The following is a 56,236-nucleotide window of genomic DNA, read 5'->3' on the forward strand; positions in this document are numbered from 1 at the left end:
AGCGGGGCATTACGGTGGGACACGAGGGCCTCCTGGCGGTCGGCGGTAGATGTCGCAATCCACACCGAACCCAGAAGGCCCTCACCTGTTCAAGCTCCCCAGCACGCGTGTCACCAACGTCCCGGGACAGCACACCTAGGCCCGCAGTGAGGCCAGCTCGATGACCGTGACGTCCGACTCCGCCCCCACGCGCGTGGGCGGGCCCCAGGCGCCCGCGCCGCGGCTGACGTAGAGCTGGGTGTCGCCGTAGCGCTCCAGGCCCGCGACGGTGGGGTTGGCGAGGCCGGCGAGGAGGTTGCCGGGCCAGAGCTGGCCGCCGTGGGTGTGTCCGGAGAGCTGGAGGTCGACGCCGTGGTCGACGGCGTCGTGGATCTGCACCGGCTGGTGGGCGAGGAGCACGCACGCGCGGGCGCGGTCCCGGTCGCCGAGGGCCTTGGCGTAGTCGGGGCCCTGGCCCTCGTCCTCGCCCGCCACGTCGTTGACGCCGGCCAGGTCGAAGTGGGGCAGCTCGGTGCGGGCGTTCTCCAGCGGGAGCAGGCCGAGCCGCCGTACCTCGTCGACCCACTGCTCGGCGCCGGAGAAGTACTCGTGGTTGCCGGTGACGAAGTACGCGCCGTGCCGGGCCTTCAGACCGGCCAGCGGAGCCGCCGCCGGGCCGAGGTCCTTCACGCTGCCGTCGACCAGGTCGCCGACGACGGCGATGAGGTCGGGCTGCGTGGAGTTGATCGTGTCGACGACCTTCTGCGCGAAGCCCCGGCCGAGCACCGGGCCGAGGTGGATGTCGCTGACCACGGCGATGCGGAAACCGTGCGCCGCGCGGGGGAGCTTGGCCAGCGGCACGGTGACCCGCTTCACGCTCGGGCCGTTCAGCACGCCGTACGTGCCGTAGCCGACCGTCCCGACGGCCGCCGCGGCGGCGGCACCGCCGAGGACACGGGAGACGAAGAGGCGGCGGGAGGGGAGGGCGAGCGGGCTCTCGGGCGGACCGCCGGCCGTGGCGCCGGGAGCCGGCGACCCGGGTGCCTCGGGGGTCTCAGGTGTTTCGGCTGCCTCGGGCGTCTCGGCTGCCTCGGGTGCCTCGGGCGTCTCGCATGCCTCGGGCGTCTCGGGTGCCTTGGGCGTCTCGGGTGCCTCGGGCGTCTCGCATGCCTCGGGCGTCTCGGGTGCCTTGGGCGTCTCGGGTGCCTCGGGCGTCTCGGGTGCCTTGGGCGGTGCCGTCCCGGCCGGTATGCGCTTCGTGTCCGCCGCCGCCGGGGACCTCAGCGGCTCCGCCTCCGCCTGCCGCGCGGCCGCCCTGCGCTCCAGGAACCGCCGCAGCAGCGGCCGTACGACCTCACCGGCCAGCACCGCCAGCAGCAGGTAGATCGACAGCGCCAGCCACAGGAAGCCCGGCCAGGCCAGGACCTGCTGGAGCCAGAAGGGGGCGCCCGCGCGCCCGGAGACCAGCGCGCCGACGGCCAGCGCCCAGCCCCCGGCGATCACCACGGCGCCGATACGGCGCACGGGACCGGGCCCCCGGGTCGTGTCATGGAACAGGCGCCGCCACACGTACCAGTTGGACGTCACGAGGACGCTCACCACTGCCAGCGCGACAAGCGCGAAGACGACCACCATGCCGTCGTACCCCTTCAGTTATGACGTTCGGCGCAGTGCGCGCAGTCCGCGCAACCCGATGACCCCGACGACCGTCCCCAATACGAAGGACACGACGGCGAGCAGCAGGTGCACCCAGAAGTACGCCGTGGGGTCGCCGTCCTCGAAGGCGAGCCCGCTGCCGTCCTTGACCAGGTTTTTGACGAAAGTGATCCAGATGATCCAGCTCCACACCCCGAAAGCGAGCAGGAACCAGGAGACGGGGCGGCTGAGCTTCATGGTTTCAGTATCGCCGCACGGTGTCCGGATCCGTGCGCGGGGTCGGGAGGGGGGTGTGAAGGCGCCGCCCCCGGGAGGTACGTTCTCGCTCGTGCCCGCACCCAAGAAGGCCGTCAGGCGCTCCCTGACGGTCACCTCCGCCGCCCTGACCGCTCTCGCTCTCCTCTCGCCCGCCGCGCTCGCCGCCCCGAGCCCCTCGGCGAGTTCCTCGGCGAGCCCGTCGGCCACCCCGCCCGCGTCGATGTCGACCGTGGGCGGCGCGCGGCTCGGGAAGCCCGGGACGCAGGTGGATCTGGCGGGTGGGGCACCCGTGCTGCCGAAGGACCTCACCGCCCGTTCGTGGATCGTGGCCGACGCCGAGTCCGGCGACGTGCTCGCCGCGCACAACGCGCACTGGCGGCTGGCCCCGGCGAGCACGCTGAAGATGCTGTTCGCCGACACCCTGCTGCCGAAGTGGCCGAAGACGACCAAGCACAAGGTGGTCCCCTCCGACCTCGCGGGCATCGGCGCCGGCTCCAGCATGGTCGGCATCAAGGAGGACGAGACGTACACCGTCCACGACCTGTGGCTCGGTGTCTTCCTGCGCTCCGGCAACGATGCCGTGCACGTGCTGTCGGCGATGAACGGCGGTGTCGACGAGACCGTCGCGGACATGAACGAGCACGCCGAGGAGCTCCAGGCCCTCGACACGACCGTCGTCAGCCCTGACGGCTACGACGCGCCGAAGCAGGTCTCCTCGGCGTACGACCTGACGCTGTTCGCCCGCTCGGGGCTGCAGAAGAAGGACTTCCGCGAGTACGCCTCGACGGTCAGCGCGAAGTTCCCGGGCGAGACGAAGAAGAACAAGAAGGGCAAGACGTCCCGCAAGCCCTTCGAGATCCAGAACACCAACCGGCTGCTCGCCGGCGACTCGGACGTCGGCGTCTACCCGGGCATCGCGGGCGTGAAGAACGGCTACACCACCAACGCGGGCTACACCTTCACGGGCGTCGCCGAGCAGGGCGGCAAGGTGCTGCTCGTCACGGTCATGAACCCGGAGAAGGACGAGCACAACGAGGTCTACAAGGAGACCGCCCGTCTCTTCGACTGGGGCTTCAAGGCGGCCGGCAAGGTACAGCCGGTGGGTGAGCTGGTGCCACCGAAGAGCGCCGCCCAGGAGAGCCCGCAGCCTGGTTCGAGCTCCTCCGGGGAGGCCGGCGGCACCGGGAAGGGCGCGGCGGGCACGCAGCCGGTGGCGGGCGCCCCGGCCGCGGACGGCGCCGGCGGCGTCGGTGTCGCGGCCGGCCTCACCGCCGGGCTGCTGGTCCTGCTCGCGGGCGGCGCGTTCCTGATCAACCGGAAGTGGCCGCTGCCGGACCTGGTCCGTCGCCGGACGCGCCCGTGACGCCCGGTTCGCCGGCCTCCTCGGCCCCCTCCACCTCCTCCTCCTTGCTTCCCGTCGCCGTCCAGGAGGCGCAGAACAGCACCAGCTTCGAGGTGAAGTTGATCCACAGCAGCAGGGCGACGGGGACGCCGAAGGCGCCGTACATGCTCTTCGCGGCGACGCCCTGCATGTAGCCGCTCAGCAGCAGCTTCAGCAGCTCGAAGCCGATCGCGCCGATCAGCGCCGCCACCACCAGGCGGCGGCGCGCGGGCTGGACGCCGGGGAGCAGGGTCAGCACGTAGAGCAACAGGAGGAAGTCGGCGAGTACGGCGACGGCGAACGCGGCGACGTAGAGCAGCACCCCGCCGAAGCCGCCCTCGGCGATGCCCAGCTGGCGGATGATCCAGCCGACCAGCGCCGAGGCGACGGTGGAGATGGCGACGGTGACCAGGAGCGCGCCGCCGAGACCGACGAGGACGCCCGCGTCCTTGGCCCGGTGCAGGAAGGGGTTCTCCTCCTCGTCGGGCAGCTCCCAGACGGCGCGCAGACAGCCCCGGGTGGCGTCGACCCAGCCGATGCCGGTGAACAGCAGCAGGGCGCCGGCGATGAGGCCGACGGTGCCGGCGTTGTCGATCAGACTCTGGATGTTCAGCTGGTCGGAGATGCCGGGGATCTGCTCGGCGATCTTGTCCTGGAGCTGGTCCTGCTGGTCCTTGGTGAGCGTGGCGGCGGCGATGGCGGCGGCCAGGCTGAGCAGTGGGAAGAGCGCGACGAAGCTGGTGAAGGTCATGGCGGCGGCCAGCCGCGTCCACTTCACCCGGTCCAGCCGCTCGTACGAACGCCACGCGTGCGTGGTCATCAGCCGTGCCAGCCACGGCCCGACCACGGGGAGCTTCTTCAGCCAGTCCATGATCCGACTCTGCCCCCGCTCGTCCTGGTCCATGATCCCGTCGTGCCACCGGTTCCTGCCCCGGTACGGAAGACCAGTGTTCTTGTGCCCCAGAAACGCAGGATGGTGGCCAGCACCATGCCGATTCCCGCGCCGGAGACCGTGTCGGCCCGCTGCGAGGTGAGGCCGAGGCCGTAGTGGCTGACGGCCAGGCACAGGAGCTGTACGGCGGCGCCGGCGGCGTTCACCGCGAAGAACACGGCGTACGGGCGCAGGCCCCGCGGGCGGGTGTGCCGGTAGGTGCCGAGCGCGTTGCCCGCGTAGGCGACCGAGCAGCCGGCGACGAAGGACAGGGCCTTGGCGGTGAGCGGGTCGAGGCCGGCCGGGCCGCGCAGCCAGACGAAGAGGCCGAGGTCGACGGCGTAGGCGAGGAGGCCGGCGGAGGCGAAGCCGAGCAGCTCGCGCCGGGCGCCCGCCCGGGGGCCGTCTACCAATTGGCCACCGCCAGGCCGTACATCGCCACCCACACCACGCCGATCAGCGCGAGCGCCCGGTCGCGCAGGACGACGTCCTCGGGTTCGCCGGCGGTGCCGCGGTCGGCGAAGACGGCGTAGCGCAGGACGGCGAGGATGAAGGCGACCATGGACAGCTGGCGCCAGGGCAGCACGCTGGTGTGCGGGACGCCGCCCTCCTCCATGGCCCACAGGCAGTAGCCGAGGACGGCGACGCCGGCCGCGAGCTGCCAGACGAAGCGGAGGTAGCCGGTCGTGTACTCGGTGAGCAACGCGCGCGTGGCACCCGCTTTCTCGGCCATCTGGACGGCTTCGGAGTAGCGCTTGGCGGAGACCATGAACAGCGCGCCGAAGCCGGTCGTGATGAGGAACCAACGGGACAGCGGGATGCCGAGCGCGAGTCCGCCGATCATCGCCCGCATCAAAAAGCCGGTGGTGACGACGGCGAGGTCGACGACCAGGACGTGCTTGAGGCTGACGCAGTACGCCAGTTGCATGGCGAGGTAGGCGGTCAGCAGGGCCGCGACGGCGGGCGGGCACAGCCAGGCCGCGACGACGGGCGCGACAACGCCCAGGACGCCCCCGACGGCGTAGGCGACCGGCACCGGGACCTGTCCGGCGGCGACCGGGCGGTGCCGCTTGACCGGGTGGGCGCGGTCGGCCTCGGCGTCGCGGGCGTCGTTGACGAGGTAGACGGCGGCGGCGCACGCGGTGAACAGGACGAAGACCAGGGCGAGCCGGCTCAGGGTGTGCCAGGAGAGCAGTTCACCGGCGGCGGCCGGAGCCGCGACGACCAGGACGTTCTTGATCCACTGGCGGGGGCGCGCGGTCCGCAGCAGACCCGCCGGGATGCCCGCCCGGCGGGGCGGCGCGGGTTCCTGCTGCTGTTCGGGGGCGCGCTGCCGCAGGACGGCGGTGTCAGTCACGGGTGCCTCCGCGCATCCAGTCGGTGCCGAGCCGGGCCGTGAGCGCGCCCAGGGCGGCGCCCGCCGCGATGTCGGAGGGGTAGTGGACGCCGACGACCAGCCGGGAGACGCACACCGCGGCGGCGAGCGGCCAGGCGGCGTGGACGCCGAGCGCGCCGAAGGCCACGGCGGCCGCCGCCGCCGAGGTGGCGTGCGAGCTGGGGAAGGAGTGCCGGCCGGCGGTGCGCACCAGGGGTACGACGTGCGCGGGACGGGGACGGCGCACGACCCGCTTCACGCCCATGCTGGCGAGGTGGGCGCCCGCGGTGAGCGCGGTGCCGCGCAGCCAGGCCGAGCGCCGGGTGCCGTCCACGGCGGCTCCGGCGAGGCCCGCCGCGAGCCACAGCGCTCCGTGCTCCCCGGCCCAGGACAGGGCGCGCGCGGCGCCGGCCACGCGCGGGTCCGTGCCGCGGGCTCTGAGCGCCGTGACGATCCGGTGGTCCATGTCGTCGAGGTCGTCCATGTGGACTCACTGTTCACGCCGACTGCGCGGGAAGTCCGGCAATATCGAGCGACATACCATTAATCACCCGTTTCGGGGACCAGTGAGATGTTCTGGGACTAATCGCTCACATGAGGGCGATACGGTCACCGCCATGTCTGCCGACACCGTTCCCGTCACCGGCTGGGGCCGCACGGCGCCCACCGTCGCCCGCGTGATCCGCCCCCGCACGTTCCAGGAGGCCGCCGACGCCGTCCGCGACTGCGGCGTCCGCGGCGGCATCCCGCGGGGTCTGGGGCGGGCGTACGGGGACGCGGCGCAGAACGCGGGCGGCGACGTGCTCGACATGACGGCCCTGGACCGCGTCCACGCCATCGACGTCGACGGCGGCACCGTGCTCTGCGACGCGGGTGTCTCCCTGCACCGGCTGATGGAGGTGCTGCTGCCGCTCGGCTGGTTCGTGCCGGTGACCCCCGGCACCCGGTACGTGACGGTCGGCGGGGCGATCGGCGCGGACATCCACGGCAAGAACCACCACGTGTCCGGCTCCTTCTCCCGGCACGTGCTCTCCTTCGAGCTGCTCACCGCCGACGGCCGGGTCCGCACCGTGGACCGGGGCACGCCGCTGTTCGACGCGACCGCCGGCGGCATGGGCCTGACCGGGGTGATCCTCACCGCGACCGTGCGGCTCCAGCCGGTCGAGACGTCGCTGATGTCGGTCGACACCGAGCGCGCCGACGACCTCGACGACCTCATGGCCCGCCTGACGGCCACCGACCACCGCTACCGGTACTCGGTCGCCTGGATCGACCTGCTGGCCCGCGGCGCGGCGACCGGCCGGGCGGTACTCACCCGCGGCGACCACGCGCCCCTGGAGGCGCTGTCCGACCGGGCCCGGCGCGAGCCGCTGGCCTTCCGCACCTCCCGCCTCCCGGCCGCCCCCGACCTCGTCCCGGAGGGCCTGCTCAGCCGGACCACGGTCGGGCTCTTCAACGAGCTGTGGTACCGCAAGGCCCCCCGCCTGCGCCGGGGCGAACTCCAGCGGATCTCCGCCTTCTTCCACCCCCTGGACGGCGTCCCGCACTGGAACCGGATCTACGGCCGCGGCGGCTTCGTGCAGTACCAGTTCGTCGTCGGCCACGGCCAGGAGGACGCCCTGCGCCGGGTCGTGGGACGCATCTCCGCCCGGCGCTGCCCGTCGTTCCTGGCCGTCCTCAAGCGCTTCGGGGAGGCCGACCCGGGCTGGCTCTCCTTCCCCGTGCCCGGTTGGACCCTCGCCCTGGACATCCCGGCGGGCCTCCCGGGGCTCGGCACCTTCCTCGACGGCCTCGACGAGGAGGTCGCTCAGGCCGGCGGCCGGGTCTACCTCGCCAAGGACTCCCGGCTGCGGCCGGAGCTGCTCGCCGCGATGTACCCGCGCCTGGACGACTTCCGCGCGCTGCGCGCGGAGCTGGATCCGCACGGGGTCTTCACCTCCGATCTCTCCCGCCGCCTCACCCTCTAGGAGCTGTCGTGAAGGACGCCTTCGGCCTCCCCCAGTCCCTTCTCGTCCTCGGCGGTACGTCCGAGATCGCGCTCGCCACCGCGCGCCGTCTGGTCGCCCGCCGCACCCGCACGGTGTGGCTGGCCGGCCGCCCCTCCCCCGCCCTGGACGCGGCGGCCGAGCAGCTGCGCGGCCTCGGCGCCGAGGTGCGCACCGTCCCCTTCGACGCGCTCGACCCCGAGTCCCACGAGGCGGCGCTCGGCAAGGTCTTCACCGAGGGCGACATCGACCTGGTGCTGCTGGCCTTCGGCGTCCTGGGCGACCAGGCGCACGACGAGCGCGAGCCGCTGAACGCCGTCAGGGTCGCGCAGACCAACTACACCGGCGCTGTCTCGGCCGGGCTGGTCAGCGCCCGCGCGCTCCAGGCGCAGGGCCACGGCTCCCTGGTGGTGCTCTCCTCCGTGGCCGGCGAGCGGGCCCGCCGCGCAAACTTCATCTACGGCTCCAGCAAGGCCGGCCTGGACGCCTTCGCGCAGGGCCTCGGCGACGCGCTGCACGGCACGGGCGTGCACGTCATGGTCGTACGCCCCGGGTTCGTGCGGTCGCGGATGACCGCCGGGATGGAGGAGGCGCCGCTCGCCACGACGCCCGAGGCGGTCGCCACGGCCATCGAGCTGGGGCTGCGGCGGCGCTCGGAGACGGTGTGGGTGCCGGGCGCCCTGCGGGTGGTGATGTCGGCGCTGCGGCATCTGCCGCGGGCGGTGTTCCGGCGGCTGCCGGTGTAGCGCCTCGGCGAGGGCCTACCGGGCGGGCAGGGAGCCGCTCTCCACGCGTCCGGCCTGCGGAGGCACCGTGGTGCTGCCGAAGGGGAACTCGCGCAGCTTGCGCCACACCCCGTCGGCGCCCTGCTCGTAGAGCGCGAAGCCGGTGCAGGGCCACTGGGCCTCGTAGTCGGACAGCTCCTCGAAGGCGCGGTCCATCGCCGCTTCCTCGATGCCGTGCGCCACGGTGACGTGCGGGTGGTACGGGAACTGCAGTTCGCGCGGCACCGGCCCGGAGCTGTCGCGGACCCGCTTCTGCAGCCAGGAGCAGGCCGCGGCGCCCTCGACCACCTGGACGAAGACCACGGGCGACAGCGGGCGGAAGGTCCCGGTGCCCGACAGCCGCATCGGGAAGGGCCGGCCGCGCACCGCCACCTCCGCCAGATGCGCCTCGATCGCGGGCAGCGCGGCGCCGCCGACCTCGGTCGGCGGCAGCAGGGTGACGTGCGTGGGGATGCCGTGAGCAGCGGCGTCGCCGAAGCCCGCGCGCAGCTGCTGGAGCTTGCTGCCGTGAGGCTCCGGGACCGCGATCGACACGCCGATCGTTACGGTCCCCACGTCGTCTCCTGTCGTTACGTGTCACTCGTTGTATGTCGCCGGGTCGGACACCCGGTTATCGACTGTACGGCCCAGGCCGTGCCCGGGGCAGGCGCAACCGGAGTGATGTGCAGCGCTACGGCGGCGTGCCGGGGCGCGTGCGGTGCTGGGGCCGTGGTCGGGGCGGTGCCCGGTCAGTGCTTGGCGGGGAGCAGGCCCAGCATGTCGTACGCCCGGGCGAGGGTCTCCGCGGCGACGGCCCGTGCCTTCTCCGCGCCCTTGGCCAGGATCGCGTCGAGGGTCTCCGGGTCGTCGAGGTACTGCTGGGTACGCTCCCGGAAGGGCGTGACGAACTCCACCACGACCTCGGCGAGGTCCGTCTTCAGCGCGCCGTAACCCTTGCCCTCGTACTTCTGCTCGAGTTCCGGGATCTCCGCACCGGTGAGGGTGGAGTAGATCGAGAGCAGGTTGCTGACGCCGGGCTTGTGCTCGCGGTCGAAGCGGATCACGGTGTCGGTGTCCGTGACGGCGCTCTTCACCTTCTTCGCCGTGGCCTTCGGCTCGTCGAGCAGGTTGATCAGGCCCTTGGGGGTGGCCGCCGACTTGCTCATCTTGGCGGTCGGGTCCTGCATGTCGTAGATCTTCGCCGTCTCCTTGAGGATGTACGCGGAGGGGACGGTGAAGGCCTCGCCGAAGCGGCCGTTGAAGCGCTCGGCCAGGTCGCGGGTCAGCTCGATGTGCTGGCGCTGGTCCTCGCCGACGGGCACCTGGTCGGCCTGGTAGAGCAGGATGTCCGCGACCTGGAGGACCGGATACGTGAACAGGCCGACGGAGGCGCGGTCGGCGCCCTGCTTCGCGGACTTGTCCTTGAACTGCGTCATGCGGCTCGCCTCGCCGAAGCCGGTGAGGCAGTTCATGATCCAGGCGAGCTGGGCGTGCTCGGGGACGTGGCTCTGGACGAAGAGCGTGCAGCGGTCCGGGTCGAGTCCGGCGGCCAGCAGCTGGGCGACGGCGAGCCGGGTGTTGGCGCGCAGCTCCTTCGGGTCCTGCGGGACCGTGATCGCGTGCAGGTCGACGACCATGTAGAACGCGTCGTGGGACTCCTGGAGGGCCACCCACTGGCGGACGGCGCCGAGGTAGTTGCCGAGGTGGAACGAGCCTGCGGTGGGCTGGATTCCGGAGAGCACACGAGGTCGGTCATTCGCCATGCGCACCATTGTCTCAGAGAGCTCGGGGGGTTCTGTGCGTGGGGAACCGCGGACCGTGGGTGGCCGGTCGCGCAGTTCCCCGCGCCCCTGGTCGGCTCAGCCGAGGTCGATCTCCGGGTACAGGGGGAAGCCCTTCACCAGGTCCGTCGCGCGCTGGGCGATCTCGTGGGCAACCTTCTCGTCCAGGATGTGGGAGGCCTTCGACGGGGCGCCCGACTTCGTGGTGCCCGGCTCGGTGGTGGTCAGGACGCGGTCGATCAGGCCCGCGACCTCGTCCATCTCGGCCGTGCCCAGACCGCGGGTGGTGAGCGCCGGGGTGCCGACGCGGATGCCGGAGGTGTACCAGGCGCCGTTCGGGTCGGCCGGGATGGCGTTGCGGTTGGTGACGATGCCGGAGTCGAGGAGGGCGGCCTCGGCCTGGCGGCCGGTGAGGCCGTAGGAGGACGCCACGTCGATCAGGTTCAGGTGGTTGTCCGTGCCGCCGGTCACCAGGGTGGCGCCGCGCTTCATCAGACCCTCGGCGAGCGCGCGGGCGTTGTCGACGATGCGCTGGGCGTAGTCCTGGAACGCGGGCTGCCTGGCCTCGGCGAGGGCGACGGCCTTGGCGGCCATGACGTGCGGGAGCGGGCCGCCGAGGACCATCGGGCAGCCGCGGTCGACCTGGTCCTTGAGGGAGTCGTCGCACAGGACCATGCCGCCGCGCGGGCCGCGCAGCGACTTGTGGGTGGTCGTCGTGACGATCTGGGCGTGCGGGACCGGGTCGAAGTCGCCGGTGAGGACCTTGCCCGCGACCAGGCCCGCGAAGTGCGCCATGTCGACCATGAGGGTCGCGCCGACCTCGTCGGCGATCTCGCGCATGATCCGGAAGTTCACCAGCCGGGGGTACGCGGAGTAGCCCGCGACGATGATCAGCGGCTTGAACTCGCGGGCCGAGGCGCGCAGGGCCTCGTAGTCGATGAGGCCGGTCGCCGGGTCGGTGCCGTAGGAGCGCTGGTCGAACATCTTGCCGGAGATGTTCGGGCGGAAGCCGTGAGTGAGGTGGCCGCCGGCGTCCAGGGACATGCCGAGCATGCGCTGGTTGCCGAAGGCGCGGCGCAGCTCGGCCCAGTCGGCGTCGGTCAGGTCGTTGACCTGGCGGACGCCGGTCTTCTCCAGGAAGGGCACCTCGACGCGGGCGCCGAGGACGGCCCAGAAGGCGACGAGGTTGGCGTCGATGCCGGAGTGCGGCTGGACGTAGGCGTGCCGGGCGCCGAAGAGTTCCTTCGCGTGCTCGGCGGCGAGGGACTCGACGGTGTCGACGTTGCGGCAGCCGGCGTAGAAGCGGCGGCCGATGGTGCCCTCGGCGTACTTGTCGCTGAACCAGTTGCCCATGGTCAGGAGCGTGGCCGGGGAGGCGTAGTTCTCGGAGGCGATCAGCTTGAGCATCTCGCGCTGGTCGGCGACCTCCTGGCCGATCGCGTCGGCGACGCGGGGCTCGACCGTGCGGATGACGTCGAGCGCGGCGCGGTAGGCGGTGGACTCGGGGGTGAGCTCTGCGGGCATGGGGACCTCCGGACGGTGCGGTCGGCGTTCGGGTCGGCCCAGGCGCACGGCACTCGTCGTTCGAGCCGCTCCCCGATGGTCGGTCCCATCCCAGCGCGCCAGTCACGGCCCACGGGCAGCCTACCGGGCGGCACGGAGTGCCGGGGGGCGGCGTCCACCATGCGAGCGACGGTCCTCACAGGATCACGTGGGGCAGGAAGCGGGCGTATTCGTCCGTCACCAGGCCGCTCGACTCCCTGATGCCCAGGCCCGCCGACTCGTTCTCCACCACCCAGGCGCCCAGGACGACGCGGTTGCCGTCGAAGTCGGGCAGGGGAGCCAGCTCCTGGTAGCAGCAGAGGTCGGTGCGCGGGGGCGGCGCTTCCGTGCCGGGGCGGTGGATGGTGACGCCGGCGCCCTCTCGGCCGAGGAGGGGCTTGGCGACGTAGCCGGTGGTGTGGGCCAGTTCGCGCGGGCCGTCCAGGTAGGCGGGGAGGAGGTTGGGGTGGCCGGGGTACAGCTCCCAGAGGATCGCCAGCAGCGCCTTGTTGCTGAGCAGCATCTTCCAGGCGGGCTCGATCCACAGGGTGGTGCCGGTGCCGCCGCCGTTGTCGAGGGTGTCCAGGACGTGGTCGGCGAAGCGGTCGGTGGTGAGCCACTCCCAGGGGTAGAGCTTGAAGATGCTGCGGATGAAGCGGAGCCTGCCGTCGACGAAGCGGCCGGACAGGCGGTCCCAGCCGATCTCCTCCATGGAGATCCACTCGGTCTCCAGGCCGGCCTGCTCGGCGGTCTCCTTGAGGTAGGCGACCGTCATCAGGTCCTCGCCCAGCTCGTCGGCCTCGGAGTTCGCGAAGTACAGCGGGCTGCCGGGCGGGAGGAGGGCGGCCTGCTTCTTCCAGGCGTCGATGAGGCGCTCGTGGAGGCTGTTCCACTGGTCGGCGCCGGGGAAGCTCTCCTCCATCCAGAACCACTGCGGGGACGCGGCCTCGACGAGGGAGGTCGGGGTGTCCGCGTTGTACTCCAGGAGCTTGGCGGGTCCCGTGCCGTCGTAGCGCAGGTCGAAGCGGGCGTAGACGGAGGGGAGTTCGGCGCGGCGGTGCCAGGCCTCGGTGACCGCCTGGACCACCCGCGGGTCGGTGATGCCCAGGTCGGCGAAGCGGCCGGCGGTGACGATGTGCTCGGCCGCGGCCAGGCACATGCGGTGGAGTTCCTCGACGACCTCCTCCAGCGCCTCGACCTCCGGGAGGGAGAAGACGTAGTAGCCGCTCTCGTCCCAGTAGGGGCGCAGGGAGTCGTCGGGGTAGCGGGTGAGGGGGTAGATGCACCCCTGCTCCTCCACCGTCTGCTGCCAGCCGGGACGCGGCCGGGCGGTGCGGCGTTCCACGGCCGGCCTCAGCCGCCGCCGCTGCCGGAGCCGGAGCAGCCGAAGCCGCCGCGGTCGACGGCCTCGTCTCGGCTGAAGGTGCCGTAGTCGGCCCAGCCGTTGCTGACGTCCGCGTCGTAGTACCAGTCGGCGTCGGACACCTTCGACGAGCCGGACTTCTTCTTGCCGCCCTTGCCGTACGAACCGCCGGACGAGCCCGACTTGCAGTTCTTGTCGGCGACGACCTTGTAGCCGTTGATGTAGTCGTAGCTGTCGCGGTCCACGCAGCGGCGGTCGGGGTCCGATCCGCACGCGCTCAGGGCCGCCGCGAGCACTCCCATGCCGCCGAGCACCACCGTGCTCGACCGCAGCCGTCGCCGGGTCTCTGCCATTTTCCTTGTCTCCCCGTTGTCCGCGCAGGTGTACGACAGTTGGGCCGATCGAGTGTACGGCCATTGCCGCGGGTGGACTCTACGGCAGCGCCCGGCACAGCGCTTCCAGGGCCCCCGCCCAGGCGTGGTCGGGCGGGGTGCCGTAGCCGACGACGAGGGCGTCCAGCGGGGCGACGGCCGCGTCCGGGTGGCGGAACATGGACAGGCCGTGGACGGCGAGGCCGTTCCAGGCGGCGGCCCTGACGGCCTGCTGCTCGGTGCCGGGCGGCAGTTGGAGGACGGCGTGCAGTCCGGCCGCGATGCCGGTGACGCGCACGTCGGGGGCGCGCTCGGCGAGGGCGGCGACCAGCGCGTCACGGCGGCGCCGGTAGCGCAGGCGGGCGGCCCGGACATGCCGGTCGTAGTCGCCGGACCCAAGGAACTCCGCGAGGGTCAGCTGGTCCAGGACGCCCGGAGCGCGGCCCGCCATGCCGTCCACGGCCTCCTCGACCAGCGACGGCGGCAGCACCAGCCAGCCCAGGCGCAGGCCGGGGGCGAGGGACTTGCTGGCGGTGCCCAGATAGACGACGCGGTCGGGGTCCAGGCCCTGGAGGGCGCCGACGGGCTGGCGGTCGTAGCGGAACTCGCCGTCGTAGTCGTCCTCCAGGACCAGTCCGCCGGTGCGGCGGGCCCAGGCGATCAGCGCCGTGCGGCGCTCGGGGCGCAGCGGCAGGCCCAGGGGGAACTGGTGGGAGGGGGTCAGCAGGACGGCCCGGGCGGCCGCCGCGTCGTCGAGGGGCCGGGTGCCGCGGTCGTCGAAGGGCAGCGGGGGCGTGTCGCAGCCCGCGCGCCGGAGCAGCCGTCGGTGGTGGGGCAGGCCGTAGGACTCGACCGCCACGGAGCGCGCTCCCCTGCGGCGCAGCAGGTCGGCGAGGACACCGAGGCCGCCGAGGAAGCCGGCGCAGACGACGATCCTGTCGGGGTCGGCGCGCACGCCACGGGCGCGGGAGAGGTAGCCGGCGAGGGCGGTGCGCAGTTCGATCCGGCCGCGCGGGTCGCCGTAGCCGAGCGCTTGGTCGGGGGCGGCGGTCAGGGCGCGGCGGGCCGCCTTCAGCCACTGGGCGCGGGGGAACGACGCGAGTTCGGGCGTGCCGGGGACGAGGTCGTAGGCGGGTCGGCCCGGTTCACGCCGGTGCGGTGCCGGGCGCTGGTCGGGGGTGGCGGGCGTCCGGTCGGCGACCCTGGTTCCGGAGCCCTGGCGGGCGGCGAGCCAGCCCTCGGCGATAGGGTCTGCCGTTTGGATCAGGCCGCAGGAAAGCGACGATGCCTCATCAGCGCTGGTGAGCGGGGTCTGGTGCGTCCATATGCAAGGCGGAGGAGGGCGACAACGCGGAGCGTTGGCAACCGACGACAACGCGGCAGATGGGCGTGCCAGACCCCGCGTCTGCGGCATGATCCAAACGGCAGGCCCTAGGGTCGGCGTAGACCTCGGCCACCGTGTTGCGGGCCACGCCCAGGTCGGCGGCGAGCGAGCGCGAGGAGGGCAGCCGGGTGCCGGGCGCCAGTCGGCCGCCGCGGACGGCCTCGCGCAGGGCGTCGGTGAGACCGCGGCGCAGCCCGGGGCCGGAGCGGTCCAGGTGCAGGTCGACGCCGAAAGTGGCCCACGGTTTCTCCATGGAAATGGACCATACTCCTGGGCTGCATCGCTTCTAGGCTCAAGACCATGACGACGAACGAGAACACCACCGCCGCCCCCGGCTCCTTCGCCCCCGAGGAGGCCCCCCGCCTGGAGTGGGCCAAGCACGCGCCCGAGGTCTGGAAGGCGATGCTGGGACTGGAGAAGGCGGCGGGCCGGGGCTTGGACCCGGAGCTCAAGGAACTGGTGAAGATCCGCGCCTCCCAGCTGAACCACTGCGCCTTCTGCCTGGACATGCACACCAAGGACGCGCTCGCGGCCGGTGAGAGCGTGGAGCGGATCGTGCAGCTCGCCGCCTGGGAGGAGTCGCGGCACTTCTACACGGAGAAGGAGCTCGCGGCGATCGAGCTGACCGAGGCGGTCACCGTCCTGACGGACGGCTTCGTGCCGGACGAGGTGTACGAGAAGGCCGCCACGTTCTTCGACGAGGCCGAGCTGGCGCAGCTGATCGCCGCGATCACGGTGATCAACGCCTGGAACCGCTTCGGCGTGACGTGCCGACTGACGCCGGGTCACTACACGCCGGGTCAGCACCAGTGACGGTGCGCACGAGGCTTCTGGACGACGGTGTCCGGTCCGCGCTGCGGGTCCTGGGCGCCGCCGCCAAGCGGGGCGTGTGCTGAGTGGCCGCGTAGCAGCCGGGTATCGCTTGTTGGCGCGGCGAGCCGGACCGGGGAACACCAGTGATTCACCCGATGGGGTGATCGGTGGAGAACGTGCGATTCAATGTCGCGTGGATGTCTACGCTCGGTGAACATGAAGCTGGTGGTGCAGGTCAGGCTGCTGCCGACGCCGATGCAGGCGGCGGCTTTGGAAGCGACCCTGCGTGCCTGCAACGCGGCTGCCACCTGGGTGAGCGAGGTCGCTTTCGAACGGGGGGAGTTCAAGAACTTCGCACTCCGCAAACTCACATACGAGCAGGTCAAGTCACGGTGGTGTCTGGGGGCCCAAGCAGCCCAGCACACGATCAAGAAGGTCTGCGACGCCTACGCCACATTGCGGGCGAATGTGAAGGCGGGCCGTTTCGGTCGTAGCGGATCGGCGCGTCACCCCTCCGTCATGGAGAAACCCGTAGTCTTCCGTCGCTTCGGCGCGCAGCCTTTCGACGACCGGATGCTCTCCTGGCAGATCGCCAGGCGGACCGCGTCGGTCTGGACCGTCGGCGGGCGGATGAAGGACGTGGCCTTCACAGCGTCTGCCGAGCAGTTGGCCACCCTTGCGCGGTACCGCAAGGGCGAGTCCGATCTCATTTACCGGGATGGCATGTGGTTCCTGAACGCCACCTGTGAGGTCCCGGAAGCACCGCTGAACGCGAATCCGGTGGACTTCCTCGGGATCGACCTTGGCATCGTGAACATCGCTACCACCAGCGACGGCGAGATCATGGCCGGGCGTGAACTCACCCGCATCCGGGCCCGCGAGCGTGGCCTGCGCACCAAGCTTCAGAGGAAGAACACCCCGTCCGCCAAGCGTCGGCTGAAGAAGCGCCGCCGCAAGGAAGCACGGCGGGCCAAAGACATCAACCACAAGATCGCGAAGCATGTGGTGGCCGAGGCAGAACGCACCGGTCGCGGAATCGCCCTGGAAGAACTCACGGGCATCCGGGAACGGGTACGGCTTCGCAAGCCCCAACGGGCCATCCACTCCAGCTGGGCCTTTGCACAGCTGGGACAGTTCATCGGTTACAAGGCCCGCCGCGCCGGGGTGCTGGTGGTGTACGTCGATCCGGCGTACACCTCCCGTACCTGCGCCGAGTGCGGGCACATCGACAAGGCGAACCGTGCCTCCCAAGCCCGGTTCGCGTGCCGGTCCTGCGGATTCGTTGATCACGCAGATCGGAACGGCTCCCGCAACATCCGCGCCCGCGCGTGGGAGTTGTGGCGACGCGGGGTCGAGTCAACGGCCCCTGCCCCGCCCCCGCTCCAGCGGGACGGGGCTGGACGCAAACGCAGCATCACCGCCAGTGATGCCCAGTTGTGCAAGCCCGGCGCTTTAGCGCCCGGTAGTTGACGGCAGCCACTTCTTCCAGACGGACTCGTGGCTGTCCACCCACTTCTTCGCCGCCTCGTCGGGCCGCATCTTCTGCTCGGCGATCATCAGGGAGACCTGGTTCTGGTCCTCGGTCGTCCACTTGAAGTTCTTGAGGAACTCCGCCGCCTTGCCGCCGTCCTCCGCGAAGTCGGCGTTGAGGTACTTCTGCAGCGGGGTGACCGGGTAGGCGCAGTCGACCTTCGCCGGGTCGGCGTCGCAGCCCTCCTTGTAGGGCGGCAGCTTCACCTCGGTCATCGGGACCTTCTCGAAGAGCCACTGGGGGGTGTACCAGTAGGTCAGGAAGGGCTTCTTCTCCTTGGCGAACTGCTTGATCTGGGTGATCTGTGCGGCCTCGGAGCCGGCGAAGACGACCTTGTAGTCCAGGTCCAGGTTCTCGACGAGGGCCTTGTCGTTGGTGACGTAGGACGGGGAACCGTCCATCAGCTGGCCCTTGTCGCCGCTCTCCGCGGTGCGCATCAGCTCGGCGTACTTGTCGAGGTTCTTCCAGTCGGTCACGTCCGGGTGCTTCTTCGCGAAGTACGTCGGGACGAACCAGCCGATGTGGCCGGTGACGCCGAGGTCGCCGCCGGGGGCGATGGTCTTCTTGTCCTGGACGTAGCGCTGTTCCTGCTCGGGGTGGCCCCAGTCCTCCAGGATGGCGTCGACGCGCCCCTGGCTGAGCGCGTCCCAGGCGGGGACCTCGTCGACCTGGACGGTGTCGACGCGGTAGCCCAGCTCGTGCTCCAGCAGGTACTGGGCGACGGCCACGTTGGCCTGGGCGCCGACCCAGGACTGCACGGACAGGGTCACCGTCTTGGCGCCCTGGGCGTTGGCGAACGGGGACGCCTGCTTGGTCATGTCGGCGGCGCCGCAGCCGGTGGCCAGCACCAGCACGGCGACGGCCGCCGTGATCCGCTTGCGTGACATCTCAGGCTCCCTTCTTCGTACGGCGTTCGGTCGGCTGGGTGACCCGGTCGAGCATCAGGCCGAGGCAGACGATCGCCGCGCCGGCCACCAGGCCGGTCGCCAGGTCGCCCTGGGCCAGGCCGAAGACGACCTGGTAGCCGAGCGCGCCACCGCCGACCAGGCCGCCGATGATGACGACGGCGAGGACGAGGACGACGCCCTGGTTGACGGCGAGCAGCAGGGACCGGCGGGCCAGCGGGAGCTGGACCTGGCGCAGTTGCTGCCCGCTGGTGGCGCCGAGCGAGCGGGCCGACTCCAGGGCGGCCGGGTCGACCTGGCGCAGCCCCTGGGCGGTGATGCGGACGACGGCCGGGAGGGCGTAGACGACGGCGGCGGCCACGGCGGGCGCGCGGCCCACGCCGAACAGGGCGACGACCGGGATCAGGTACACGAACTGCGGCATCGTCTGGAAGACGTCCAGGACGGGCCGCAGCGCGCGCTCGAAGCGGTCGCTGCGGGCGGCGGCGATGCCCGTCGCGAAGCCGATGACCAGGGTCACGGCGACGGCCGCGAGGACCTGCGAGAGCGTGTCCAGGGACGGGTTCCACACGCCGAGCACGCCGATCGCGGCCATGGCGAGGACGGCGGTGAGCGCGGTGCGCCAGGTGCCGATCAGCCAGGCGAGGGCGGCGACGATCAGCAGTACGGACCACCAGGGCAGCCACTGGAGGCCGTCCCGGAGCGGGTTGAGGACCCAGCTGGTGAAGTGGGCGGCCCAGTCGGCGGTGCCGCCGATGACGGGCACGCCGGAGTACAGGTGGGCGGTCATCCAGTCGACGGCCCGGTTGACGGGCTCGGCGATGTCCACCTCCCACGCCTCGGGCCAGTCGAGGAAGCCGGCGATCCGTCCGGCGACCGCGACGGCCGCGGCGGCGACCAGGGCGTACAGCCAGGTCAGCGGGGACTTCCCGGACTCGCCGAGCCGCTCCCCCGCCGCGCCGGTCACGCGGTCCAGGACGACGGCGAGCAGCACGATCGGGATGCCGGCCGCGAGGGCCGCGCCGACGTCGACCGAGGCGAGGGCCTGGTAGACGCGGTCGCCGAGGCCGCCGGCGCCGATGACGGAGGCGATGACGGCCATGGACAGCGCCATCATGATCGTCTGGTTGACTCCGAGGAGGAGTTCCTTGCGCGCCAGCGGGATCCGGGCGGTCAGCAGCCGCTGGCGGGCGGTGGTGCCGAGGGACTCGACGGCTTCGAGGACCTCCTTGTCGGCGCCGCGCAGGCCGAGGGCGGTGAGCCGGGCCATGGGCGGGGCGGCGTAGACGACGGTGGCCAGGACGGCGGCGGGGACACCGATGCCGAAGACCAGGACGACGGGGAGGAGGTAGGCGAAGGCGGGCAGCACCTGCATGGTGTCGAGCACCGGGCGCAGGACGCGGTCCATCCGGTCGGAGAGACCGGCGGCCAGGCCGAGCAGGGCGCCGACGAGGACCGACGCGAGCACGGCGACGACCATCAGCGCGAGGGTCTGCATCGTCGGCACCCACATGCCGAGCAGGCCGCAGGCCAGGAACGCGGCCGCGGTGCCGAGGGCCAGCCGCACGCCGGCCACCCGCCAGGCGACGAGGGCGCCGATCGCGGTGACCCCGGCCCAGCCGACGGCGAGGAGGGCGAGGTACACGGCGCGTACGGCGATGACGACGACGTTGCTGACGTGGCCGAAGAAGTACAGGAACAGCGGGTGGCTGTCGCGGTTGTCGATGATCCAGTCGCTGGCCTTGCCGAGCGGCTCGGAGAGGTCGACGGTGAGGGCGGTGGGCCAGGTGGCGCCGCCCCACTGGGTTATGGCGAGGGGGACGAGGACGGCGGCGGCGACCGCCAGTACCAGGAGCTTGCGTACGGCTGGGTGGGTGAGGATGCCTGGCGGGGCGGCCTTCTGGGGCGTTGCCGTGAGCGTTGCCATCAGACCGGCTCCTCGCTGGTGGCGGGGGGCGGGGTGGTCGGCTTGCGGCGCTGGGCCGGTGCCGCTTTCTGTGGGACGGGAGCCGCCCCAGCGGCACGACTGCCCGCAGCTGCGGCGGTCGCGTCTGCGTCAGCCGTGGCCGTCGTGCCCGCCACCACCGACAGCAGGGCGTCCGCGTCGACCACGCCCAGGCAGCGGCCGTCGTCCATCACGCGGGCCGGGGAGCCGGCCCGGGCGACGGCCTCGATGGCCTCCGACACGGTGGCGTCGGGGCGGAGCGCGGGGCCGGTGCCGGCCTCGTCGGCGGAGGACGCGGGGCGCATGGCCGTACGGACGGTGAGGACCTGCTCGCGCGGGACGTCGCGGACGAACTCGCGGACGTAGTCGTCGGCGGGCGAGCCCACGATCTCCTCGGGGGTGCCGAGCTGCACGACGCGGCCGTCGCGCATCAGGGCGATGCGGTCGCCGAGCTTGAGGGCTTCCTGGAGGTCGTGGGTGATGAAGACCATCGTGCGGCCCTCCTCGCGGTGCAGCCGGACGACCTCCTCCTGCATGTCCCGCCGGATCAGCGGGTCGAGCGCGCTGAACGGCTCGTCGAAGAGCAGGACCTCCGGGTCGACGGCGAGGGCGCGGGCGAGGCCGACGCGCTGGCGCTGGCCGCCGGAGAGCTGGCCGGGCCTGCGGTGCTCCAGGCCCTCCAGGCCGACCTTGGCGACGATGGCGGCGGCGCGCTCGCGGCGCTCGGCGCGGCCCATGCCCTGGACCTCCAGGCCGTAGGCCACGTTGTCGAGGACCGTGCGGTGCGGGAGCAGGCCGAAGTGCTGGAAGACCATCGCGGCGCGGTGGCGGCGCAGTTCGCGCAGCCGGGACTTGTCCATGGCGCGGACGTCCTCGCCGTCGATGGCGATGGACCCGGCCGTCGGCTCGATGAGGCGGGTCAGGCAGCGTACGAGGGTGGACTTGCCGGAGCCGGACAAGCCCATGACGACGAAGACCTCACCCTTGCGCACGTCGAAGGAGACGTCCGCGACGGCGGCCGTGCAGCCGGTGCGCGAGCGCAGCTCGGCCGGGCTCAGGGCGGCCAGTTCGGGATCGGCGGGGATCCGGGCGGCCTTGGGGCCGAAGACCTTCCACAGGCCGTCCACGGAGAAGACGGGAGCGGTGGACTCGTCGGTACCCGGCGGCGTACTGGCGCTGGTGGTGGTACTCATCGGGCGTCACCGCCGATCAGCTCGACGGCACGCTCTCCGACCATGAGCACGCCGATCATCGGGTTCACGGCGGGCATGGTCGGGAAGACGGAGGCGTCGGCGATGCGGATGCCCTGAAGGCCGCGGACGCGCAGCTCGGGGTCGACGACGGCCTGCTCGTCGGTGGCGGCGCCCATCCGGCAGGTGCCCGCCGGGTGGTAGACGGTGTGGGCGACCTTGCGGGCGTACTCGCTCAGCTCCTCGTCGCCGGTGACGTCGGGGCCGGGGCAGACCTCGCGCCCCAGCCAGCCGGCCAGCGGCTCGGCCTTGGCGACCTCACGGGCGATCCTGATGCCGTCGACGAGGGTGCGGCCGTCGTGGTCGTCCTCGTCGGTGAAGTAGCGGAAGTCCAGGGCGGGCTTCACGGACGGGTCGGCGCTGGTCAGGTAGAGGCGGCCGCGGGACTTCGGCTTGGGGATGTTCGGGGTCATCGAGACGCCGAACTCCGGGCGTTCGTAGCCGAGGCGCTCCGGATTGTCCGTGAACGGGATCTGGTAGAAGTGGAACATCAGGTCGGGGCCCGCGTGTTCGGGGTCGCGGCGCACGAACAGACCGGCGTCGGAGTCCATCGCGGAGTTGTCCGGGATGGGGCCGTTGGTCTCCCACACGATCACCGACTCGGGGTGGTCGAGCAGGTTCTCGCCGACGCCGGGCAGGTCGAGCGCCACGGGTATGCCGAGGGCTTCGAGGTCCTCGCGCGGCCCGATGCCGGAGTGCATCAGCAGGCGGGGCGAATCGACGGCGCCGGCGCACAGGACGACCTCGTTACGGGCCTTGACCAGGATCTCCTCGCCGTCCTTGGTGCGGACGTGGACGCCCTCGGCGCGGACGCCGTCGAGCTGGAGCTTGTACGCCCAGGTCTCCAGCATGATCGTGAGGTTGGGGCGGTCGTCCATCACCGGGTGCAGATACGCCACCGACGCCGACGACCGCTTGTTGTTCTCGGGGTGGTAGGCGAGGTCGAAGAAGCCGACTCCCTCGGCGAACGGCTTCTTGTTGAAGCCCTCGACGCGGGGGACGTCCAGGGCCTTCTGCGCGGAGTCGACGAAGTCGCGGGCGATGGCGTTCCGGTCCTTCTCGTCGACCGGGACGATGTTGTTCTTCAGGCGCGCGTAGTACGCCTCCATCGGCACCGCGCCCCAGCCCTTGGCGCCGGCCGCCTCCCACTCGTCCCAGTCGGAGGGCAGCGGCTTGAAGGCGATGAGCGTGTTGTGCGAGGAGCAGCCGCCGAGCACCCGGGCGCGGCTGTGCCGGATGTGCGAATTGCCGCGTGGCTGTTCGGTGGTGGGGTAGTCGTAGTCCAGCTCGCCGCCGAGCAGGCCCATCCAGCGGCGCAGGGTCAGCACGTCGTCGCGGCCGACGTCGCTGGGGCCGCCCTCGATGACGGCGACGGTGACATCCGGGTTCTCGGTGAGGCGGGAGGCGATCACCGATCCCGCGGTGCCGCCGCCTATGACGACGTAGTCGTAGACGTGGGAGGTCTCGGGCATGGGGGTACTCCAGAGGGTGAGCGGACGGGGAGCCGGGCGGCCCGGGTGAGGTGGGGGCGGGGTGAAGCGGGCTGAGACGGGGTCAGCCGGCGAACCAGCGGACGGGCTTCGGCGCGAGGTTCTGGTAGACGTGCTTGCTCTCGCGGTACTCGGCGAGGCCCGCGGGGCCCAGTTCGCGGCCGACGCCGCTCTTGCCGAAGCCGCCCCACTCCGCCTGCGGGAGGTAGGGGTGGAAGTCGTTGATCCATACGGTGCCGTGCCGGAGCCGGCCCGCGACCCGGCGGGCCCGTCCCGCGTCGGCGGTCCAGACGGCACCGGCCAGACCGTACTCGGTGTCGTTGGCGAGGGCTACGGCCTCGTCCTCGGTGCGGAAGGTCTCGACGGTGAGCACCGGTCCGAAGACCTCCTCCCGTACGACCCTCATCTTCCGGTGGCAGTGGTCGAGGACGGTCGGCTCGTAGAAGTAGCCGCTCTCCGGCCGCTGGGGGGACGGCTCGGGGCGCTTGCCGCCGCAGCGCAGCTCGGCGCCCTCGGCCAGCGCGGAGGCGACGTAGTCCTCGGTCTTGGCGCGCTGCTGCTCGGAGACGAGCGGGCCGCACTCGACGCCGTCCTCGGTGCCGCGGCCGAGGCGGATCTTCGCGGCGCGGCGGGCGAGTTCGGCGACGAAGCGCTCGCGGACCGACTCCTCGACGATGAGCCGGCCGCCGGCGGAGCAGACCTGGCCGCTGTGGATGAAGGCGGCGTTGAGGGCCTGGTCGACGGCGGTGTCGAAGCCCTCCTCGGTCTCGCAGGCGTCGGCGAAGACGACGTTGGGGTTCTTGCCGCCGAGTTCGAGGGCGACCTTCTTGACGGTGACGGCGGCGGCCTGGGCGACCTTGGTGCCGCTGATCAGGCCGCCGGTGAAGGAGACCAGGTCGACGTCGGGGTGCTCGGCGAGGCGGGCGCCGACGGTGTGGCCGGGGCCGGTGACGATGCCCGCGACACCGGTGGGGAGGCCGGCCTCGGCCAGCAGGCCGATGAGGGCGACGGTGGTCATCGGGGTGATCTCGCTGGGCTTGATCACGAAGGTGTTGCCGGCGGCGAGCGCGGGGGCGATCTTCCAGCTGGCCTGGAGGAGCGGGTAGTTCCAGGGCGTGATCATCGCGCAGACGCCGACCGGCTCGTGCACGACGACGCTGTGGATCTCGGGCGAGCCCGCGTCGACGACCCGGCCGGGGGCCTCGCCGGCGACCAGGTCGGCGAAGTAGCGGAAGGCGTCGGCGACGCAGTCGATGTCGACCCGGCCCTCCTCGACGGTCTTGCCCGCGTCGCGGCTCTCCAGCAGGCCGAGCGGCTCGCGGTCGCGTACGAGGAGGTCGGCGACGCGGCGCAGCAGGGCGGCGCGTTCGGCGACCGGGGTGTGCGGCCACTCGCCGGTGTCGAAGGCGCGCCGGGCGGCGGCCACCGCGAGGTCGGTGTCCTTCTCGTCGCCCTCCGCGATCACGGCGAACGGCAGGGCGTCCGCGGGATCGAGGATCTCGCGGGTGGCGCCGGAGGACGCCGCCAGCCACTCGCCTCCCGCGTGAATGGTCCGGTGCGCGCGCTCCGCCGGAGTTTCCGTGCTGTTCGCCATGATCGGTATTGCCTTCCGTTCCTGATCAACCCCCCTGTGTCACACGCGTGTCACTCTCGGGGACCGTGAGCCCCTGCCCCACGGCCCCGCATGCATGCCGATTCGGTGGCCGAACGTGCGGCGTATCACTGAGGAAAGGGACAGGGCGGCACGAAGCGCACACATGGATCCCTCGGTTTCCTTTGACTAAAGTCAAGGGAATGAAGCCAGTGGCAGAGGGCGCAGTGACAGACGGTGCGGTGACAGACGGTGCGGTGACGGCGGACGCGGTGACGGCGGACGTCACCGCGTTGCGGCGCTTCAACCGCTACTTCACGCGCCGCATCGGCGTCCTCGACGACCGCTGTCTCGGCCAGGACCGTCCGCTCGGCGAGGCCCGACTGTTCTTCGAGATCGCCGAGAGCGGCTCCGGTGTGTCCCTGCGGGACCTGCGCGTCCGCCTCGGCCTGGACGCCGGGTACTTGAGCCGGATGGCGAAGGCCCTGGAGGCGCAGGGCATGGTCCGGCTGGGCGTGCACCCCGACGACAGCCGGCTGCGTACGGTCGAGCCGACTTCCGCCGGACGGGCCGAGGTCGCGGAGCAGAACCGCCGGGCCGACGTCCTCGTCTCCGGGCTGCTCCAGGGGCTCGCCCCGGACCAGCGCCGGCGGCTGACCGACGCCATGGCCACCGCCCAACGCCTGCTACGGCTGGCCGCCGTCACCGTCACGCCGGTCGACGCCCGCACCACCCCGGACGCCCGCGCCTGCCTGGACGCCTACGCCGCCGACCTGGACGCACGCTTCCCCGAGGGCTTCGACCCCTCCGACCTCGTGGGGCCCGAGGAGGTGTCGGGGGACGCCGGGGCGTTCTTCGTCGCGTACGAGGAGGGGCGGCCGGTCGGCTGCGGGGCGCTGCGGCGGACGGCACCCGGGGTCGGCGAGATCAAGCACGTGTGGGTGCACCCCGGCGCCCGGCGGCTCGGGCTGGCCCGGCGCCTGCTCGACGCACTGGAGGACGAGGCCGCCGCGCGCGGCCTGACCGTCGTACGGCTCGACACGCACGCCGTGCTCACCGAGGCGCGGGCGATGTACGAGGCGTCCGGCTACACCGAGATCCCGGCGTACTCCGACCATGTCTATGCCGGGCACTGGTTCGAGAAGCGGCTGTCGGGGGTCTGACAACGGGCACGGGCCCCCTCCCGGCCGGAACCGGAAGGGGGCCCGTGGCGGGCGGGGTCGGCTCAGAGGAGGCCGAGGGCGCGGACCGCGTCGCGCTCCTCCGACAGTTCCTTGACGGAGGCGTCGATGCGGGCGCGGGAGAACTCGTTGATGTCCAGGCCCTGGACGATCTCGTACTTGCCGTCCTTCGTGGTGACCGGGAAGGAGGAGATGATGCCTTCCGGGACGCCGTAGGAGCCGTCCGACGGGATGCCCATGGAGGCCCAGTCGCCGTCGGCGGTGCCGTTGACCCAGGTGTGGACGTGGTCGATGGCGGCGTTGGCGGCGGAGGCGGCCGACGAGGCGCCGCGGGCCTCGATGATGGCGGCGCCGCGCTTGGCGACGGTCGGGATGAATTCGTCGGCCAGCCACTTCTCGTCGTTCACGACCTCGGCGGCGTTCTTGCCGGCGATCGTGGCGTTGAAGATGTCCGGGTACTGGGTGGCGGAGTGGTTGCCCCAGATGGTCAGGCGCTTGATGTCGGTGACCGACGAGCCCGTCTTCTTTGCGAGCTGGGTCAGCGCGCGGTTGTGGTCGAGGCGGGTCATCGCGGTGAAGCGCTCGGCCGGTACGTCCGGGGCGGCGGCCTGGGCGATCAGGGCGTTGGTGTTGGCCGGGTTGCCGACGACGAGGACCTTGATGTCGTCCGCGGCGTGGTCGTTGATGGCCTTGCCCTGCGGCTTGAAGATGCCGCCGTTGGCCTCCAGGAGGTCACCGCGCTCCATGCCCTTGGTGCGCGGGCGGGCGCCCACGAGCAGGGCGACGTTGGCGCCGTCGAAGGCGACGTTCGGGTCGTCGGTGATCTCGATGCCCTGGAGCAGCGGGAACGCGCAGTCGTCCAGCTCCATCGCGGTGCCCGCGGCGGCGTTGAGCGCCGGGGTGATCTCCAGGAGGCGCAGCTTGACCGGCACGTCCGCGCCGAGCAGCTGGCCGGAGGCGATGCGGAAGAGCAGGGCGTAACCGATCTGGCCGGCCGCGCCGGTGACGGTGACGTTCACGGGAGTGCGGGTCATGGCGTTCTCCGTATGACAGCTGGCGGTGGGGCGTCCCTGCCCCGGGCGTTTGATCGATCTCTTGGTATCAAGAGATCGATCCAGCCGTCAGGCTATCGCGCCTCCGCTGCCCGGGACGTCCGGGTCGGTGTGGCCCGGCCCACAGGGCCCCGGCGGTCACCTGAGCGCGTGAACCGGGCGCCAGGAAACCAGGGCATGAAAGAGGCGGCCGCCTGTCCGGGAGAGGGGGGACGAGCGACCGCCGTTCGGGGATACCGTTGCCGGACTCCCGTGGGGGTACTTCTCGCGTGCCCCTGCCGCCGCGTGCCATGCCTGCCGCGGGCGATTTTTCTCCCGGTGCGACCGCGGTCTGCTCCGCACGGCATCGCGACCCCGGCTCCGGACCGGCATCGCGACCCCGGCTCCGGACCGGCATCGCTAGCCGCTCCGTGCCGGCGTCGCGGCCCCGGCTCCGTGCCGGCATCGCCACCCTCGCTCCGCACCGGCGTCGCGGCCCGCCCTATAAGCGGCATCGCGTCCGGCTCCGTACCGGGCATCGCGCCCCGCTGCGGACCGGCATCGCCGCCCCGGCTCCGCACCGGCACCGCGACCCGCCCTAAAACCGGCATCGCGTCCCGCTCCGTACCGGGCATCGCGCCCCGCTGCGGACCGGCATCGCCGCCCCGGCTCCTACGGCCCCCCGCGGTCCCGCTGTTACTCCGTGCAGCCCTTCTGGCCCGCTGCCAGCGTCACGCATGCCTTGGCGTCCGCCGCGGACTTCACCGCCACCATCGGGGTGTACGCGACGGTGTCGGCGGCCCCGGTGACCGAGCCCGTCTGCGGGCTCGCGCCGCCCGTGCTCACCTGCACCTCGTCGCCCTGCGCGGCCTGGGTGACCCGGGCCCACGCCGCGCCGCAGATCTTGCTGTAGCGGACCTCGACGGCGGCCGTGCCGACGGTGGCGGTCGCGGCGGTGGTCACCAGGTCGCCGCCGCAGCCCATGATCTCCGGGTCCTTGCCGGTGCACGCGTCGCCGCTGCACTTCACGCCGGGCGGCAGCTCGGGCTCGGAGGTGACGGTGGGCGACGGGGACGGGTCGGTGCCCTCGTTCTTCTTCTCACCACCGTCGTTCAGTAGGAAGAAGGCGCCCGCGATCACGACGAGCACGCCGACGACGCCCGCGACGAACGTCGTCATCCGCTTGCTGCCGCCCCCGGAGGGCCGGGCCCGCGAACCGGAGCCGCCGTGCGGGGGCTCGCCGTACGAGCCCGAGGGTGCCGAGGGTGCCGAGGAGCCCAAGGGTCCGTGGCCGTTCGGCGCGGCGGCCGGCGGCGTCGAACCTCGCGCGGCTTCCCCCGAGTCGGCCCGGGTCCCGGACCGAGCCGTACGACCACCGGTCGGCGCCGGTCCCCGGTATCCGGCCATGCCCCACGAGTTGCCGTCGGACGCGCCGCCGGACGACGGGACGGAGGGAGCGCCCGGCGCACCGCCGCCCCGGACCGTACCGACGGCCGAGTCGGGGCTGTCGGCGGCCGTCGGCTGCGCGGGGACCGTCGGCGGGAACGTGGGCGCCACACCGGCCGGCCCGGCGATCCCGGGCGTGGCCGTGGCGCCGCCGCCGTGACGGCCGGTCCGGCTCCCCTTGCCGTTCCTGCCGCCGTTGCCCGACTTGGCCGCGGGCGTGCCCAGCTCGCCGAGCGCGGCGCGCGCCTGGGAGATCCGGATGGCCTCCATGGTCATGTCATGGCGCATCTCCGAGCGGCTCCAGGCTCGCTCGGCCAGCTCCCACATGGTGGTCAGGTGGACGGGATTGGTCCGCGTCACCTCGGCGAGGGCCACGATGGCGCCCTTGGGCGCCAGCAGCCGGCCGTTCAGATAGCGCTCCCAGGACGTCTTGCTGTAGCCCGTGGCGTCGGCCACCGACGCGATGCTCAGCTCACTGCGGTCCACGAGTCGGCGCAACTGACTCGTGAACTCTCTGATCTGCGGATCGAGTTCATCCGGCAAGGCCTTCCAACGAGGCATTGCTTCCCCCTCTTCCCCCCGGTGACGTGCTGTTCGTTCCCCGTTTGGTCCTCGCGCGCGGCGTCCCGCGTGGAGTCCCCGTTCTGGCTACCCACAGGGATGCGCCCGGTCAGGATCTCAGTTCCCGGGGTGGGGGCGCACAGGAGCACAGGGGTCGCGAACATGCACCGTCGCACGCTCACCGACCCGTGGTCCAGTGTCCCACCGGCGTTCCCCTGCCCGGAACCGAACCCCGTTTTTCACGGCTCGCGTAGCGGAGTAGCGGAACGGTCACTTCCGTGCCACAGCGCCCTGACAGGCGTTGAACAGGGCGTTCGCCGTGCAGGAGGGTTGGTCCCGGCGGCGGCCCGTCCTTCCACGGGGGTGAGGACGGGCCGTCGCCGGTTCACGTGAGGTTTCGCTAGCTCACCGTGAAGTGCAGGGTGTCCTTCAGGAACGGGATCTCCAGCAGCGGGTCCGGTTGGGCCATCAACGCCAGCAGGACGATGGCGAGGCCGAGGACGCCGTAGGTGGTGATGTCCGTGAAGCGCGAGCGCACGGCGAGCATGCCGACGTCGGGCATCACCCAGCGCAGCGCGGCACCGGCCAGCAGGGCGGCGCCGATCAGCAGCGTCCCGACGCGGAACACGTCCAGCGCGGTCAGCAGCAGGCCGATCCCGACCAGGCCGACCACGAGGAGGATCGGCCACTGCCGGGCGGGCGCCGGGGCGTCGCCGGCCGCGGCCCGGCCACCGCCCTCGGGGCGCGCGGTGTCGCGGGTGAAGAGCGGGAACCGGCGGGTGATCCGCCGCGGCCTCCCCTCGGCGTCGGGCGCGCTGACGGGGTCCCGGACGGTGAGGTCCTCCGGGTGCTCCGCGCGCACCGGGTGCTCCCGGTGCTCCGCGTGCACCCGGTGCTCCGCGTGCTCCCGGTGCTCCGAGTCCTCAGCTCGCTCCGAGTCCTCAGCTCGCTCCGAGTCCTCAGCTCGCTTAGGGCGCTCAGCCCGCTCCGGGCGCTCAGCCCGCTCCGCGCGCTCAGCCCGCTCCGCGCGCACCGGGTGCTCCGCGCGCACCCGGTGCTCCGCTTGCACCCGGTGCTCCACGTGCTCCCGGTGCTCCCGGTACTCCGAGTCCTCCGCCCGCTCCGGGCGCTCAGCCCGCTCCGCCCGCTTCGGGCGCTCCGCCCGCTCCGCCCGCTTCGGGCGCTCGGCGTCGGTGTCGTCAGCCGGCACTGCGCTCCGCCGCCTCCACCACGTTGACGAGCAGCTGGGCCCGGGTCATCGGGCCGACGCCGCCGGGGTTCGGGGAGATCCAGGCGGCGACCTCGGCCACACCGGGGTGGACGTCGCCCATGATCTTGCCCTCGGCGTTGCGCGAGACGCCCACGTCGAGGACGGCCGCGCCCGGCTTGACGTCCTCGGGGCGGACCAGGTGCGGGGAGCCGGCCGCGGCGACGACGATGTCCGCGCGCTTGAGGTGGGCGGACAGGTCCCGGGTGCCGGTGTGGCACTGGGTCACGGTGGCGTTCTCGCTGCGCCGGGTGAGCAGCAGCGGCATCGGGCGGCCGATCGTGACACCGCGGCCGACGACCACCACCTCGGCGCCCTTGATCTCCACGCCGTAGCGGCGCAGCAGGGTGAGGATGCCGTTGGGGGTGCAGGGCAGCGGCGCCGGCTCGTTCAGGACGAGGCGGCCGAGGTTCATCGGGTGCAGGCCGTCCGCATCCTTGTCCGGGTCCATCAGTTCCAGGATGCGGTTCTCGTCGATGCCCTTGGGCAGCGGCAGCTGGACGATGTAGCCGGTGCAGGCCGGGTCCTCGTTCAGCTCGCGGACGACCGCCTCGATCTCCTCCTGCGTCGCCGTACCCGGCAGTTCGCGCTGGATGGAGGCGATACCGACCTGCGCGCAGTCGCGGTGCTTGCCGGCGACGTACTTCTGGCTGCCGGGGTCGTCGCCGACCAGGACGGTGCCGAGGCCGGGCGTGACGCCCCTCTCCTTCAGCGCCGCCACGCGGGCGGTCAGTTCGGACTTGATCGCGGCTGCGGTGGCCTTGCCATCGAGAATCTGGGCGGTCATACCCCCATCCTCGCGGATGACCGGCCCCCGGTTCCAATCCGGCCGTGATCCCGGGCACGGGCCGGGCCCCCGACCGGGCCCCGACCGGGCATCCGACCGGGCATCCGGGGGCGTCCCGGGGCGCGTCCCGCCCTGTCGGACCGTGATCGACGTTGTTGCACTTGCACAACACCTTGCGGCCGGGCTGGACAAGTAAGAGATAGGTCAAGAACGATTGGGCAGTAGCACAGTGCCGCGGGGCCGTACCGGGGGGACGAACCGCAACGAAGTACCTCCTCCGCATCGAGCCACGCGTCGTCCCCGCACGTGACAGCTACGGAGGAAGTCCCGCATGAGTTTCGGCGACCCGAACAACCCCTACGGTCCGCCGCAGGGCCAGCAGGGCCAGCAGCACGGCCAGCAGCACGGCGAGCAGCCGAACTACGGCTACCCCCAGCAGCAGCCCCAGGGCGGCCAGCCCGGCTACGGCTACCCCGCGGCCCCGCCGGTCCAGCCCTACGGCGGCGGCTACGCCCCCGCGCCCGCGGTCATGCCCGGCACGGTGAAGGCCGCGCGCGTGATGCTGTTCGTGCTGGGCGCCTGCCAGGTCATCGGCGGCGTGCTGATGATCGCGGCCAGTTCCTGGTTCGCCGACTACATCGAGGACGAGGTCAACTCAGACCCCACCATCTCGGCTCAGGACGCGGACACCGTCACGAGCATCGGGGCGGGCCTCATGATCGGCGTCGGCGTGATATTCCTGGCGTTCGCGTTCTGGGCGATATTCACAGGTGTCAAGTTCGCCACCGGCCGGGGCGGTCCGCGCGTCTCCGCGATCATCTACGGCTCGGTCGTGACGCTGGTCAGCGTGATCAACCTGCTCGGGGCGAACATCTTCGCCCTGATCAGCCTGGTCCTCGGCATCCTGATCATCGTCTTCTGCGCCAACAAGAACGGCAGTTACTGGTTCAACCGCCCGCAGTACTGAACCGGCGTCCGCCACGGCACACTTCACGCCAATCAAGCCATGGGGCCGTGTCTCACCCGTACGAGGGGAGACACGGCCCTGGTGCGTCGCCATAGTCTGACGCGGGTAGCCGTCAGGCACGGGGAGACGCACCTTGTACAGCATCATCGTGGTACCTCCGCCGACCACGGAGGCCGAACCCACCCGCACCCAGTTCCGGCTCGCACCCGGCGAACGGCTCGCCTTCGGGCGGTCCGTGCCCGAGGGCGGACTGCTGATCGGGCACGACGGCGTGTCCCGCAGAGCCGGTGAGATCACCGCCCACGGCACCTTCTGGGCCCTGAGCAACCTGTCCGCCCACCAGACCTACGTGGTGGAGAACCCGGAGGGCGCCGGCGAGCACATCAAGGTGGCGCCGGGCCGGCTGGACGCCCCGGTGCCGTTCGAGTTCTCGCGGATCGTGCTGCCCGCCGCGGGCGACCTGCTGCCGGTCGAGGTGTGGGCACCGCGCCACGACTATCTGCGCGCCGAGGACGGCGCCGACGGCGAGCCGACCGCCCCGGCCTTCTCCGTCGACCGCACCAAACGGTACTTCGCGGTCCTGGCCGCCCTGTGCGAGCCGCGGCTGCGCGGGGCACCGCACGCGCCGCTGCCGACCGTCGAGCAGGTCGTCGAGCGGCTGCGGCCGGGCTGGCCGGCCGCGTCGCGCGCGGCCGTGCAGTGGAACATCGACTACCTGGCGGTGAAGCTGCGGCTGAAGCCGGGCCCGGAGACGGCGGAGGCGGGCGCGCGGCTCAACGGCAAGAAGGAGTCCCTGGTGTCCATGGCGCTCCGCTTCGACCTCGTACGGGAGGACGACCTCGTGGTCCTCGCGGCACCGCCGCGCCGGGTGCCCCGGTGACCGAGCCGTACGCCGTCCCCGTGCCGAAGGGGTACCGGGTCGGCGTCTGGGAGGTGCGGGCGCCGATCGCGACGGGCGCCTTCGGCAGCGTGTACGAGGCCCGCCGGGCCGGTGACGGCGACGCCGGTCTGCCGCGCACCGCAGCGCTGAAGTTCCTGCCCACCGGTACGGGGACGCCGCGCCAGCTGACCCACCTGCGCGAACTCGTCGAGCGGGAGGTCGAGTTGCACCGCCGGCTGCGGCGGCCCCGGCTGGTGCGGATGTACGAGACCCTTGTCGTGGACGACCCGGCCCGCCCCGCGCTCGACGGCGCCACCGTCCTCGTCCTGGAGAAGGCGGAAGGGTCCCTGTCCGCCCTGCTGTCCGCGTCGCCGCGCCCGGCCGGCGGGCCCGCGCTGCTCGTGCAGGTGTGTGAGGGTCTGCACCAGCTGCACCACGCCAGGTGGGTGCACGGGGACCTGAAACCGGCCAACGTGCTGCTGATGAGGGACGGTTCGGCCCGGCTCGCCGACTTCAACATGGCCGCCGAACTGGAAGGCACCCACGCCTACACCCCCGCCTTCTCCACCCCCGACTACACCCCTCCCGAGCTGCTCTGGTCCGAGATCGGCGAACGCGGCCGGCGTATCCGCCCCTCCGCCGACGTCTGGGCCTTCGGCGTCCTCGCCCACCTCGTGCTCACCGGGTCCTTCCCGCTGCCCGGCGGCACCCCGGCGGCCCGCCGCGACGCCGGGGCCGCCTACGCGCGCGGCACCGAGGAGCTGCGTCTGTCGCCCGCGCTGCCCGAGGTGTGGCGGGACATCGTGCGCGCGTGTCTGACCCGTACGCACGCCGAACGCATCGGCACGGAGGCCCTGTTGCGGCGAGTGGCGGCGGTCACCGGAGCTACGGGCGGCCGGTCCGTCCTGCCGCGCCGCGCGGGCCCCCGGCGTACGGTCCTCGCCGCGGCGGCCGCCACCGTGGCCGTCGCCGCACTCGGCTACGGCATCAGCACCCGCACCGGCGACGACGGCCCCGGCTCCGCACCCGGCGACCGGGGTCCCGGCGGCACCGCGACCGTCTCCGCCGCCTCCTACGGCGCCGGTGAACTGCGCACCGACCGGGGCGTACCGGCCGCCTACCGCCTGCTGATCGTCGAGACGGCGCACGACTGCGACCGCGAGGAGGTCAGCCCGCCCCTGATCGCGGCCATGCTGAAGGTGGAGAGCGACTTCGACCCGGACCTCGCCGACCCGCAGAAGGACGAGTACGGGATCGCCCGCTGGACCCCGAAGGTGCTGCGCTGGTGGATGAACGAGGACGGCACACCCGGCGAGGAGGTCCCCGAGCCCCCGTTCCCACCCGCGGAGTCCATCCCGGCGATGGGCCGCTACCTGTGCTGGATCACGCCACGCCTCGACGCCGGCCTGCCGGGCGACCGCCGGGTGCTGATCGCCGTGGCGTACCGGACGTCGTACGACAAGGTGAACGACGCGGGCGGGGTTCCCCCGAAGTACCGCGACTACGCCGACCGCGTCGCTCACCACCTCAAGGAGTACACGCCGCCGGGGAGGAAGTGACCCTGAGAGTTACGAGGTACCGCGCGGCGGTCGCCCCGGGCACGGTGTGAGCACACCGCTCCGGCGGTACGACACCGACGTTCATGGGGGAACAACAGTGAACATCATCAAGCCCGCCGCGCTGCTCCTCGCGGCCTCGGCCCTGGTCGCCGGCTCCACGGTCGCGGCCACCGCCGCCGCCGACCCGGCCGGCACCCGGGTGACCGCTCTCCAGCAGGCCGCCGACGAGGTGCTGGCCGACAAGCCGACGCCGCTGCGCGTGTCCGCCGACGCGGTCCAGTACGAGGGGCTGACCGTCACCGAGGCGCCCAGGACCAAGGGCGCCCAGGACCTGGCCTGCGACTACGGCCACCTGTGCATGGTCGTCAAGGGCACCAAGTTCGACTTCTACAAGTGCCAGACGTGGAACCTCACCAACTGGACCGGCGACGGCCCGTTCACCAACAACCAGACGCGCGGCACGGTCGCCAAGTTCTTCAACAAGGACGGCAGCGTCCGCTGGACCTCGACGGCCTACCAGGCGGGCACGGCGACCTGGGACCCGATCTGGTCGCTGCGCCCCTGCTGATCCGCGCGTGCTGTTCCGCGCGCGGGTGCGTGCTTGAACGGCGGCCCCCGGTTCCCTCCACTGAGGGGACCGGGGGCCGCTTCAGCGTCTGGAGCCCACCGACCCGCCGACGCGTCCGAATGCTTAGGTTGCCCTCAGCCGTCTCCCGTAGCCTGCCCGTTGTTGGACTGGGGAAAGTTGACCCCGAGCAATCGGGGGAGGGGGACGACTCCATGTACAGCGTCATCGTCGTACCGCCGTCGTGCGGCAGTGTGGCCGAACAGTTGAGGATCAGCGCGGGTGAGCGCATCGAATTCGGCAGGACCGAGCCCAGCGGCGGGGGACTCGCCATCGCACACGCTGGGGTTCCCCGGGTCGCCGGGGAGATCGTGGCGCACCGGACGTTCTGGCTGCTGAGCAATCTCAGCGAGGACCAGACCTACGTGGTGGAGAACCCGGAGGGCGCCGGCGAGCACATCAAGGTCGCTCCGGGCCGCGTGGAGGCGCCCGTACCGTTCGAGCTGGCGCGCGTGACCCTGCCCGCCGCGGGTGACCTGCTCACCTTCGACGTGTGGGCACCGCGGCACGCCTTCCGCAGCGTCGAGCGCCGTGGCCTTGAGGGGGCCGGCACCGTCCCGGCGTTCGCCCTGGACCGCACCAAGCGGTACTTCGCGGTCCTCGCCGCCCTGTGCGAGCGGCGCCTGCGCGGTGAGCCCCGCGCCCCGCTGCCCGCCGTCGAGGAGATAGTGGAGCGGCTGCGTCCCAGCTGGCCCAAGGTCAGCCGCTCCGCCGTCTACTGGAACATCGACTACCTCGCCGTCAAGCTGCGGCTGAGACCCGGCCCGGACACGGCCGAGCCGGGCAGACGCACGCACGGCAAGAAGGAGTCCCTGGCCTCGCTCGCCCTCCGCTTCGACCTGGTCCGCGAGGACGACCTCGTCGTACTCGCCCCGGCCCCGAGCGGAGCGGCACGGTGACCGGGCGGCCGTACGCCGTCCCGGTGCCGAAGGGCTACCGGATCGGGCCGTGGGAGGTGCGCGAGCCGCTCGCGTCCGGCGCGTTCGCCACGGTCTACGACGCGACCCGCACCGCCGACGATGGCGATGTCGAGCTGCCGCGCCGGGCGGCGCTGAAGTTCCTGTCCACCGGCACCCGTACCCCGCGCCAGCTGCACCACCTGCGCGACCTCGCCGAACGCGAGGTGCAGCTACTGCGGCGGCTCCGCTCCCCCCGGCTGATCCGGATGTACGACACCCTGGCGGTCGACGACCCGGACCATCCCGAGCTGGACGGCGCCACCGTCCTGGTGCTGGAGCGGGCCGAGGGATCCCTGGACGCCGTACTGGCCCGGACCCCGTCCCCGGAGGCCGGGCCCGCCCTGCTGGCCCAGATCTGCGAGGGCCTGCACCAGCTGCACCACGCGGGCTGGGTGCACGGAGACCTGAAACCGGCCAATGTTCTGCTGATGGCGGACGGTTCGGCCCGGCTCGCCGACTTCAACCTGGCCGCGGAGATGGAAGGGACCCACGCCTACACCCCCGCCTTCGCGACCCCGGACTACACCCCGCCCGAACTCCTGTGGCCGGAGGTCGACGAGCGCGGAACGCGGATCCGCCCGTCCGCGGACGTCTGGGCCTTCGGCGTCCTCGCGCACGTGGTCCTGACCGGTGAGTTCCCGCTGCCCGGCGGCACCTCGGAGGCACGCTCCGACGCGGCGATGCGCTACGCGCGCGGCCGTGAGGAACTGCGCCTGTCCCCCGGCCTCCCCGAGGTCTGGCGGGACACCCTGCGGGACTGCCTGGCCCCGACCCACGCGGAACGCACCACCGACTCCGCATCGCTGCTGCGCCGGGTGGAGGAGGCCGCGGGCACCTCCCGCTCCGCCCGGCTGCCGAGGCTGCGCCCCCGGCGGTGGCGGCGCCCGGCCCTGGCGGCGGCGCTCGCGGCGGCGATCGTGGGGGCGGGGAGCCTCGCGTACACCACCCCGTGGGACTCGGCCCCGGCGGCCGCGGCGCCGCCCACCTGCGAGAAGCCCGTGGTGTACGAGAACTCCGACGGCCGCGGCTACAAGGCGGGCCACAGCGGCACCTGGGACTTCACCATCAAGCACGGCGACGGTGGCAGCCAGGTCAGGGAGTTGCAGTGCCTGCTCAGGCATCTGCACGGCATCGAGGAGGTCGGCGAGGTGGACGGCGACTTCGGCCCGATGACCCACGGCGCGGTCGTCATCTTCCAGAAGCGGGCGGGGCTGGACGCGGACGGGATGGTCGGGCCGGGGACCTGGCGGGCGCTGCGCAAGGGCGGGGAGGGCGGCTAGGGCTCCAATCACTTCGCCCGGTGCCGCAGCCCAGGCAACCTCAAAGGTTGCAGGTCCTACCTCGAACCTTCCAGGTACCTCCAACGGGTTGCGGCCGCCATCGTGTGAAGCGCCGCCCGGGGACGGACGGCGCCACGCGGGACCAGGGGGAGGCAGCACCGGATGAGGCGTGCCCACAGCGTCATCTGCGCCGTCACGGCCGGCATCACGGCCCTCGTGACCGGGTGCACGCACGACACCGACACGAGAGCGGCCACGACGGCGGCACAACGGGCCGAGCCCCGGGAGCTGACCTACATCGAGGAACTGCGGCTGTCGGACGCCCAGCAGCGGTTGATCGCACGCTGCATGACGGAACAGGGCTTCACCTACCACGTGTACCGGCCGCTGACCGTCGAGGAGCACCACCCGGTGGGTTACGTGCAGGACGACGTCGCCTGGGCCCGCGAGCACGGATACGGCAGCCGAATCCAGGCGAAGGCCGACAGGGCGCGCCTGGGCAATCCGAACATCGCCTACCGCAAGTCGCTCTCCGAGGAACGTCGCGGGGGCTACGACACCGCCCTCGGCGGCGGCGCCGAGGCCCGGGAGCTCTCGGCGGAGGTGCCGCAGGGCGGGACGTACCGAAAGCGGGTGGGGGGCTGCGTCGGCGAGTCGGAGAAGCGTCTGTACGGCGACCTGGAGACCTGGTTCGTCGCCGACAAGACCGCCGCCGGTCTCCAGGCCCACGCCATGGAGGCCGTGCTGAAGGACTCGCGGTTCACCACGGCGGTGGAGCGGTGGTCCCAGTGCATGCGGCGTGCTGGGCACCCCTACGCAAACCCCGCCGAGGCGCGAGAAGCAGTGCGGAGGCAGGCCGAACGGCGTGCGAAACAGGCGGCGTTCGAGGAGGAGCGGGAAGTCGCCTCAACGGATGCCACCTGTGCCCGCGAGACCTCATTGCGCAGAGTCGCCGAGGAACGCGAAGCCCATCACAGGGACCGGCTGCGCGGCGAGTACGGCGACGCGCTGGAGAGCGTACGGCGGATCCAGCGGGACGCGCTCACCCGGGCCGAGAAGATCACCGGCCGTCAGTCCTGACGGCCGGTGCGTGCGAGAACCAACAAGGAGGACGCACATGCGTAGGACGGCAGCGGCACTCGCCGCTCTGGGACTGGCGGTGCTCGGCGTCTCCGCCACCGCGACCACGGCCCAAGCGGGTCCGGTCTGTAATCGGAAGTTGCCAGGGTTCGGCTCTGACGGGATGGTCCGAGCCTGGCAGTTGAAGGACTGCTCCGGCATCTATCTCGGCGGCACCGAGTCCTACGACTCGGACTGGGGTAACGACAAGGGCCCCTTCCAGGGCTCTGACGACAACCGGGCTTCGTCCGTCATGAACACCGGTTACCCCGGGAAGTACGACGTCGTGTCCTTCTACCGGCTGCCCGGCTACAAGGGCGGGTTCGTCTGCTTGGAGCCGGGTGAGCTGTACGCGGACGACCTCAGCGACAACAGGTTCAGCAACGACGACATCGTGGACAACCGGATCTCGTCCCACCGGTGGATCATCAGTTGCTCCAACCTCCTGATCTGAGCCTCGGCTCAGAGCACGCCGACGAAGGCGGACCAGGCCTCTGTGGGGAAGACGAGGGCGGGACCGTGCGGGTTCTTGGAGTCGCGGACGGGGACGACGCCGGGAAGGTCGTCGCTCACCTCGACACAGTCACCGCCGGTCCCGTTGCTGTAGCTGCTCTTGCGCCACCGCAAGAAGCTCAGGTCGGTCCTGCTGTTGGGCTTCATTCCGGTACTCCTCTGCCGCAGCCTCGATCATGGCCAGGGACGCCTCCGGCGGCAGTGCGGCGGCCCTGAGCAGATCGTATGACTCACGATAGTTCTTCACGAGGGCCGGATAGTCGATGACTTGACCGCTGTGCTCCCCTTCGGTGTACACCAGTGGAGGCGCGTCGGCAAAGGTCATGATCTTGGCCATCCCCATCATCAGGGGGTGGACGGCGGCGGTTTCCGGAACGACTTGCAGAATGGATCGAGTGTCCTTGGCCCGCTCTGCGATGTGCGCCAGCAGTTCGGCCATTCCGGCGGGTGGCAGCACCCGTCTGCGGATCACGGACCCGTCCAGGATCGCCCAGAACCTGGGCGGGTTCTCGCCCTCGAAGATCCTGGACCGCTCCAGTCGAGCGCCGACTTTCTGCGCGATCACGTCGTCCGACGCCCGCCACATCGCCGCTCTTGTGATCGCGCTCGCATACGCGCCGGTCTGCAGCAGGCCCGGGACGAGCAAGGGCGCCCACTCCTCGATGCCCTCCGCCTGCCTCTCCAGTTCGACGACGTCCGCGAAGTACTCGGCGATCCCCACCCGTCGCGCCTTGGCCGCGTCTTCACAGCGCCGCTGGAAAAACCCGTCCGTCTCCAGTCGCTCGTCCACATGTCTGGCGAGATCCGTCGGCATCCTGCGCTCACCCCGCTCGATCTGGCTGAGGAACGAGATCCCTCGGAAACTCCCCTCCACCAACTGCTCCAGCGTCAGCCCCGCCTGCTCCCGCTTGTAGCGCAACTCCGCGCCGTAGAAGCAGGGCACGCTCACCGAAGCGTCGGTGTCCTTACGAGGAGGCACAACCCACCACCGCCGTTCGCCAGTTACGGTGCGCAACCAAAACGTCTTTCACGCTACGCCACTCCGCGCCACTCTGTGAGCGATTCGTCACAGACCGCACAGGACACGGAAGGCGTACGCCATGCACCCCCACGACACGACGACCCACGTCGAACAACTCCGCGCCGCCCTGGCGGCGAACGGCATCACGCTCCCCTCCCTCGGGACCGACCTGCCGACCTTCGCGAGCGCGTACGCCGTACCGCCCCTGATCGCGCTCGGCAACTGCAACGAAGCCACCGCCCGCGCCCTGACCGCCGCGCTGCGCAAGGCGGCCGGCGAGTGAGCCCGGACGCCCTCGTCCTGGACCTGCTCGCACTCCCCAAAGCGGTTCCGGAGGTCCGCCACCGCGTCCGCGAGTACCTGGGCGCTCCCTGCCCGGACATCCAACTCTGTGTCAGCGAACTGCTGACGAACGTCATCGACCATGTCGGCGAGGGCGCCCCGGTAACCCTGCGGCTGTCGCGGACGCGGGACCACGTACGGCTGGAGGTCACCGACCCCGAACCGCACGCCTGGCTCGCGCCGCGCCGGCCAGGTGAGACCGAAGAGGGCGGTCGAGGCCTTCTGCTGCTGGACGCGGTGTCGCTGCGCTGGGGCGTTGAGCAGGGGCGTTGCGGCAAAACGGTCTGGTGCGAAGTCCGACCCTACAAGGTTTGAGGTACCGCGGGTTCGTCCCCACGACCAGATTGATGGCTGCGCATCCAGTACGTCACAAGGGGAGGACATCGCATGATCAAGAAGAAGATCGCGGCCGTGCTCGGTGCGGCGGCGCTCGCGGGACTGGGCATCGCCGCCACCGCCACGCCGGCCAGCGCCGCGTACTCCGACTGCAGCTCCGGCGCCCTGTGCGCCTACCTCGGCGACCACGGCGCCGGGGACCCGGGTGAGGTGTTCGGGGACAACAGGGATCTGCTGCAGTACTCCAAGTTCAACAACGCCGAGTCTCTGTACAACAACGGCAACAGTTGCAACGTCCGGATCTACAACGGGTTGAACTACTCCGGCGACTCCTACGTTCTCCCGCGCGGCATCGCCATCTACAACCTCGACGGCCACCTCGGCGGCAAGTGGGCCGACGACGTCGCGTCCAACAACTGGTGCGTGTGACGCGATGCGGAGACTGCTGTGGCTGACCGCCGCGGCGTTCCTCGCGGCCGGGTGCTCCCAAGGGCCCGGCCGTGAGGTCGCGGCAGACGTACAGCCCGATCCGCGTCCCTTGGACGGTGCCCTGCACTTCACCGCGGCGGAGGCAGCCGAGTTGCACCGTTCGGAAGAGCAGGAGATCCGGCAGTGCATGAACAGACGCGGGTTCGACTACCGAGTGGGTCCCGTGGGCGATGTCGAAGGACAGGCCGCCGGGAGCCCCTACGGTCTACTGACGCAGCGGCGGGCATCCGCAGACGGCTACGGCCTCACTGCCCGGCGGCTCAGAACTCCACCAGCCGACCCGAACACTCAGCAGGTCTCCTCCCTGACCGTACGTGAGCGTCAGGCGTGGGAAGAAGCCCTCAAGGGGTCGCCCGACGGGCCACGTGAAGAGATCGTGCTGCAGGACGGGCCCACTCTGTCGGTGGCCACCGACTCCTGTGTGTCCGTCGGGCGCCGGGCGCTGTACGGCGCCTCCTGGGAGCGGGACCACTACACCGTGCAGCACCTCCGCAACGCGATCGTGAAAGACACGCTCGGCCACCGCCTCGTGAAGGCGGCCGAGCGGAAATGGGCCGCGTGCATGCGGGATGAGGGCTTCCGTTACGAGCACCGCGAGGACCCGCTCAAGGCGCTGAAGAAGCGGCTCGACGCCGCCGGCTCGGACGCGGCCGCCCTGCGCGCCACTGGACGCGATGAGCTGAAGACTGCCGTGCGGGACGCCGTGTGCCAGGCCGAGGCTGGGCTCGCCGGAGAGATCTCCCGGGCCCAGAAGCAGGTGGAGAAGGCGCTGCCGCCCGCGCGCACCTCCCGGCTGGAGGAGTTCCGTGCGGCACGGGACAGCGCGTTGCGGCGGGCGGGAGAACCCGCGTGAGGGTGGGCGCCCCGGTGCCGCGCACAGGGACGCCCTCACCTGCCGCGTCAGTGGAAGAAGTGCCGCGTCCCCGTGAAGTACATCGTCACGCCGGCCTTCTTCGCCGCCTCGACGACCAGTTCGTCGCGGACCGAACCGCCGGGCTGGACCACGGCCTTCACGCCGGCCGCGGTGAGGATCTCCAGGCCGTCCGGGAACGGGAAGAAGGCGTCGGAGGCGGCGTACGCGCCCTGTGCGCGCTCGGCGCCGGCCCGCTCCACCGCCAGCTTCGCGGAGTCGACCCGGTTGACCTGGCCCATGCCGACGCCGACGGAGGCGCCGTCCTTGGCGAGGAGGATCGCGTTGGACTTGACGGCCCGGCACGCCTTCCAGGCGAAGGCCAGGTCGGCCAGGTCGGACGGGGAGAGGGCCTCGCCGGTGGCCAGCGTCCAGGTGGCCGGGTCGTCGCCCTCGGCCTGGAGGCGGTCGGTGACCTGGAGGAGGGCGCCGCCGTCGATGGGCTTGACCTCGACCGGGGCGGCGGGGGCCTCGGGGGCGCGCAGCACGCGGATGTTCTTCTTCTTGGTGAGGGCTTCGAGGGCGCCGTCCTCGTAGTCCGGCGCGACGATGACCTCGGTGAAGATTTCCGCGACCTGCTCGGCCAGCTCCTTGGAGACCGGACGGTTGACCGCGATCACGCCGCCGAAAGCGGACAGCGGGTCGCAGGCGTGCGCCTTGCGGTGGGCCTCGGCGACGTCCGCGCCGACCGCGATGCCGCACGGGTTGGCGTGCTTGATGATCGCGACGCAGGGCTCGGCGTGGTCGTACGCGGCACGGCGGGCGGCGTCCGTGTCCGTGTAGTTGTTGTACGACATCTCCTTGCCGTGCAGCTGCTCGGCCTCCGCGAGACCGCCACCCTCGGGCGAGGTGTAGAGGGCCGCGGGCTGGTGCGGGTTCTCGCCGTAGCGCAGGGTGTGGGAGCGGTCGTAGGTGGCGCCGAGGAAGTCGGGGAACGAGGAGTCGTCGACCGGGGCGTACTCGGAGGCGAACCAGGAGGCGACGGCCACGTCGTACGCGGCGGTGTGCTGGAAGGCCTCGGCGGCCAGCCGCTTGCGGGCGGCGAGGTCGAAGCCGCCGTCCTTCACGGCGGAGAGCACGTCGGCGTACCGGGCGGGGCTGGTGACGACCGCGACCGAGGGGTGGTTCTTGGCGGCGGCGCGGACCATCGAGGGGCCGCCGATGTCGATCTGCTCGACGCACTCGTCGGGGGTGGCGCCCGAGGCGACGGTCTCGCGGAACGGGTAGAGGTTGACCACGACCAGGTCGAACGGCGTCACGCCCAGCTCGTCGAGCTGCTGCCGGTGGCTGTCCAGGCGCAGGTCGGCGAGGATGCCGGCGTGCACCTTCGGGTGCAGGGTCTTGACGCGGCCGTCCAGGCACTCGGGGAAGCCGGTGAGCTCCTCGACCTTGGTGACGGGGACACCGGCGGCGGAGATGCGGCCGGCCGTGGACCCGGTGGAGACGAGTTCGACGCCCGCCTCGTGGAGCCCGCGGGCGAGGTCCTCGAGCCCGGTCTTGTCGTAGACGCTGACGAGCGCGCGACGGATGGCCCGCTTGTTGCTCTCGGCGGTGGCGGTCACTGGATAACTACCTTTCGTCCCTCAATGCGATAGCCGTTGCGGGCGAGCCGCCCCACGACATCGACGAGCAGCCTTCGCTCGACTTCCTTGATGCGCTCGTGCAGAGCGCTCTCGTCGTCCTCGTCCCGGATCTCCACCACGCCCTGCGCGATGATCGGCCCGGTGTCGACGCCGTCGTCGACGAAGTGGACGGTGCAGCCGGTGACCCTGGCGCCGTACGCGAGCGCGTCCCGCACACCGTGGGCTCCCGGGAAGCTGGGGAGGAGGGCGGGGTGGGTGTTGACGAACCGCCCCCCGAAGCGGGCCAGGAACTCCTTGCCCACGATCTTCATGAACCCGGCCGAGACGACGAGGTCCGGCTCGTGGGCGGCGACGGCCTCGGCGAGCGCCGTGTCCCACGCGTCGCGGGTCCCGTAGTCCTTGACCTTCCGTACGAACGTCGGCAGTCCGGCGCGCTCGGCGCGGGCCAGCCCCTCGATGCCCTCGCGGTCGGCGCCGACGGCGACGATCTCGGCTCCGTAGGCCTCGACGCCGGTGGCGGCGATCTCGTCGAGGAGCGCCTGAAGGTTGGTGCCGGATCCGGAGACCAGCACGACGAGGCGCTTGGCTCGCTGGGCCACGGGCTTGGCGGCCACGGTGGGGGCCTTTCTCGGGGGAGCGGGGTCTTCACGGGAACGCGGTCTTCACGGCCGTACGTTCTGTACGTTCATCCGTTTGTGCGGTCGTACGAATGCTTCGCGCCCCGGGATACGGGGAAGTCTACGAAGCGGCCGACCGTCAGCAACGATACCGGCACACCGGACGGCCCCCTCGGGACGGGGGCGTGACCGGAAGGTAGCGTCTGCGTGGAGCCGACCCGGGAACGCCACCTTCGCGTCACGCGTTCACCAGTCGTGCCGACCGGTACGTCCGTTCCACCAGATCGTCCGTTCAGATCGCCCGTTCACTGTCGCCAAGGGGAAGACGCTCACTTGATGCCGGACCGCAGCCTGCGACTGCTCACGCTCCCCCAGCAGTCGGCGCAGCCAGGGGAGCGCAGCACCGTGTTGCTGCGGGAGCGCCCCTCTTCACCGCCCGACACCCCCTCGGACCGGGCGGACGGCGGCGAGCAGGACGGCGCCACCGAGAAGGACAATCCGTTCGCACCGCCCCCGGAGGGCACGCCGGACCGCCCCTGGCAGCCGCGGCACCCGTCGGGTGACGGCGGCGATTCCCGGGGGGACGGCGGACGTTCCCCGTGGGGCCGTCAGTGGAGCGACCGGCAGCCCGGCCGCTCCCCCGGCGGCTTCGGCGACCGGCCCGGCGGTTCCGGTTCCGGCCCCGAGGGGTCGGGCGGCGGTGGCACGGGCCCGCGCTGGGACCCGACGGACCCCACCCAGCGGCGCGCCCGCTATGCCCTGCTGTGCGGCATGTGGGCCCTCTTCTTCGCACTCTTCACCTGGCCGTACGTGGCCCTGCTGCTCGGTGCCCTGTCCCTGTACTGGGGCATCAGCGCGCTGCGCGCCAAGCCCCGCGCCGCCTCGGACCCGGACACCCCGACCCCGCCCGCCGACCAGACCGGCCGTCCGCAGCGGACCGCAGCGATCAGCGGCCTGGTCACGTCCTCCCTGGCCATCGTCCTGGTCGCCGCGTCCTTCGGCGCCCAGCTGGTCTACAGCGACTACTACACCTGCCGGAACGACGCCCTGACCAACGCGGCGAAGCAGAACTGCGAGACCCACCTCCCGGAGCAGCTCCGGGACCTGCTGGGCACGGAGGGCTGACGCCACCTCCTGACGCCGGGCGCGGCGATTTCAACCCGTCCGGCGTTTGAGGCCTTTCAGCCCGTCCGGCGCTTGGGGCCTTTCAACCCGTCCGGCGTTTGAGGCCTTTCAGCCCGTCCGGCGTTCGGGGCCTTTCAGCCCGTCCGGCGTTTGAGGACGAGGCCCGTTCAGGGCCGAAGCGGGGTCTGGGGGCGCAGCCCCCAGGGACGGGAAGGGTAGGGGCGGCGGGGGCGAAAAAGCCACTGCGGCGACGCCGCGCCGGCGCCACTCAAGGCACCCGCGGCGCCCCCTCCCCAGGGGAGTCGACCGGCAGCAGATCGTACGGCGCCTCGCCACCACCGCCGGCGTCGTCGGCGGCGGCGGCGCCACCACCGTCCCCCCGCCCCCACCACCGCCCCACCACGGGCAACGAGACCCACCCCCACCGGCGCCCACCACCGGTATCAGCCGCGTCCCCGCCCTCCACCACCTGCGCCGAAGCGGCAGCGCCCCGGCCCCGGCCCCGCCACGCCCTCGCCAGCACCGCCACCGGCAGCGCCACCACCCCGACCCACGCCAGCGTCGCGCCCCCGGCCTGCCACCACACCGGCCCGAACCGCGCGAGGGCGCCATCCCCGAGCGGCCCACCCGCCAGCGCGGCCAACAGGGCGACGAGGACCGCGCAGAGCACGGCGGCCAGTACCGCGGCGGCGACGGTCCGCCGCCATGACCATGGCCCGGCGGCCTCATGGGCGCCCGGGTCCGCCCCCGTCGCCGCCCGCGCCGTGAACCAACCCACCACCGTCCCCGCCACCAGCGGCACCGCCCCGGCCACCCAGTGCAGCGGCGTGCCAGGTCCCGCGTCCGGCACCGCCGCCAGCAGCGGGAACGGCGGCAGCAGCGGTGCCGGGTCGGAAGCGAAGGGGTCCACGGCATGGCCGGTACCGAGCGCGAAGCCGGGACCGAGGGCGTACGCCGCCGCCCACACCGCCGCGTTCGGCACCAGAGTCAGACAGAGCAACAGCACGGCGAACCGCCCCGACCACCCCTCGGTCAGCTGCAGGAAGGCCTCCCGCGCGGCGGCTCCGTGCCACACCAGCGACACCGCGAGCAGCAGCGCACCGCCGCCGACGAGCACCGCCGCACCGGCGCCCGCGGCGCGTGTCGCGGCGCCCAGGCGCGCGTCCGGTTCCACCATCAGCTCCCGCAGGTTCCGGGGCAGCACGCGCAGCGCCCGTCCCACCGGCCCGCCCGGACGGCCGAACGCCGTCCACACGCCCGCGCCCGCCGCGCCCATGGCGACCAGCGGCAGGCACACCACCGCCCACCACCAGGAGGGCCGCAGCGCACCGCCCGCCGCGTACAGCACGACGGGCGTGGCGACCGCGAGGTAGCCGACGACGACCCCCGCCCAGGCGTTGCGCGCGGAGACGGGCGGCGGTCCGGCGTCCGGGAGGATCCGGCCCCCGCCCACCCGCACACCGACCCCCGCCTTCGCACCCGCGCCCACCGCCACGCCCACGCCGTCCCCCGGGTCCGTGGCGTCCCGGGCCGCCCGGTGCAGCAGCCACACCGGCAGCAGGAGCAGCAGCAACGGGGTGACGCCCACGGGCGCTGGGGCGCCGGAGAGCGTGTCGGCACGGACCAGTTCGGCGCCGTGCGCCAGCACCCACAGGGCGGCGGCGACGTGCAGTGCGCCGCCGGGCCCGCTGTCGGGGTACGGCGAGCTGATCCACAGCAGGGTCACGAGCGCGGCACACGAAGCCAGTCCCAGTCCCGCCGCGACCACGCCGCCCAGGAGGCCGGCGGCCAGCCCGGGCGACCGGTCGCGCCACCGGGTGCGGAGCAGGGACAACGGGGCTCGGCGAGCGGTCGTCTGGATCACGCCGCCATGCTCCCAACGACACGCGCTTTACCGTCGTAACAGGCGAAGCTCCGCTGTGTCGCTCAATATATGTTTATGTACTTTTTCGTACGAAGGGGCGCCTTGTGACGCGGAGCCCTGCAACCCCGCTCCCTCCTCCCAAGACACGCCGACGCCTGCGCGAGACCGCCGCGCTGACGCAGGCTCAGCTCGCGGCACGGGTGGGCGTCACCCGCGAGACGGTCCGTGCGTGGGAGAGCGGCCGCACGACCCCGCGCGGCCGGAAACGGGAGGCGTACGCGAAGCTGCTGAACACCCTGGCCGAGGAGGCGACGGCGCGGCGGGCGAAGCCGGGGCCCACCGCGTCGCCGGAACCAGCCCCGGAACCGGCCCCGGTACCAGTCGTCGTGGCCGTCGGCGCCGGGCCGGCGGACGCCTCAGAGGAAGCCGCCGACAGTCTCGTACTCCCCGCGAAGTCACTTGACGAGCGGCGGCCGGACCCGGACCCGGGCCCGAAAGCGGATCCCGAAGCGGCTACTGAACGGGAGTCAGGACCGGAACCACGGCCCGAGCCGACGCCCGAGCCGATGCCTGATCCGGCCGCCTTGACGCCCGCTCAGGCATTCGACGCGCTGTACGAGTTCAGCGCCCCCGCCCTCGTACGGCAGACCTTCCTGCTGACCGGCCGCCGTGAGCTGGCGCGCGAGTCGGTGGAGCGGGCCTTCCAAGTGGCCTGGGAGCACTGGCCCGAGGTGGCCCGCGACCGCGACCCGGTGGGCTGGGTGCGGGCGGCGGCGTACGAGTACGCGCTCTCACCCTGGCAGCGGTTCCGCCTGCGCCACCGGCATCCGGAGCCGCCGCCCGCCGACCCCGGCGACCGCACCCTGCTGAACACCCTCCTCAGACTCCCCCCGCCGCACCGCCGCACACTCCTGCTGTACGACGGTGTGGGCCTGGGCCTGCCCGAGACGGCCGCGGAGACGGAGGCGAGCACCCCGGCGGCGGCCAGCCGGCTGCTGCACGCCCGCGAGGCCGTCGCCGACCGGCTGCCCGAGCTGGCCGACCCGCGGGTACTGCACCGGCGGCTGGCCGAACTGGCGTCGACCGAGCGGCTGCGGGCCGCCAGGCCGCCTACGGTGCGAATGGGCAGCGAACGCCGGGCACGGTTGCTGACCCGGGCCGCGATCGCCTTCACCGTCGCCCTCATCGGCACCACGGCCCTGACCCTGCGCACCGCGCCCACGCACTACGAGCCGCCCGTGTCCCCGGGGGAGACGGTGCGCGGAGTGCCGCCCAAGGTGGCGCCGGGGGCGCTGTCGGACGAACAGCTGGAGCTGCGGCAGAGGCTGCGGGACCAGTTGCAGGACGGGCCGGAGCGGCTGACGCCCCGGCTGGAGTGACGTGCCGTACGCCGAGTGGCCCGCCCCCCGAGGACAGGGGGCGGGCCACTCGGTGTGGCCGCTGCGCGCGGCCGGTGCGGCCGGGTCAGCCGGCCAGGATGGCGCGGGCGAGCTTCGCCGTCTCGGTCGGCGTCTTGCCGACCTTGACGCCGGCGGCCTCCAGGGCCTCCTTCTTCGCCTGGGCGGTGCCGGACGAACCGGAGACGATGGCGCCGGCGTGGCCCATGGTCTTGCCCTCGGGCGCGGTGAAGCCCGCGACGTAGCCGACGACCGGCTTGGTCACGTTCTTCGAGATGTACTCGGCCGCACGCTCCTCGGCGTCGCCGCCGATCTCGCCGATCATGACGATCAGGTCGGTCTCGGGGTCGGCCTCGAACGCGGCGAGCGCGTCGATGTGCGTGGTGCCGATGATCGGGTCGCCACCGATGCCGACGGCGGTCGAGAAGCCGATGTCACGCAGCTCGTACATCATCTGGTACGTCAGCGTGCCGGACTTCGAGACCAGACCGATGCGGCCCGGCTTGGTGATGTCGCCCGGGATGATGCCGACGTTGGACTGGCCCGGCGTGATGATGCCGGGGCAGTTCGGGCCGATGATCCGGGTCTTGTTGCCCTTCTTGCCGGCGTACGACCAGAAGGCGGCCGAGTCGTGCACGGCGATGCCCTCGGTGATCACGACGGCCAGCGGGATCTCGGCGTCGATGGCCTCGACGACGGCGTCCTTGGTGAACTTCTCCGGCACGAAGATGACGGAGACGTTGGCGCCGGTCTTCTCGATGGCCTCCTTGACGGTGCCGAAGACCGGTACCTCGGTGCCGTCGAAGTCCACGGAGGTGCCCGCCTTGCGCGGGTTCACGCCGCCCACGACCTCGGTGCCGTCACCCAGCATGAGCTTGGTGTGCTTCATGCCGGTGGCACCGGTCATGCCCTGGACGATGACCTTGCTGTCCTTGTTGAGCCAGATAGCCATGGTGTGTTGGTGTCCTCGTCCTGAGTGCTTACTTGGCGGCGGCGTGAGCCAGCTCGGCGGCCTTGTCGGCCGCGCCGTCCATGGTGTCGACGCGCTGGACCAGCGGGTGGTTGGCGTCGGTGAGGATCTTGCGGCCCAGCTCGGCGTTGTTGCCGTCGAGACGGACGACGAGCGGCTTCTCGACCTTCTCGCCGCGGTCCTCCAGGAGCTTCAGCGCCTGGACGATGCCGTTGGCGACCTCGTCGCAGGCGGTGATGCCGCCGAAGACGTTGACGAACACGGAGCGGACGTCCGGGTCGCCGAGGATGATCTCCAGGCCGTTCGCCATGACCTGGGCGGAGGCGCCGCCACCGATGTCCAGGAAGTTGGCGGGCTTGACGTTGCCGTGCGCCTCACCGGCGTACGCGACGACGTCGAGGGTGCTCATGACGAGACCCGCGCCGTTGCCGATGATGCCGACCTCGCCGTCGAGCTTGACGTAGTTGAGGTTCTTCTCCTTGGCAGCCGCCTCGAGCGGGTTGGCGGCGGCCTTGTCGTGGAGCTCCTCGAAGTCCGGGTGACGGAACTCGGCGTTGTCGTCGAGCGACACCTTGCCGTCGAGGGCGATGACGTCACCGGAGACAACCTTGGCCAGCGGGTTGACCTCGACCAGGAGGGCGTCCTCCTTGATGAAGGTGTCCCACAGCTTGACCAGGATGTCGGCGACCTGGTCGGCGACCTCGGCCGGGAACTTCGCGGCCTCGACGATCTCGCGCGCCTTCGACGGCGTCACGCCGTCGATCGCGTCGATCGGGGTCTTGGCGACGGCCTCCGGACGGGTGGCCGCCACCTCCTCGATCTCCATGCCGCCCTCGACGGAGGCGATGGAGAGGAAGGTGCGGTTGGCACGGTCGAGGAGGAAGGAGACGTAGTACTCCTCGACGATCTCCGGGGCGGTCTCGGCCAGCATCACCTTGTGGACCGTGTGGCCCTTGATGTCCATGCCGAGGATGTCCGTCGCCCGGGCGACGGCCTCGTCCGCGGAGGCGGCCAGCTTCACGCCACCGGCCTTGCCGCGACCACCGACCTTCACCTGCGCCTTGACGACGGACTTGCCGCCCAGACGCTCGGTGATCTCGCGCGCCGCCTCAGGCGTGTCGATGACTTCACCGGCCAGCACCGGTACATCGTGCTTGGCGAAGAGGTCCCTCGCCTGGTACTCGAACAGGTCCACGCGCTTCCGTCCCTATCAGTGATCTCGCGGTTCGTTGGATGCGTGGGCGTGCCGCGAAGGGCAACGTGACGTCCGCTGTGAGTCACAAGGGGGGCGCACACGGTGTCCGAGCGCGCGGCATGTCCGTCTCGCAGGTTATCGCCGCTTGCGGAGGGTCTCTAAATCGTGGGTCACACCTGAGCGGTGATGCCTGTCACATGATGCCGCGCTCACTGGCACGGGGTGCCGGGAGTGAGGGCTCGCGGGGGCTCGGGGCGGAGGGCTCCGCGAACCGGCTGAGGGGCCTCACCGGGTTGGGGTCGACCCGGTGAGGCCCGTGGAACGCCCCGGGGCCCGCGGCAGTGCGGACTCCGGGGGTGCGGGGCGGCTGATCCCCACCCCAATGGGGACCGGCCGACCCGATCCGCGGGGCTACGGCCGGACGGAGGCCGACGGCTTTCGGCCGAACCGTCCGGGGCCGTGCGCTCCGCGAAGCCCGTGGTTCACCTGATGTCCAGGTGGACGGATGTCAGACGCCGTACGGGTTGCCGAGTGCGCCGTAGGCGCTGTCCCGGACGTCCTGTACGTAGCCGGGGGTCACCGACCGGGTGACGTCCCCCACACCGGTGACGGCGTTGCCGGCCAGCGGGGTCTGCTGAACGGTTCCGGTCACGTCCTGCGCGAAGGGCTCGGCCTGTCCGGCGACGCCGTGCGCGAAGGGCGCCACCTCGCCGGTGACGCCGTACGCCAGCGACGTGGCGCTGCCGCCGACGCCCTCGACGACCGGCTGGACCGTCTCGGCCACGGCGTCGACGACCGGCCGCACGGCACCGGTGACGCCCTCGGCGAACGGTCCCACCTGCCCGGTCACGCCCTGCGCCAGCGGCGGTACGGTCCCGACGACGCCGCCCGCGAAGGGCCGCACGTCGCCCGCGACGCCGGTCGCCAGTCCGCCCGCGTCCCGGACGGCCTGCCCGGCGACGGGCACCGCTCCGTCCACGACGGTGTTCGCGACCGGCGGGAGTACGGCGTCCCTGGTGTCGCCGGTGGCCTGGCCGACCAGCCCGGTGGCGTACGGCCGCACGTCCGCGACGACGCCCTCGACGACCGGCACGGCGCCGGTGACGGCCCGGTCGGCGACCGGCGGGGCGACGGCGTCGACGGTCTCGCGTGCGGCGGTCTGGGCCTGGTGCCGGGTCTGGGCCTGGGCCTCGTTCTGGGCCTGGTCCAGCTCCGGCGCGAAGGCGGAGAGGGGGCCGAAGAGGTAGTCGACGTCGTCGGTGGGGGTGAGGCGGTCGCGGTCGGGGGTGACGTCGGACGTGATGCCGGAGGTGATGCCGGAGGTGGCATCGGAAGTGGAGTCGGCGGTGGTGGTGGCGGCGGTGGTGGTGCGGGTGGCGGCAGTGGTGGCGTCGGCCTTGGCAACCGTGTCCGTCACGGCGTCCGGGACGGACACGGAGGCGGCCGGCAGCTCGTCGGCACTCGCCACGGAGGAGCCCAGTGCCCAGGCACCGGTCACGCCGGCGGCGATGACTATGGAACGGCGGATGTTCTTGTTCATGGGTACGTCAGGGTCCTTCGAAGAGCTTGGGGACATTTCCGAATGCCGTGCCGGATGATGCGGCGCCGACGGCACCCGCCCGGAAGAGTGAGAAGCGTCCGGACGGTGGGCAGACCTCTCCGCCCCCGCGCGGCGGGTCTGCGGCGGGGGAAGGCCCTGCTCTAGGCGGGAGAGACGGGAATGTCCCGGTACCGGTCCCGGGTCTCGGCGGCGTCGGCATGCGCGAAGGCGCCGGGCACGAGTCGGAACGGGATCCGGTGATGCGGGGTGACCGCGTGTGCGTCACCGTGGCGCGGCGTGCCGTGATCGGCACCGGCTCCGGTGCCCAGCGTGCCGTCGGGGTCGCCGGTGGGTGCCCGGTGGGCGGGGGCGTGCTCGGTGGGCGCGGGAACGGCGCGGTGGGTGTCGACGTGCGCCGCGGCGGGCGACCCGCCGCCGACGGTCTCCGGGCCGTACGCGACGTGTGCCGCGACTCCGGCGCCGTCGGAGGGCCGGGCGTCGAAGGCGACGGACGTGTCGGCGGCGTCGGACGTGTCCGGCACCGTGGTCGAGGGCCCCGGCCGCGGGTCCGTGCCGACCGGCATCAGCCGACCGGGAACGTCGGCCATGCCGGCCGGGTCCGGCAGGAACGGCAGCGAAGGCGACGACGGCAGCGAAGGCCGCGTAGGCGAGGTCAGCGAAGGCGTGTTCAGCGAGGGCGGGGAAGGAAGCGGCGGCAACGCCTCCAACGGCGGCACCTCCGTCTGCGCGACCGCCCCGAGCCCGTCGGCCACCGTCTCCACCGCGTCACCGACCGGCCGCACGACCCGGGCCTCCACGGACCGGACGACATCCTCGGCAACCGGACGAAGCTCCGAAAGCACGGCGCCGGAGCGCTGGGCGGCCCTGGAGTCCTGGGCGGCAGCCCCGGACTCCTGGCCGGTCTGGCCGGTCCGAGAGTCCTGCGGGACGGTTGGTTCCCGTCCTTCCCGCGGGCGCTCCGTGGGCACGTCGGCGGGCACATCGACGACCTGTCCGATCGCGTCCCGCACGGACGGCACCCCCTCGGCCGCCTGTGCCCGCTCTCCGCAGAGGATCCCGAGCACGAACAACCCGCCCACCAGCAGCGCCACGTGCAGCGCACGCCGCCCGGCCACCGTGCGCAGCATGCGCAGAGCGGCACCGGGCAGGACTGCTGACCAGATCAAGAGGGGGAGATTCCTCCCGTGCGGCGGAACGGATCGCGCGTCGAACATCGCATCGACACGACGCGCGATCCTCGCACGGAGGTCCGGAGGTTGCGCAAGCCCGCTCTTACCGATGGGCAGTCATGTCCGTTTTACCGGCAGGAATCGGGCCACCTCGGATCGACAAATCGTCACCCGGCATCCGGTATCGGCAGGGGACGCTTCTCGATCGCCGCCGCCATCACCTCCGGGAAGAGATCGGGCGTGCAGGCGAAGGCCGGCGCGTCCAGTGCGGCGAGCGCCGCCGCGTGCTCCCGGTCGTACGCGGGCGCCCCCTCGTCGGACAGCGCCAGCAACGTCACGAACTGCACCCCCGCCGCCTTCATCGCCGCGACCCGCTTGAGCATCTCGTCCCGTATGCCTCCCTCGTACAGGTCGCTGATCAGCACGACCACCGTCTCCGTGGGCCGGGTGATCTGCGACTGGCAGTACGCCAGCGCACGGTTGATGTCCGTACCGCCGCCGAGTTGCGTGCCGAAGAGCACGTCGACCGGGTCGTCGAGCTGGTCGGTGAGGTCGACGACCGCCGTGTCGAAGACGACGAGCCGGGTGTCGATCGCCCGCATGGACGCCAGCACCGCGCCGAACACGGACGCGTACACGACGGACGCCGCCATCGACCCCGACTGGTCGACGCAGAGGACGACCTCCTTCTTCACGGACCGGGACGCCCGCCCGTAACCGATGAGCCGCTCCGGGACGATCGTCCGGTACTCGGGCAGGTAGTGCTTGAGGTTGGCCGCGATCGTGCGGTTCCAGTCGATGTCGTGGTGGCGCGGCCGGCTGATGCGGGCGCTGCGGTCGAGGGCGCCGGTGAGGGTGGCTCGGGTGCGGGTGGCGAGCCGCTTCTCCAGGTCCTCGACGACCTTGCGCACGACCGCCCGCGCCGTTTCCCTCGTCGTCTCCGGCATCGCCTTGTTGAGGGACAGGAGGGTGCCCACGAGGTGCACATCGGCCTCCACGGCCTCGAGCATCTCCGGCTCCAGCAGGAGCGCGGCGAGACCGAGCCGGTCGATCGCGTCCCGCTGCATGACCTGCACGACGGAGGAGGGGAAGTAGGTCCGGATGTCCCCCAGCCAGCGCGCCACGGCCGGCGCGGAGGTCCCGAGCCCCGCCGAACGGTCCCGTCCCGCCCGTGGCTTGTCCCCCTTTCCGTAGAGCGCGGTGAGCGCCCCGTCCATCGCGGCGTCCTGTCCGGAGAGCGTGTGGCCGGTGCCGTCGGCCGGGTCACCGCCGAGCACGAGCCGCCACCGCCGCAGCCGTTCCTGTGCCGTGTCGGTGTCCACCGGCTCGGTCGTCATACGTCCACCCCCACAAGGTCGTTGTCGTCGGCCCCCGACCGCCGGCCACCGGTGCCGGGCCCGACAGTGCGATTACCCGCGCCCGCATCGCCCGCCACGCTCGCCGCGCCTGCCGTGCCCACCACACTCGCCGTGCCCGCCGCGCCTCCCGCGCGGGCAGTGCCATCGCCCGCGCCCGCATCGCCCGCCACGCTCGCCGCGCCTGCCGTGCCCGCCACGCTCGCCACGCCTGCCGTGCCCACCACACTCGCCGTGCCTGCCGCGTCCACCGCGCCCGCCGTTCCTACCGTGCCCACTGCGCTCGCCGTGCCCACCGCGCCCACTGCGCTCGCCGTGCCCACCGCAACCGCCGCGCCCACTGCGCCCGCCCCGCCTGCCGCACCCGCCGCGCCCACTGCGCTCGCCCCACCTGCCGCTCCTGCCGCACCCGCCGTGCCCACCGCACCCGCCCCGCCTCCCGTGCCCGCCGCACCCACCGCGCTAGCCGCGCCCACCGCGTCCAGGCCCAGCAGCAGCCGGACCACCGGCAGTACGGCGTCGGCGCGTCCGGTGTCCAGTCCGGCCGCGAAGCCGGGTATGCCGGAACCGGCCGTCGTCACACTCCCCCGCCACTCCGGTCCACGCCGGACCAGCTCGCCGAGGCTGCGGCGCACTCCCGGCTCGTAGGCCGAGAAGGTGCGCCGTAGCAGCGGCAGCACGTCCGTGAACGCCTCCGCCGGTACGCCGGTCAGCCAGGCGTCGACCAGTGCCAGCAGTCGCTCGTCGTGGAGGAGCAGCATGCCGCCGCCCGAGCCGCCTCCCACGAAACCCTCGATCCAGGCCGCCGCGTCCGCCGGTGGCGTCCCCGGAGAAAGCACCAGGCCCATGAGCCGCGCCGCCTCGTCCGGCGCCAGCTCGCCGTCGTCCAGCAGGAGCCGTACGGAGCGCCCCCGGACGATGCCGGGCACGGTGTCCCGCGCGGAGAGCGTGCGCAGCACGGCCTGCCAACGGGACCGGAGATCGCCGTGGCCCGGCGCGGGGTCGTCGCCGAGAAGGCCCACCGCACCGTGCACGGCGTCCACGTGCCGGCGCATCTCCTCGGCCGCGTCGGCATCCAGCGCGGCACAGGCCGGGGGCAGGCCGACGAAGACCCGCTCGGCGAGGCCCGCGGCGACCTCGGCCAGTGCGCCGGTGTCGGTGCCGCGCACATCGCCGTAGCGCAGGGAACGGACCAGGGCCGGCAGGGCCTGGGCGAGATGGCCGACGTCCGTGTCGAGCGCCGCGCGGTCGGCGAGTATCCGCATCACCGGGGGGAGCGCGTCCGGCAGTTCGGCGAGCAGGCAGCGTTCGGCGAGCGCGGTGACCTCGGCGAGACCCCGCGCGGTGACGGCGTCCGTCTCGGCTCTGGCGGTCGCGGCGGCGAGCACGGTCGTGCCCCACACCCCGGCCTCGGCGACCCGCACCGACAGCTCCGGCTCCCACCGCAGCCGCCACGTCTCCCGGAACGTACCCGTGCTGCCCCGCGAGGCGACCGGCTCACCCCACCCGACGCCGAGCAGCCGCAGCCGGTGCAGCAGTCTGCTGCGGCCCGCGTCGGTCTCCTTGCGCAGGTCCAGCTCCAGCTCCCGCGCCGGCGCCTCCGGTTTGAGCCGCAGCCGCCGCTGGGTCCGGGCGAGGTCCCGCTGCAACGGCACCGCCGGCGCTCCGGCGGGCACCTCCCCCAGCACGTCGCCCACGACCAGCCGGTCGTGCACCAGCGCCAGCGGCACGTCCGAGCCCTCGCACATCACCGCGCGCACGGCGTCCGTCGTCTCGCTCAGTCCGGGCAGCGGACGGCCGCGCATCACCGCGAGGGTCTCGGCCAGCCGCAC

52 protein-coding genes, 1 pseudogene and 1 riboswitch (1 of these 54 cut by a window edge) are annotated in these 56,236 nt (G+C 72.2%); of the genes and pseudogenes, 20 read left to right on the plus strand and 33 right to left on the minus strand.

The window, feature by feature from the left end:
* Positions 1-135: 135 nt before the first annotated feature.
* Both ACFCZF_RS00005 and ACFCZF_RS00010 read right to left on the minus strand, forming a co-directional pair.
* A complete protein-coding gene (locus tag ACFCZF_RS00005; RefSeq protein WP_376669710.1) occupies positions 136-1,614 on the minus strand; it encodes a metallophosphoesterase in 1,479 nt (492 codons plus the stop codon).
* Positions 1,615-1,632: 18 nt separating this feature from the next.
* Positions 1,633-1,872, minus strand: a complete 240-nt coding sequence (locus ACFCZF_RS00010; RefSeq protein ID WP_053135976.1) for an SCO4848 family membrane protein — start codon at positions 1,870-1,872, stop codon at positions 1,633-1,635.
* A 91-nt stretch (positions 1,873-1,963) separates the two neighbouring features.
* Between ACFCZF_RS00010 and ACFCZF_RS00015 the strand changes: the two genes are divergently transcribed.
* Positions 1,964-3,256 (plus strand): D-alanyl-D-alanine carboxypeptidase family protein, encoded by a 1,293-nt coding sequence (locus ACFCZF_RS00015; protein WP_376669711.1) that lies wholly within the window; start codon positions 1,964-1,966, stop codon positions 3,254-3,256.
* Here ACFCZF_RS00015 and ACFCZF_RS00020 read toward each other — a convergent pair.
* Genes ACFCZF_RS00020 through ACFCZF_RS00035 form a run of 4 tightly spaced genes read right to left on the minus strand, consistent with a single transcriptional unit; the run spans position 3,204 to position 6,064 of the window.
* On the minus strand, positions 3,204-4,145 hold the full coding sequence (locus ACFCZF_RS00020; protein ID WP_376669712.1) for a YihY/virulence factor BrkB family protein: 942 nt from the start codon (positions 4,143-4,145) through the stop codon (positions 3,204-3,206). The genes ACFCZF_RS00015 and ACFCZF_RS00020 overlap by 53 nt on opposite strands.
* Positions 4,133-4,618: a GtrA family protein gene (locus tag ACFCZF_RS00025; RefSeq protein WP_376669713.1), complete on the minus strand. Its 486-nt coding sequence runs from the start codon at positions 4,616-4,618 to the stop codon at positions 4,133-4,135. The genes ACFCZF_RS00020 and ACFCZF_RS00025 overlap by 13 nt, the downstream gene beginning before the upstream one ends.
* The gene (locus ACFCZF_RS00030; protein ID WP_376669714.1) at positions 4,612-5,562 is read right to left on the minus strand and encodes a decaprenyl-phosphate phosphoribosyltransferase; all 951 of its coding nucleotides are present in this window, start codon (positions 5,560-5,562) and stop codon (positions 4,612-4,614) included. The genes ACFCZF_RS00025 and ACFCZF_RS00030 overlap by 7 nt, the downstream gene beginning before the upstream one ends.
* Positions 5,555-6,064: a phosphatase PAP2 family protein gene (locus tag ACFCZF_RS00035; protein ID WP_375915909.1), complete on the minus strand. Its 510-nt coding sequence runs from the start codon at positions 6,062-6,064 to the stop codon at positions 5,555-5,557. The genes ACFCZF_RS00030 and ACFCZF_RS00035 overlap by 8 nt, the downstream gene beginning before the upstream one ends.
* Positions 6,065-6,197: 133 nt before the next feature.
* Here ACFCZF_RS00035 and ACFCZF_RS00040 point away from each other — a divergent pair, with 133 nt between their 5' ends.
* Both ACFCZF_RS00040 and ACFCZF_RS00045 read left to right on the plus strand, forming a co-directional pair.
* On the plus strand, positions 6,198-7,547 hold the full coding sequence (locus ACFCZF_RS00040; protein WP_376669715.1) for an FAD-binding protein: 1,350 nt from the start codon (positions 6,198-6,200) through the stop codon (positions 7,545-7,547).
* A gap of 8 nt (positions 7,548-7,555) precedes the next feature.
* Positions 7,556-8,311: a decaprenylphospho-beta-D-erythro-pentofuranosid-2-ulose 2-reductase gene (locus ACFCZF_RS00045; RefSeq protein WP_376669716.1), complete on the plus strand. Its 756-nt coding sequence runs from the start codon at positions 7,556-7,558 to the stop codon at positions 8,309-8,311.
* A gap of 15 nt (positions 8,312-8,326) precedes the next feature.
* Here the strand turns inward: ACFCZF_RS00045 and ACFCZF_RS00050 are convergent, their stop codons facing one another.
* From ACFCZF_RS00050 to ACFCZF_RS00080, 7 genes and pseudogenes are all read right to left on the minus strand, one after another.
* On the minus strand, positions 8,327-8,905 hold the full coding sequence (locus ACFCZF_RS00050) for a 2'-5' RNA ligase family protein (protein ID WP_376669717.1): 579 nt from the start codon (positions 8,903-8,905) through the stop codon (positions 8,327-8,329).
* A 173-nt stretch (positions 8,906-9,078) separates the two neighbouring features.
* A complete protein-coding gene (gene trpS / locus ACFCZF_RS00055) occupies positions 9,079-10,092 on the minus strand; it encodes a tryptophan--tRNA ligase (RefSeq protein WP_376669718.1) in 1,014 nt (337 codons plus the stop codon).
* Positions 10,093-10,188: 96 nt separating this feature from the next.
* Entirely contained in the window at positions 10,189-11,634 is a 1,446-nt protein-coding gene (locus tag ACFCZF_RS00060; RefSeq protein WP_376669719.1) for a glycine hydroxymethyltransferase, read from the minus strand.
* Between the two features lie 29 nt (positions 11,635-11,663).
* Positions 11,664-11,750, minus strand: a riboswitch (ZMP/ZTP riboswitch).
* Positions 11,751-11,809: 59 nt separating this feature from the next.
* Complete coding sequence (locus ACFCZF_RS00065) at positions 11,810-12,997, minus strand: glutathionylspermidine synthase family protein (RefSeq protein WP_376669720.1); 1,188 nt, start codon at positions 12,995-12,997, stop codon at positions 11,810-11,812.
* A gap of 8 nt (positions 12,998-13,005) precedes the next feature.
* Positions 13,006-13,368, minus strand: coding sequence for a hypothetical protein (locus ACFCZF_RS00070; protein ID WP_375915928.1), 363 nt, complete (start codon positions 13,366-13,368; stop codon positions 13,006-13,008).
* 79 nt (positions 13,369-13,447) lie between these two features.
* On the minus strand, positions 13,448-14,761 hold the full coding sequence (locus ACFCZF_RS00075; RefSeq protein ID WP_376669932.1) for a PLP-dependent aminotransferase family protein: 1,314 nt from the start codon (positions 14,759-14,761) through the stop codon (positions 13,448-13,450).
* A 57-nt stretch (positions 14,762-14,818) separates the two neighbouring features.
* Positions 14,819-15,023, minus strand: a pseudogene (locus ACFCZF_RS00080) (GntR family transcriptional regulator); the annotation flags it as partial.
* 47 nt (positions 15,024-15,070) lie between these two features.
* Between ACFCZF_RS00080 and ACFCZF_RS00085 the strand changes: the two are divergent.
* Entirely contained in the window at positions 15,071-15,583 is a 513-nt protein-coding gene (locus ACFCZF_RS00085) for a carboxymuconolactone decarboxylase family protein (RefSeq protein WP_376669721.1), read from the plus strand.
* Positions 15,584-15,799: 216 nt separating this feature from the next.
* Positions 15,800-17,053 (plus strand): RNA-guided endonuclease InsQ/TnpB family protein, encoded by a 1,254-nt coding sequence (locus ACFCZF_RS00090; RefSeq protein WP_376669722.1) that lies wholly within the window; start codon positions 15,800-15,802, stop codon positions 17,051-17,053.
* On the opposite strand, the gene ACFCZF_RS00095 is transcribed toward ACFCZF_RS00090, so the two are convergent.
* The 5 genes from ACFCZF_RS00095 to ACFCZF_RS00115 form a co-directional block, all read right to left on the minus strand.
* On the minus strand, positions 17,036-18,001 hold the full coding sequence (locus ACFCZF_RS00095) for an ABC transporter substrate-binding protein (protein ID WP_376669723.1): 966 nt from the start codon (positions 17,999-18,001) through the stop codon (positions 17,036-17,038). The genes ACFCZF_RS00090 and ACFCZF_RS00095 overlap by 18 nt on opposite strands.
* Before the next feature lies 1 nt (position 18,002).
* Entirely contained in the window at positions 18,003-19,946 is a 1,944-nt protein-coding gene (locus ACFCZF_RS00100) for an ABC transporter permease (protein WP_376669724.1), read from the minus strand.
* Complete coding sequence (locus ACFCZF_RS00105; RefSeq protein WP_376669725.1) at positions 19,946-21,157, minus strand: glycine betaine/L-proline ABC transporter ATP-binding protein; 1,212 nt, start codon at positions 21,155-21,157, stop codon at positions 19,946-19,948. Before ACFCZF_RS00105 ends, ACFCZF_RS00100 begins: the two co-directional genes overlap by 1 nt.
* Positions 21,154-22,686: a GMC family oxidoreductase gene (locus ACFCZF_RS00110; protein ID WP_376669726.1), complete on the minus strand. Its 1,533-nt coding sequence runs from the start codon at positions 22,684-22,686 to the stop codon at positions 21,154-21,156. The genes ACFCZF_RS00105 and ACFCZF_RS00110 overlap by 4 nt, the downstream gene beginning before the upstream one ends.
* An 82-nt stretch (positions 22,687-22,768) precedes the next feature.
* Positions 22,769-24,298 (minus strand): aldehyde dehydrogenase family protein, encoded by a 1,530-nt coding sequence (locus ACFCZF_RS00115; protein ID WP_376669727.1) that lies wholly within the window; start codon positions 24,296-24,298, stop codon positions 22,769-22,771.
* A gap of 200 nt (positions 24,299-24,498) precedes the next feature.
* On the opposite strand from ACFCZF_RS00115, the gene ACFCZF_RS00120 reads away from it, so the two are divergent.
* Complete coding sequence (locus ACFCZF_RS00120; protein ID WP_376669728.1) at positions 24,499-25,458, plus strand: GNAT family N-acetyltransferase; 960 nt, start codon at positions 24,499-24,501, stop codon at positions 25,456-25,458.
* A 62-nt stretch (positions 25,459-25,520) separates the two neighbouring features.
* Here ACFCZF_RS00120 and ACFCZF_RS00125 read toward each other — a convergent pair whose 3' ends face one another.
* The 4 genes from ACFCZF_RS00125 to ACFCZF_RS00140 all read right to left on the minus strand — a co-directional run bounded on the left by ACFCZF_RS00125 (position 25,521) and on the right by ACFCZF_RS00140 (position 30,568).
* Complete coding sequence (locus tag ACFCZF_RS00125) at positions 25,521-26,510, minus strand: malate dehydrogenase (protein WP_376669729.1); 990 nt, start codon at positions 26,508-26,510, stop codon at positions 25,521-25,523.
* Between the two features lie 693 nt (positions 26,511-27,203).
* Positions 27,204-28,514 (minus strand): DUF2690 domain-containing protein, encoded by a 1,311-nt coding sequence (locus ACFCZF_RS00130; RefSeq protein ID WP_376669730.1) that lies wholly within the window; start codon positions 28,512-28,514, stop codon positions 27,204-27,206.
* A gap of 400 nt (positions 28,515-28,914) precedes the next feature.
* On the minus strand, positions 28,915-29,403 hold the full coding sequence (locus ACFCZF_RS00135; protein WP_376669933.1) for a DUF3017 domain-containing protein: 489 nt from the start codon (positions 29,401-29,403) through the stop codon (positions 28,915-28,917).
* Positions 29,404-29,713: 310 nt separating this feature from the next.
* Positions 29,714-30,568 (minus strand): bifunctional methylenetetrahydrofolate dehydrogenase/methenyltetrahydrofolate cyclohydrolase, encoded by an 855-nt coding sequence (locus tag ACFCZF_RS00140; RefSeq protein WP_376669731.1) that lies wholly within the window; start codon positions 30,566-30,568, stop codon positions 29,714-29,716.
* 331 nt (positions 30,569-30,899) lie between these two features.
* On the opposite strand from ACFCZF_RS00140, the gene ACFCZF_RS00145 reads away from it, so the two are divergent.
* From ACFCZF_RS00145 to ACFCZF_RS00180, 8 genes are all read left to right on the plus strand, one after another.
* Complete coding sequence (locus tag ACFCZF_RS00145) at positions 30,900-31,535, plus strand: hypothetical protein (RefSeq protein ID WP_376669732.1); 636 nt, start codon at positions 30,900-30,902, stop codon at positions 31,533-31,535.
* Positions 31,536-31,668: 133 nt separating this feature from the next.
* On the plus strand, positions 31,669-32,415 hold the full coding sequence (locus ACFCZF_RS00150) for an FHA domain-containing protein (protein ID WP_376669733.1): 747 nt from the start codon (positions 31,669-31,671) through the stop codon (positions 32,413-32,415).
* A complete protein-coding gene (locus tag ACFCZF_RS00155; RefSeq protein ID WP_376669734.1) occupies positions 32,412-33,974 on the plus strand; it encodes a protein kinase in 1,563 nt (520 codons plus the stop codon). Before ACFCZF_RS00150 ends, ACFCZF_RS00155 begins: the two co-directional genes overlap by 4 nt.
* 97 nt (positions 33,975-34,071) lie before the next feature.
* On the plus strand, positions 34,072-34,542 hold the full coding sequence (locus ACFCZF_RS00160; RefSeq protein ID WP_376669735.1) for a hypothetical protein: 471 nt from the start codon (positions 34,072-34,074) through the stop codon (positions 34,540-34,542).
* 212 nt (positions 34,543-34,754) lie between these two features.
* Positions 34,755-35,498, plus strand: a complete 744-nt coding sequence (locus ACFCZF_RS00165; RefSeq protein ID WP_375915981.1) for an FHA domain-containing protein — start codon at positions 34,755-34,757, stop codon at positions 35,496-35,498.
* Complete coding sequence (locus ACFCZF_RS00170; RefSeq protein ID WP_376669736.1) at positions 35,495-36,838, plus strand: protein kinase; 1,344 nt, start codon at positions 35,495-35,497, stop codon at positions 36,836-36,838. Before ACFCZF_RS00165 ends, ACFCZF_RS00170 begins: the two co-directional genes overlap by 4 nt.
* A gap of 162 nt (positions 36,839-37,000) precedes the next feature.
* Positions 37,001-37,918, plus strand: coding sequence for a hypothetical protein (locus tag ACFCZF_RS00175; protein ID WP_376669737.1), 918 nt, complete (start codon positions 37,001-37,003; stop codon positions 37,916-37,918).
* A gap of 37 nt (positions 37,919-37,955) precedes the next feature.
* Positions 37,956-38,411 (plus strand): hypothetical protein, encoded by a 456-nt coding sequence (locus ACFCZF_RS00180; protein ID WP_376669738.1) that lies wholly within the window; start codon positions 37,956-37,958, stop codon positions 38,409-38,411.
* Positions 38,412-38,419: 8 nt separating this feature from the next.
* Here ACFCZF_RS00180 and ACFCZF_RS00185 read toward each other — a convergent pair whose 3' ends face one another.
* Both ACFCZF_RS00185 and ACFCZF_RS00190 read right to left on the minus strand, forming a co-directional pair.
* A complete protein-coding gene (locus tag ACFCZF_RS00185) occupies positions 38,420-38,617 on the minus strand; it encodes a DUF397 domain-containing protein (protein WP_376669739.1) in 198 nt (65 codons plus the stop codon).
* Positions 38,541-39,449 (minus strand): helix-turn-helix domain-containing protein, encoded by a 909-nt coding sequence (locus ACFCZF_RS00190; protein WP_376669934.1) that lies wholly within the window; start codon positions 39,447-39,449, stop codon positions 38,541-38,543. The genes ACFCZF_RS00185 and ACFCZF_RS00190 overlap by 77 nt, the downstream gene beginning before the upstream one ends.
* 121 nt (positions 39,450-39,570) lie before the next feature.
* Here ACFCZF_RS00190 and ACFCZF_RS00195 point away from each other — a divergent pair, with 121 nt between their 5' ends.
* The 4 genes from ACFCZF_RS00195 to ACFCZF_RS00210 all read left to right on the plus strand — a co-directional run bounded on the left by ACFCZF_RS00195 (position 39,571) and on the right by ACFCZF_RS00210 (position 41,511).
* Positions 39,571-39,774 (plus strand): hypothetical protein, encoded by a 204-nt coding sequence (locus tag ACFCZF_RS00195; RefSeq protein WP_376669740.1) that lies wholly within the window; start codon positions 39,571-39,573, stop codon positions 39,772-39,774.
* Positions 39,771-40,148, plus strand: coding sequence for an ATP-binding protein (locus ACFCZF_RS00200; RefSeq protein ID WP_376669741.1), 378 nt, complete (start codon positions 39,771-39,773; stop codon positions 40,146-40,148). The genes ACFCZF_RS00195 and ACFCZF_RS00200 overlap by 4 nt, the downstream gene beginning before the upstream one ends.
* A 72-nt stretch (positions 40,149-40,220) precedes the next feature.
* On the plus strand, positions 40,221-40,598 hold the full coding sequence (locus tag ACFCZF_RS00205; RefSeq protein ID WP_376669742.1) for a peptidase inhibitor family I36 protein: 378 nt from the start codon (positions 40,221-40,223) through the stop codon (positions 40,596-40,598).
* A 4-nt stretch (positions 40,599-40,602) separates the two neighbouring features.
* Complete coding sequence (locus ACFCZF_RS00210; RefSeq protein ID WP_376669743.1) at positions 40,603-41,511, plus strand: hypothetical protein; 909 nt, start codon at positions 40,603-40,605, stop codon at positions 41,509-41,511.
* A 47-nt stretch (positions 41,512-41,558) separates the two neighbouring features.
* Here ACFCZF_RS00210 and purH read toward each other — a convergent pair whose 3' ends face one another.
* Together purH and purN are read right to left on the minus strand one after the other, a co-directional pair.
* A complete protein-coding gene (gene purH, locus ACFCZF_RS00215) occupies positions 41,559-43,130 on the minus strand; it encodes a bifunctional phosphoribosylaminoimidazolecarboxamide formyltransferase/IMP cyclohydrolase (RefSeq protein ID WP_376669744.1) in 1,572 nt (523 codons plus the stop codon).
* On the minus strand, positions 43,127-43,765 hold the full coding sequence (purN, locus tag ACFCZF_RS00220) for a phosphoribosylglycinamide formyltransferase (protein WP_337304206.1): 639 nt from the start codon (positions 43,763-43,765) through the stop codon (positions 43,127-43,129). Before purN ends, purH begins: the two co-directional genes overlap by 4 nt.
* A 339-nt stretch (positions 43,766-44,104) precedes the next feature.
* On the opposite strand from purN, the gene ACFCZF_RS00225 reads away from it, so the two are divergent.
* Entirely contained in the window at positions 44,105-44,893 is a 789-nt protein-coding gene (locus tag ACFCZF_RS00225) for a hypothetical protein (protein ID WP_375916014.1), read from the plus strand.
* Between the two features lie 268 nt (positions 44,894-45,161).
* On the opposite strand, the gene ACFCZF_RS00230 is transcribed toward ACFCZF_RS00225, so the two are convergent.
* Positions 45,162-46,757 (minus strand): DUF6350 family protein, encoded by a 1,596-nt coding sequence (locus ACFCZF_RS00230; protein WP_376669745.1) that lies wholly within the window; start codon positions 46,755-46,757, stop codon positions 45,162-45,164.
* 104 nt (positions 46,758-46,861) lie between these two features.
* Between ACFCZF_RS00230 and ACFCZF_RS00235 the strand changes: the two genes are divergently transcribed.
* Positions 46,862-48,136 carry a helix-turn-helix domain-containing protein gene (locus tag ACFCZF_RS00235; protein ID WP_376669746.1) on the plus strand — a complete coding sequence of 425 codons (1,275 nt, stop codon included), beginning with the start codon at positions 46,862-46,864 and terminating at the stop codon, positions 48,134-48,136.
* Between the two features lie 85 nt (positions 48,137-48,221).
* Here ACFCZF_RS00235 and sucD read toward each other — a convergent pair whose 3' ends face one another.
* The 6 genes from sucD to ACFCZF_RS00265 all read right to left on the minus strand — a co-directional run.
* The gene (gene sucD, locus ACFCZF_RS00240; protein ID WP_356601891.1) at positions 48,222-49,106 is read right to left on the minus strand and encodes a succinate--CoA ligase subunit alpha; all 885 of its coding nucleotides are present in this window, start codon (positions 49,104-49,106) and stop codon (positions 48,222-48,224) included.
* 28 nt (positions 49,107-49,134) lie between these two features.
* Positions 49,135-50,319 (minus strand): ADP-forming succinate--CoA ligase subunit beta, encoded by a 1,185-nt coding sequence (gene sucC, locus ACFCZF_RS00245; RefSeq protein WP_376669747.1) that lies wholly within the window; start codon positions 50,317-50,319, stop codon positions 49,135-49,137.
* Between the two features lie 508 nt (positions 50,320-50,827).
* On the minus strand, positions 50,828-51,859 hold the full coding sequence (locus tag ACFCZF_RS00250; RefSeq protein WP_376669748.1) for a hypothetical protein: 1,032 nt from the start codon (positions 51,857-51,859) through the stop codon (positions 50,828-50,830).
* A 161-nt stretch (positions 51,860-52,020) separates the two neighbouring features.
* The gene (locus tag ACFCZF_RS00255; RefSeq protein WP_376669749.1) at positions 52,021-53,046 is read right to left on the minus strand and encodes a hypothetical protein; all 1,026 of its coding nucleotides are present in this window, start codon (positions 53,044-53,046) and stop codon (positions 52,021-52,023) included.
* A gap of 170 nt (positions 53,047-53,216) precedes the next feature.
* A complete protein-coding gene (locus tag ACFCZF_RS00260) occupies positions 53,217-54,386 on the minus strand; it encodes a VWA domain-containing protein (protein WP_376669750.1) in 1,170 nt (389 codons plus the stop codon).
* Positions 54,383-56,236, minus strand: partial view of a DUF5682 family protein gene (locus tag ACFCZF_RS00265; protein WP_376669751.1) — the 3' portion only. It continues 1,044 nt past the right edge of the window; the window shows 1,854 of its 2,898 coding nt (coding positions 1,045-2,898); its start codon lies beyond the right edge, outside the window; the stop codon is at positions 54,383-54,385. Before ACFCZF_RS00265 ends, ACFCZF_RS00260 begins: the two co-directional genes overlap by 4 nt.

This window comes from Streptomyces sp. NPDC056296, assembly GCF_042268605.1.
Classification (GTDB): domain Bacteria; phylum Actinomycetota; class Actinomycetes; order Streptomycetales; family Streptomycetaceae; genus Streptomyces.

Excerpts from the sequence above, each read along its gene's own strand:
- ACFCZF_RS00005 (WP_376669710.1), bottom strand. The coding sequence starts at position 1,614 with ATGGTGGTCGTCTTCGCGCTTGTCGCGCTGGCAGTGGTGAGCGTCCTC.
- ACFCZF_RS00010 (WP_053135976.1), bottom strand. The coding sequence starts at position 1,872 with ATGAAGCTCAGCCGCCCCGTCTCCTGGTTCCTGCTCGCTTTCGGGGTG.
- ACFCZF_RS00020 (WP_376669712.1), bottom strand. The coding sequence starts at position 4,145 with ATGGACTGGCTGAAGAAGCTCCCCGTGGTCGGGCCGTGGCTGGCACGG.
- ACFCZF_RS00035 (WP_375915909.1), bottom strand. The coding sequence starts at position 6,064 with ATGGACGACCTCGACGACATGGACCACCGGATCGTCACGGCGCTCAGA.
- ACFCZF_RS00040 (WP_376669715.1), top strand. The coding sequence starts at position 6,198 with ATGTCTGCCGACACCGTTCCCGTCACCGGCTGGGGCCGCACGGCGCCC.
- trpS (WP_376669718.1), bottom strand. The coding sequence starts at position 10,092 with ATGGCGAATGACCGACCTCGTGTGCTCTCCGGAATCCAGCCCACCGCA.
- ACFCZF_RS00060 (WP_376669719.1), bottom strand. The coding sequence starts at position 11,634 with ATGCCCGCAGAGCTCACCCCCGAGTCCACCGCCTACCGCGCCGCGCTC.
- ACFCZF_RS00070 (WP_375915928.1), bottom strand. The coding sequence starts at position 13,368 with ATGGCAGAGACCCGGCGACGGCTGCGGTCGAGCACGGTGGTGCTCGGC.
- ACFCZF_RS00085 (WP_376669721.1), top strand. The coding sequence starts at position 15,071 with ATGACGACGAACGAGAACACCACCGCCGCCCCCGGCTCCTTCGCCCCC.
- ACFCZF_RS00090 (WP_376669722.1), top strand. The coding sequence starts at position 15,800 with ATGAAGCTGGTGGTGCAGGTCAGGCTGCTGCCGACGCCGATGCAGGCG.
- ACFCZF_RS00095 (WP_376669723.1), bottom strand. The coding sequence starts at position 18,001 with ATGTCACGCAAGCGGATCACGGCGGCCGTCGCCGTGCTGGTGCTGGCC.
- ACFCZF_RS00100 (WP_376669724.1), bottom strand. The coding sequence starts at position 19,946 with ATGGCAACGCTCACGGCAACGCCCCAGAAGGCCGCCCCGCCAGGCATC.
- ACFCZF_RS00105 (WP_376669725.1), bottom strand. The coding sequence starts at position 21,157 with ATGAGTACCACCACCAGCGCCAGTACGCCGCCGGGTACCGACGAGTCC.
- ACFCZF_RS00110 (WP_376669726.1), bottom strand. The coding sequence starts at position 22,686 with ATGCCCGAGACCTCCCACGTCTACGACTACGTCGTCATAGGCGGCGGC.
- ACFCZF_RS00115 (WP_376669727.1), bottom strand. The coding sequence starts at position 24,298 with ATGGCGAACAGCACGGAAACTCCGGCGGAGCGCGCGCACCGGACCATT.
- ACFCZF_RS00120 (WP_376669728.1), top strand. The coding sequence starts at position 24,499 with ATGAAGCCAGTGGCAGAGGGCGCAGTGACAGACGGTGCGGTGACAGAC.
- ACFCZF_RS00125 (WP_376669729.1), bottom strand. The coding sequence starts at position 26,510 with ATGACCCGCACTCCCGTGAACGTCACCGTCACCGGCGCGGCCGGCCAG.
- ACFCZF_RS00130 (WP_376669730.1), bottom strand. The coding sequence starts at position 28,514 with ATGCCTCGTTGGAAGGCCTTGCCGGATGAACTCGATCCGCAGATCAGA.
- ACFCZF_RS00140 (WP_376669731.1), bottom strand. The coding sequence starts at position 30,568 with ATGACCGCCCAGATTCTCGATGGCAAGGCCACCGCAGCCGCGATCAAG.
- ACFCZF_RS00145 (WP_376669732.1), top strand. The coding sequence starts at position 30,900 with ATGAGTTTCGGCGACCCGAACAACCCCTACGGTCCGCCGCAGGGCCAG.
- ACFCZF_RS00165 (WP_375915981.1), top strand. The coding sequence starts at position 34,755 with ATGTACAGCGTCATCGTCGTACCGCCGTCGTGCGGCAGTGTGGCCGAA.
- ACFCZF_RS00175 (WP_376669737.1), top strand. The coding sequence starts at position 37,001 with ATGAGGCGTGCCCACAGCGTCATCTGCGCCGTCACGGCCGGCATCACG.
- ACFCZF_RS00180 (WP_376669738.1), top strand. The coding sequence starts at position 37,956 with ATGCGTAGGACGGCAGCGGCACTCGCCGCTCTGGGACTGGCGGTGCTC.
- ACFCZF_RS00185 (WP_376669739.1), bottom strand. The coding sequence starts at position 38,617 with ATGAAGCCCAACAGCAGGACCGACCTGAGCTTCTTGCGGTGGCGCAAG.
- ACFCZF_RS00195 (WP_376669740.1), top strand. The coding sequence starts at position 39,571 with ATGCACCCCCACGACACGACGACCCACGTCGAACAACTCCGCGCCGCC.
- ACFCZF_RS00205 (WP_376669742.1), top strand. The coding sequence starts at position 40,221 with ATGATCAAGAAGAAGATCGCGGCCGTGCTCGGTGCGGCGGCGCTCGCG.
- ACFCZF_RS00210 (WP_376669743.1), top strand. The coding sequence starts at position 40,603 with ATGCGGAGACTGCTGTGGCTGACCGCCGCGGCGTTCCTCGCGGCCGGG.
- ACFCZF_RS00225 (WP_375916014.1), top strand. The coding sequence starts at position 44,105 with ATGCCGGACCGCAGCCTGCGACTGCTCACGCTCCCCCAGCAGTCGGCG.
- sucD (WP_356601891.1), bottom strand. The coding sequence starts at position 49,106 with ATGGCTATCTGGCTCAACAAGGACAGCAAGGTCATCGTCCAGGGCATG.
- ACFCZF_RS00250 (WP_376669748.1), bottom strand. The coding sequence starts at position 51,859 with ATGAACAAGAACATCCGCCGTTCCATAGTCATCGCCGCCGGCGTGACC.
- ACFCZF_RS00260 (WP_376669750.1), bottom strand. The coding sequence starts at position 54,386 with ATGACGACCGAGCCGGTGGACACCGACACGGCACAGGAACGGCTGCGG.